A 57671-nucleotide genomic window follows, 5' to 3' on the forward strand; every position below is an offset into this window, starting at 1 on the left:
CTTTTCTTCACTTCTACTATAAAAAAATAGTAGCACAAACCATGGCCTTGGTTTGTACTACTAATGTTAGTATGTTTAGTATTTATTGATTCTTTTTATCAAAGAATAAATTTAAATCTGTTTTGTCAGTATCTTCAGCTAAAGCTGTGTGGATATATTGGTTTAATTCTTGTACTTTTGCTTTTTCAAAAAATGGCACACTTATATAATATGGTGTCCCTGATTTTTCTATGCTTAATATTGTTTGAATTCCGCTCCCAGCAATTCCGATACCAATAATTAACCAAAATAAACCACCGATAAAGCTTTCACCTATAGATGAAAATCCAAGTGAAATTATAAATAGTCCAATTATTATTGCTTTAACATTATATTTTGAAGATAACATTGATCCCGAAATATTCTTCAGAGGTATATTTTGTTCATCTTTTCCTGCTGGAATAAATCCTAGAATTGTGTTTGATAAATTGGTTTTTACAAATCTGTTATCAATTTCTACGGCTCCTTTCACCCAAAAAAATAATAGACTTGTTGAAAAAATAATTTTTTTCATGTTAAAGCTCCTTCTTTATTATATAAAATTTAGAAATACTATGTTATTTTCTCTCAATTTTCTATTTATGTAAATAGTTTTAGTGAAAATTTACTATTTTTTTGTTTAGGAAGACAAAAGTAGTGCACTTGGTTGTGGTTTTGTTTGTAGTATATTGATTCTTAAGACTGTTTTGTACATATTTTTTCTCTCTCGAAAGTACTGATTATGGTTGAATACACTGCATTTTTAAGATGTTTTTCAATGAAAAAAAGTTATGATATAACTTCCAACTATATCTTATGTATAGTACAAATGGAACAACTTGTATTGATTAATTCGTTGCAAATTGATTATGTATGTTTTCTGAATATATTAATAATGATGAAATGATACGTATTGGAACTTGGAAAAATGGATTTGTTTTAAAGAAGTGACCTATATCGGGTACGAAAAACAACTACAATTTAAAATCTTTGACAATCATAAATATTAAAAAAATATGTCAAACTTCCAATCAAAATCTGGATTTGAAACACACATTAAACACTTTTTAGGCTGCTTGGTTCCTTATAGTAATGGGGGTTAAGAGCATAATTTTTCATATACCGTTTTTCATGTTGATTTGAAATTTAGTTCGATAAGAATGTTTTGTGAATTTCTTGGTCAATTAACGAAATTGAGTAAAAGTTTTTTTGAAAAAATGAACTATTTTTGATGCTAAATTGTTACTTGTGTAGAAATCGGAAAAGGAGGTGGGATTGTGAAACAGATTAGCGATGAGAGGGTATTGTTTCAAACATATTATAAAGACGTTTTCAGAGCTTGCTATTACATGCTTCAAAATAAATACGATGCAGAGGATCTTTGTCAGGATGTATTTGCAAAAGCTTTGAGTGTAGATTTTCAAGCTATACAAAATCAAAAATCTTGGTTACTTAGTATTGCTATGAATATGTCTCGAAATTATTTAAAGAAAAAGAACAGGCTCCTATTAAAAGAAAATTTTGATTTCCTATCATTTATACGAGTTGACAATACCCAAAATATTGAGCGAACAATACAGCTCAATGAAAATAAAAGTGAGTTAGTCTATTTAATGAACAAACTGCCTGTTCGTATACGGAAGGTAATGATATTAAAATATGTCCATGATTGTAAAGATAGAGAAATCGCTGAAATTCTAAAAATCCCAGAGGGGACGGTTAAATCAAGGCTTTTTAAAGGTAAAAAATTAATGAAAAAGTTTATCCAAGTAGATGGAAATTATTTATTCGAATGGAGGGATCATCGTGAGTAAAATGGACGATTTAATAAAAGAAAAAGTGAAGTACGATCAAGTAGATTATCCTAATGAGAATGAAATGTGGAGTAAAATCATCCGTAAACAAGAAAATCATAAGTATAAAACTAAAAAGCATAGCTATAAACCCAAAATTATATTAACTGCCATAATGTTTACAATTGTTTTATCAGCCACACCTGTATTTGCCAAATATACAACAGAAATCTTGGACTGGATGCGAAATATGAATAGAACAGGCGTTATTACTTCTTTAGAAAATGGCTTTGGGCAGGAAGTCAATAAAACTGTAGAAAACGAAGCGGGTGTATTAAATATTCATAATGTAATTTCAGATCAAAATGGGACTACTATTAACTTTAGCTTAGATATTGATCACGATTATCCAATAGATTATGCAGATTTCGAAAAAGCATTACTCAAAATAAGTGACGGCAAAGAAATAAAGTTGGAGGCTAACGCAGTATATAATCAGGAAACAGATCAATTAGTAGGGATTCTAAAAACAGATGAGGAAATCCCACACAACAGCAATGTTACACTTCAATTTGGTGGTGTAAAGGAGATACAGCAGAAAAGTGTAGAGTTAAAAAATGTAGTTCAATCGAACGCGTTCCCTGAAAAGATTACTATAAATCAAAATGGAATATCACAAATAGAATTCACTTCAAACGGATATCAAAACGGACAATATACATTGGATTATCTTATCGACCTGGAAGAGTCCAATAACATAGAAGACGCATATGTATCTTATAAAATTCAAGATGAAACCATTGCGAGTTTTGGCGTCACTCATAAACGTCCTCAAGCAAATGTCATTAAAAGAAGTGATTCACTAAAGGTCCAAAAAGAAGAGGTAGAAAAATTAGGAGTATTTTTAAGTTATATTGATACAGTAAGTTATAAACCAGAAACGTGGAGCCTTGATTTCCAATACAATCAGGATCTTGCTAAAAAGTCTACTTTTGTTATGGATATAGACGAAAAAATTGAGATAGGCTCTCAGCAACTTCAATTTAATGAGCTTGTCATTACACCGAGTAATGTGAAGCTTTATATTGAAGAAAAATATATAGATTCTAATTCTAATATAGCTCATTTCAATTATCGTCAGTTTAAATTACGAATTGGTGAGCAAGAATTATCGGGAGAGTATTATAAAGATTATATTTCCTTTGACACACAGGGGCTGTTAAAGGATATTACGAATAAAGAAATTTCACTTATATTAAATGATGCGAAGCTTTCTTATGAAGCTGAAAAGCAAGACAAAGTAGAGCTAACAAATATTTCTGGTGTGCCAAAGACTATAAAAACAGAATTAAACGGGTATCCAATTGATATTACCTACTATACGAAAGGTAATGATTTAATTGTTGAATCAGAAAGTAAGAACGAGCAATTTGGTGGTATCACACAAAATGTTATATATCAGAATGGCAAAAAAATCTTTGCAGAAACTCGTTCTAATGATGGCGTGTTAAGAACACATAAACAAGTAGAAACATTTAAAAATATAAAGGAAAAAGATATTACATTAAACTTCTTCCTTTATACTGTCAATGAAGATCGAGCTAAAACTATTGTTTTACAGTAAATATTTGCGGTGTAACTTTTTTCAGCAAGTGTTTTATGTAACGAAAATGAAGCGGCAGTTTACAAGTGGATGATTCAATTGAATATAGAAAAAGCGTGTTTTGATACATTCAAAATACGCTTTTCTTTTCCTTTAATATATAGCCTTAAATTCACCGTGAACTTGTAAATATAAATTTCGATGTTGAAACGACTGTCTTTAGTCTAATTCAAGCTGGTACTGTGTTAGAAGTTTATTCTAACAGTTCTTTCTTTAATTAATATGAAGATATTGTTAACTCGTTACCAGATTTCTCAATACCAATAAAATTAGAAGAATAATAAATAAAAATACACCTAATGAATGATACTATTCATCTAAATGTGTGTAATAAATTATTTGAAAATAATATATTTCTCGATATGAAACCTTATTAGGGTTACATTATTTTGCACCATTTACCCGGAATCTGTGCTCTAGGGCATCGCTTTCTTAACTCAACGGTGAACTCGAATGTACCCTTTAGTGAAATCTTGATACCTTTAAGAATAGTTAGCAAAAAACTTTTTATAGACATTTCACCAACATTTAGAGAACTAGTTAAATATTTTTCAAATAAAGAATAATTGTGCTATTATTTTAAGAAACATGATTTTAATAGCGGAGGATAAATTTTTTATGAAAGTACTTGTAGTAGATGATTCCGTGTTTTCTCAAAAAACAACAATACAAACATTAAAATCTATTTACCCTGATGCTGTTTATGAAACAGCAAATGATGGTGTTGAAGGTATTGAAGTATTTGCAACTTTTCTACCTGACCTTGTATTTATGGATTTATTAATGCCTAAGATGAGTGGACAAGAGGCAATTAGACAATTATTAGAAAAATACCCAACGGCTAAAATTATCGTGCTTTCAGCTGACGTACAATTGGCGGTTCGTGACGAGGTTTTATCTGCTGGAGCGTTAGCATTTATTAATAAACCGATAAATGTTGCGAAACTGAAGGAGATAGAATTATTGATAGAAGGGTGATTTAGTTGTTGACAACAACACAAGAGGATATATTGAAAGAGCTGTATAATGTATTTGTCGGCGAGGCAGCTAACTTATTATCAGAGATTCTTCAAAAAAGAATTTTTTTGTCAGTACCAGAGATAACGTTACTAGGGTTACAAGAATTAAAGTCTGGCAATCAAGAAGAGCTGACTCCTGTAATAAATGGTACAGTACTATCCACCTCTTTAAAGTTTGGTAATGTCTTTTCTGGTAGAGCAGATTTTATTTTTCCGGCAGAGCAAATTAAATATTTGACTGCGCTTTGCTTAGGGGAAGAATATACAGAAGAGGATGAAAAACTTTCATTTAATGATGAGGATTTTGATGTTGTAAAGGAAATAGGCAATATCATTCTAAATTCCATTATGGGCGGTATGGGAAGCCTGTTGAAAATGAAGCTTGAGTATGATGTGCCACAAGTAATTTTACATAATGAAGGAGAGTTTTATAAAACACTTACTAGCTCTGGGGATAGTAATGTGTTATTACTTTATGTAAGTTTTGATGTGGATAATTCAAAGGTACTAGGCATCATCTTAATTAAGTTTTCCTTAGAATCAATCGAATTTTTAATTCAAAAAGTGGACGAGATTAGTAGGGATTTGGATGAATGATTTATATGTTGCGATCGTCAATCAGCTAGATAATGGCATTATTTTATTGGATGAGCAATTGAACATTCAATTATGGAATAAATGGTTAGTCAAGTACACAGATAAAAGTGAAGATGAGGTTAAAGGTTTACCGATCACAACAGTTGTTCCACGTTTTGATAAAAAGATTTATGCCTATATGTTTGAAAAGGCTTTGTTGGATAAACAAAAAAGCTTTTGCTCAGCGGCGATGCATCAATATTTTGTGGAACATAAGTGTGCAAAGATGAAGCCAACTCGTCAAAATATATTAATTCAACATATACAAATAGAACATACATCGTATTTAATGATAGAACTTTATGATGTATCTGATCACTATAAGCGCATTCAAAACTTAAATAAGTATTTAAAAAGTTCCATTGATTTCTCTAAAAACTTGGAGCACTTTGTTTATTATGATAGTTTAACGAATTTACCGAATCGTAAATTTGTGTTGGATCGTTTAGAGCGTTTAATTGAAGGAGAGAATCAGGGATTTTCCCTATTTTTCATAGATTTGAATGGCTTTAAAGCTGTAAATGACCAGTATGGACATCTACAGGGAGATTTATTACTACAAATGTTTGCGGAACGGTGCAAGCAATTTACTCAAAAGCAGGAAGTCTGGACGCGTCTTGGTGGAGATGAATTTGTGTTATTAGTTGAACATATGACTACGCAAAATGCAGTTGAACAGTATACAGCTAAAATACATGAATTATTACAGGAGCCGTTTAGCATCGAGGAACAGCAAATTCTGATTTCAGCAAGTATTGGCTGTGCGCGTTTTCCACAAGATGGGGCTACAGCAAAGCAATTATTAAATGTAGCAGATAGTCAAATGTATCTTCAAAAAGCAAAAAAAGCATAAATAAATAGATTGTCGAGCTTCATCAAGGTACAATTTTGGGATACTGCGGCACTCTTGGTTTGGATACGTATCAAAACCAAGAGTGTTTTTGTTTTGATTAAGATCGATGTTACATATTTAACCGGGGATATTGTTTTATAATTACAGAAGGTTTCAATGAAATAATAACAAGCGGATACCGTGTATAATTAAGATATGGTATCCGCTTATTTCTTTCATTATTAATGCTAAAAAAGGAAGAACAAAATGGTTAGTACACATAAATAAAAGTTTAGCTAGCAATTGATTTACACAGCAGAAGGACACAAAATGGTTATCCAATTAATAAACGTAATAAAAATGTCGGGGAATTACACAGAAATGTCACAAAAATAATAAAGATATCAGTACATTTAAAAGATAATATTCCGATATTTAATTATGTCTAATGTCTAACGTCTATACTCATGAAGCATCCATTATTTGGAGTGAAAAAGTAATTTCAAAATCTAGAGTAACTTTATACAAAAATTTGAATAATAAATTAATCCTCTTTCTTTAAAAAGTAAAAGCTCTATTAAACCGGATGTTATTTGAATAGTATACTAGAATAACATTAGGAACTCCTTTAAAACAAAAAAATATTAGTGTAATAGAGCATGGAGAGATAGTGGCAGGAGGAACAAAATGAGAAATTTTTTCGAAGATCCGTACATAAATATTGATCAGCAACTAATAACCTTAGTCAGTGAAATTAGTGAATATAAAGGTATGTTGACCGCTTATAAAGAGCAAAGACCTGATATATTTACTGGCCTTGAAAAAGCTATACCCCTACAATACATAAAAAACTATATTTCAGTTTATGAGGACATAAAAGTTTCAAATAAGCGATTAAAAGAAATTATTTTAGATGATATGATGCCTCAATCAATTTCGGAAGATGCGATTTTTTGTTATTATGAAACTTTGACTCTTGTACATAAAAAATCTCGTACTTTTTCTATAAGTCCAGATACTATACAAGAATTGCATTTTCAATTAATTCATTATAATACCTCTGACAGTGCAAAATGGCGCCAAAAGCCATTTTCTATTCCAGGAATTCCCGAAAAAGGGATGCACACGATTTGTTATCGTCCTCTTCCACCTGAAAATGTTCCGCAAGCTATAGAACAATTATGCAACCAGTACGATTTATTAAACCGCAAAAAAGAGATGCCTACACTTATATTAATCGCTCGTTTTATATTTAATTTTTATTGCATAATCCCTTTTAGTCAAGGTAATGGTAGATTAACATTAATGTTCTTGCAATTACTATTAGTAAAAAGCGGACATACATTTGTAAAATACGTTTGTTTAGATGAATATATAAAGAAAAGAGAATCTGAATACTATGAAGCTATATTTAAATCATCTGTTAATTGGTACTGTAATGGACATAATATGAACTTCTGGTTAAAAGAGTTCTTAATGATTATTTTAGAGGCTTATAAAGATTTACATAGCAGAGTACTGGATTCTATATGTAAACATACTAAGGTAGAGCGAATTCAGAATTTCATTCATAATCAACAACAACCTTTTACAAAAGATTGCATTCGAAGCATTTATCCAGATATAGCCGAAAGTACAATTAGTAAAGCTTTAACTGATTTGCAATTATTAGGTGAAATTAAGCTTATCTCAAAAGGAAGAAATGCCCGCTGGATGACAGTCCAACCTTAGTCTATACCTTTTTAGGTGAGCTACTAAGTTTTATAAAACAAAATAAAAATTTAATTTAAGAACCAATTGCCAATCTTCAATAAGCAATTGGTTCTTTACATTTCAATCTAGAAATATGAAAAATCTCAAAGGTGCCTTGTAACTACAAAGTCAAGGATACCCCTCAATAATGAAAAGTTAGTAGGTACCATCTCACAGCTAATATCTATTCTAGAAGAGTCTTATTGGGAATCAATATATCTAAACTTCAGCTTATTTCGGCAGGTGTCCAAACGCCTTCTGAAATAGAGGAACTAAGTCTAAGAACGCCACGGTATTACCGAAATGTGCTGGCCCATGCCTAGCCTAAGCATAATGCCGATTCCGGACTTAACTATGCCAAGGGAAAATTGATAGCATTATTCTAATTCGCTTAATTACCTAATTATTAACAAAAATATGTCATTATTTAGTTGTCAGACGACTGAACTTCGCTGTATTGTGACACATTCAGATGAATATTGTTAATATTAATCAATTTTTAGACTCGAAATTACAGTGAAATAACCTATTTTAGCTTGAAATAGGTTAATTTCGTAGTTATTTGCTAAAAAATGTGTACATGACTAAAATTTACATCATAGGAAATAGAAAGAATTTTTCCTAAACTCAAGTAAATGGGGGGTACTCAAAATATATATAAAACCGCATGAATTATTATGAAAAATATCAAATAGGGAGGTAATAGAATGAAAAGGAAATTAATTAAAGGATTAATGATAACATCCATTGTTGCAACAGGAGTTATTCCTGTACATACTTTTGCAACACCTATTGCTCAAGCAGAACTACAAGAAGAGAACATGACTCTTTCTTCATCTTTAAGAAAATTAGGTGCACAATCTAAATTAATCCAAATGTATATAGACCAATCTTTAATGAACCCGAATGTACAGCTAGATGAAGTACCAGCTTTACATACAGATCAATTCCTAATTAAACAAGATATGAAAGAATGGACATCGGAACTCTATCCAAAGTTAATTTTAATTAATTCAAAAAGTAAAGGATTTGCCACTAAATTTAATAGCTATTATCCAACATTAAAAGATTATGTAGATAATAAGGAAGATAAGGAAGGTTTCCTTGATAGGCTGGAAGTCCTTCAAGAAATGGTTATGACAAACCAAGAAAATATTCAATATCAAATTAATGAATTAACAGATCTTCAATTACAGCTTGATAAAAAACTTAAAAATCTCGATACTGATGTGGCAAAAGCTCAGGAAGTACTTAGTTTAGAAGGAACAGGGAAGATAGACAAGCTAAAAGGCGAATTACTTGATACTAAAAAATCCATTCAAAATAATTTGCAAGAAATAGCGTTTCTACCAGGGGCTTTAAATGAACAAGGACTAAAAATATTCCAAGAAATCTATAGTCTTTCAAAAGATATTATTGAACCAGCTGCTCAAACAGCGGCAGCAGCGTATAACAAAGGAAAAGAAATTAACAACGCTATTTTAGAAGCAGAGAAAAAGGCAGAGCAAGAAGCAAAAGATAAGGGTAAATCTGCTTTAGAGATTGAAGCTGCTAAAAAAGAAGCGCGGGAAGCAATTGAAAAAAATAATAAAGGTGAAATTGCAGCAGCAGCGGCTACAAAAGCGAAAGAGCATGACCTTATGAAAGTAATTGACTCAGAAAGAATCAAGAAAACATATAGTACCTTCGCTGAAGTAAATAATCTAAAGGCAGAACAACGAGCATATTTAGATGATTTAGAGCAGCAAAACCAAAAATTATATGATTTAACAACGAAACTATCGATAGCAGATTTACAAAAATCAATGCTTCTTCTTATGCAAAATGATTTACATACATTTGCTAGTCAAGTGGATGTAGAACTTGACCTATTGAAACGCTATAAAGAAGATTTGAATTTAATAAAAAGTAGTATCACAAAGTTAAGTACTGATGCTGAAACTGCTAACAATCTATCTCAAAAAGATACATTAAGACGATTAAAAAATGGTATTGGTCAACTTGAAGAACAAGTTCATAAATTTTGATAGAATATCGAAAAATTAGGAGGGATTAGATTTGAAGAAATTTTCATATAAGGTGTTAACCGTGGCCACTTTGGCAACGGTTATAACTGCAACTAACAGTGGTCCTATTCAGGCGCTTGCGCAAGAACAGAGCTTTCAGGAACAGAAAATTGGGAATTATTACACATTAGGACCTGAAGGACTGAAGAAAGCGTTAGCTGAAACAGGTTCTCATATTCTTGTAATGGATTTGTACGCAAAAACAATGATTAAACAACCAAATGTAAATCTATCAAATATTGATTTAGGTTCTGAAGGGGGAGAGTTAATCAAAAATATTCACCTTAATCAGGAACTGTCTCGAATCAATGCGAATTATTGGCTAGATACAGCGAAGCCAAAAATTCAAAAGACAGCACGTAATATTGTAAATTACGATGAACAATTTAATAGTTACTACGACACATTAATAGACACTGTAAAAAAGAAAGATAAGGAAGGGCTAAAAGAAGGTATTGGTGATTTAATCAGTTCGATTGATATAAATTCAAAAGAAGTTACAGACGTCATAAAGATGTTAGAAGACTTCAAAACAAAGCTATATACAAATACTATAGATTTTAAAAATAATATTGGTGGTCCAGATGGGAAGGGTGGATTAACGGCAATATTAGCGGGTAAACAGGCATTGGTTCCACAACTTCAAGCTGAAATTGAGAATCTACGTTCCACTCAAAAAGCACATTTTGACAATGTACTAGCATGGTCAATTGGTGGTGGATTGGGAGCAGCAGTTTTAATTATTGGAACTATTGCAGGAGGGGTAGTAATTGTTGTGACTGGCGGAACAGCAACGCCACTTGTTGTCGGTGGCCTTACAGCTCTCGGCGCGGCTGGTATTGGTTTAGGAACAGCAGCTGGTGTTACAGCATCTAATCATATGAACTCCTACAACGAAATTTCCAATAAAATCGGGGAATTAACGATGAAAGCCGATTTCGCTAACCAAGCAGTTATTTCACTTACTAACGCCAAAGACACTTTGACATACCTATATCAAACAGTGGATCAAGCGATCATGTCTTTAACGAATATTCAACAACAATGGAATACAATGGGGGCAAATTATAAAGACTTATATGATAATATCGATCAAATGCAAGATCATAAGCTCTCTTTAATACCTGATGATTTAAAAGCGGCTAAACAAAGTTGGAATGATATTCATAAAGATGCGGAATTTATTGCAAAAGACATTGCTTTTAAACAAGAAGATAAAAACTGAAAATAAATTACATATAGGAGGAATATGAAATGAATAAAAAATCTCTTTACAAAGTACTCGCTGTATCAACGTTTTTAACTTTGACAACAACTTCTGTAGTCTCTCCAGAAGCAGCATTTGCAGAGACAAGTAAAATTGAGCAAACAAGCAATAGTGATACGTCTCTTTCAGCAAATGAAGTGAAGATGAAAGAAACTTTGCAAAAGGCGGGGCTTTTTGCAAAATCTATGAATGCTTATTCGTATATGTTAATTAAGAATCCAGATGTGAACTTTGAAGGGATTAAAATTAATGGATATCCGGATTTGCCAGGTAAAATTGTACAAGATCAAAAGGATGCTAGAGCACACGCCCTTACATGGGATACAAAGGTAAAAAAACAGCTTATAGATACATTAACAGGTATTATTGAATACGATACAAAGTTTGAAAATTATTATGACATAATTGTAGATGCAATAAATACAGGAGATGGAGAGACGTTAATAGAAGGGATTACAGATTTACGAGAAGAGATTCAACTAAATCAAAAGTATGCTCAACAATTAATAGAAGAATTAACTAAATTAAGAAATGATATTGGACAAGATGTTAGAGCATTTGGCAGTAACAAAGAGCTTTTACAGTCGATTTTAAAAAATCAAGGGGTTGCAGTTGAGGACGATCAAAAGCGCCTAAATGAAATTTTAGAATCAGTAAACTACTATAAGAAACTAGAGTCTGATGGAATAATAACAATATCTGTGCCTTCTATTCCTACGTGGATTGCTGGTGGTGTTATGCTGGGGATAGCGAGAGATCAATTAGGTCAATTAGAACCGTTATTAGCACAATTAAGACAGACAGTTGATTATAAAACAACATTAAATCGTGTAGTTGGTATTGCACATAGTAATATTAGTGAGATGTACAATGCACTTGATGATGCTATTAATGCCCTTACTTTTATGTCTACACAATGGACTGATTTAGACTCTCAATATTCAGGAGTATTGAGACATATCGAGAATGCATCTGATAAAGCGGAACAAAATAAATTCAAATTTTTACTACCTAATTTGAAATCAGCTAAAGACAGCTGGAAGACATTAAAAGTAGATGCAGACACATTAAAAGCAGGGATAAAAGAGTTGAAAATATAACCCGTTGTTACTCCTGCTAAATAATAAAATAAGAGGAAACAAAAGAGCGAGAAGTTAGTCACTTCTCGCTTGTTTTGCGTACTCACTCAAACGTAGCGTGATCTATATTAATAAATCTGATACTACCTGAACAATCAGCAAGAAAAAAATGATTGGTAATAAAATTTGAATCCATCTTGTTTTGATATAAGGGATGATCTTTAAACCTAAGAACGAGCCAACGATAGAGCCAATTGAAACAGGAATGGCGATTCCCCAATTAACTATGCCCGTAAAGTAGTAAAAGAGAAAGGCACCTGTACAACTTGAAAACGTAATCATTCTTGTTAACTCAACTGCTTTTATATACGTATATTGCTTTTTAAGGTGATAGGTTACATTCATTAGAGCTGAGCCTGGTCCAAAACCACCATCATATATTGAAACCACAAATGGAATAAGTTTATTAATTGGTTGTTCCTCTGTCTCTTTAATATCCTTTACCATAAATTTATTACTGCAAAGCACGATGGAAAATGCGAAAATTAAGAAAATGCAAGCTACAATATTCATGACTTGTTCTGATAATCGTGTGGCTAAAAATGCGCCCAATACACCTCCCAAACTAGATATAATCATTATAGATGCAAATTTTTTTATCGATAAATGACCTTTAATTATAAACGATACGACATTTGATAGAGCTGAAAGTCCTGTCGCGAATTTATTAACAGCTACGGTTGTATGAATCGGAATACCAATAAGTAACATTGCGGGTAACAAAACAAAGCCTGCAGCGCCGAAAAGAACACCAATGACTGCTGCGAGTAAGCCAATTGTAAATAAAATAAATCCATTTACTGAAAACCATTCCTGTAGTAAAATTTCCATCAAATCACCTCTACATCTAAATTACTGCTAAATAATACATAAAACAAATATATATAAATTGCTTATTCATAAATTAAATTTATCATTATTCAGCGGGAGACTCCCATCTTCGAAGGTGGTGGGGTGAATAGAGATGTGATTCCTTTTCAGAGGGTGTTCTAAAACCTACTGAATAAAGATAAAGCCTCCGGCGGATGTCACGGATTTTGAAAGGAATGCCTATAAGGATGTTAGCCTAAAATCTTCGCATCCTGCGAAAACGGCTAACTGACCTGCATCGTGCAGGCCCGGGCACAATTCAAAATCCGGACGCAATTACGCCAAGGCGAAATTGATCGATAGGAAGGAGTGAATGAAATGAATTTGCATGCATTAAGGATTTTTACGAATGTAGCAAAGCTTGGTGGAATTACTGCAGCGGCTAATAAAATGCTGCTTAGCCAACCAGCTGTCACAATTCAAATACGGAAATTAGAGAGCGAAATAGGGGCAAAATTAATTGAAGGAAAAGGACGTGGCATTCAATTAACGCCTGAGGGGAAGTTTTTGTATGAACAGGGAATGCGTTTATTTTATTTAGAAGCACAAATTGATGAAAGACTCGGTAAATTTTTAGCGAAAGAAGAAAAAATACATATTGCTTCTTCCTATATACCAATAAACTATATACTCCCGTCGATTATAGCAGCGTATAAGCTTGCTAATCCTCACATTGAATTTTTTGTGTCGCTAGGTAATGTAAAATCTGTGGAAGAGCAAGTTCTTAATTATGAAGTAGATTTTGGTTTTGTCGTACAAAATAAAATGGGTCACCCTGATTTACAGTTTGAAAAAATAGTAGATATCCCGTTTTGGTTTGTTGTGCACCCATCACATTCTTTGGCAAATCAAACTGTCTCCATTTATGAATTATCGAATGAGGACTTTATTTATCGGGAACGTGGTAGCTCGACGCTTGATTTATTGGAGTCAGTTTTTTATACGTATAACTGTCCTTTACCTAAATTAGGACTTCAAATGCAAGGCTTACATGAATCGATTAAAGTAGTGGAAGCAGGGTACGGTATGACTTTAGCACCGTCCTACAGTGTAACTGAAAGTATATCAAATGGAAAACTGGCTAGGGTGTATATAGAACGTGCAAATATTCAGCAAAGTTTATTTATATGTACACGTAAATCAGATATAGAAGGGCATCCATTTATTCAGTATTTAAAAGAGAATTTAAACGCTGTAAATTAACCTATTTAAAAGAAATAGAACCAAAATCGAGAACTAGTATTAGAATGCGTATTCCCGATTTTTTTTCATATAATTTCTCTTCTTTTTAATTTCCATTCCTTGTCATAATAATATATAGTAATTGTACTCAAACACAGTGAGTAATTTAATTCTTTAATAATAAGGAGGATAACATGGGGAGATTAGTTCATTTTGAAATTCATGTAAGTGACATGGAACGAGCAAAGAAATTTTATGGAGAGGTATTCGGATGGTCATTTCAAGATTGGAGTGATTATGCAGGAATGCCTTACTTTGGAGCGGTGACTGGTAATGCGGACGAACCAGGAATCGATGGGGCTTTAATGCAACGTCAAAGTGCTTCTCCGGAATCCAATCAAGCTTTAAATGGATTTGCTTGTACAATGGGTGTGGAAAATTACGATGTAACGGAAGCTAAAATTATTGAGAATGGCGGCACAGTTGCAATGCCGAAGTATGCTCTTCCTGGAATGGCATGGCAGGGATACTATATTGATACTGAGGGCAATATATTCGGTATTCATCAGCCTGACAAAAATGCGAAATAGAACCATTATAATTTAAAATTATGTTTTTAAATATAGGTTCTCTGCATCTTTATTATCCAAATATAATTAACACAGAACGCTTGGTACTAGAAACCAAGCGTTTTTTTGTTACTTCCCAGGTATTATTAATGATGATTGGCAGAAAAACAGACGCGGAAATGATAGAAGTACCCTATATATGCTGATGCTCAGCAATTGTTTTTAAAAAACATTCCATTGAATTTGTCATATATGCATCTTTTCGTCGAATAAAGACGGTTGAAATAGTACCGTATTTTTTAGGAATTGGATGACAAAAAACCTTGCCTGTAGTAGAAAGATGCTCAGCGGCTGATTGTGGCACAAGTGTGACGCCAAGACCGATGGCAACACTGTTTAAAATTGTCTCCAAAATATTAAATTCCATAATTCTCTTTGGCAATAAACCCTCATCTTTGAGCCAGAGTTCTAGCTTGGATCGATAGCCGCAACCTTGATTAGAAACAAGGATAGGTGTAGTCATAAATTCTTCTATGCGAAAGGATTTGTTTTGTGAGATGAGAACGAGATTCTCGGTAAATACATCATATTGTTCTAAAGTTGGATGTTTAATCGGCCCGGTTATAAATGCACCATCTAATTGGTGATCCGCTACTTCTTTAATAAGTTCCTCAGTTAAACCAGCTTGTAGTGTTAAGTCGACATTCGGATATCCTTTATAGTAGGACGCTAGAATGGTAGGTAATATACTTACTGTTTCGACTGTACCGATTTTTAAAGTACCAGTCGGTGTATCACTATCTAAAAATACTTGTTTCATTTCCTCGACATCCTGCAAAATTTTAGTAACGTAAGCAAGCATTTTTCGCCCTTCTGGATTTAATGTCATCCCTTTTTTATGGCGATAAAATAGCGGCGTTTTGAGCTCCTTTTCTAATAGCTTAATACGTGCAGTTACATTGGATTGTACATAATTTAATTCTTTTGCAGCATGGCTAACGCTCCCGTTATTTGCGACGCTTTTGAAAATCTGTAAATCTCGTAGTTCCATCGAGCTTCCTCCTTGAAACTATCATTATAAATGATAGTTAATATCACTTTCAATCATTTTACGTGATGTATTTTCTTTTTTATAATTCTCATTGTGATATAGAGGAACTCAGTCTAAAAACGCCACTTCCTGTGGGCAATGACTGAGTGACCAACATCGTGCGGGTAAAAGCATAAAGCCGATTCCGGACGCAATGATGGCGACGCATAATTGATAGTAGTTATATAGAAACGAGGAAAAACAGTGAGAAGAAATCAAATAGTAGTAGGCGTGATCGCATGTTTAATTGCCAGTATGTCATGGGGAGCCATGTTTCCAGTAGCCGATCATGCACTTGAATATATAAATCCGCTCTATTTTTCAACTATCCGATATGGAGCGGTATCGATTGTATTAGTCATTTTATTATGGATGAAAGAAGGGAAGAAAGCATTTCGTTTAGAAGGGAAAGGGAAATTACTCGTCTTTTTTGGGACGATGGCATTTACAGTTTACAACGTGCTTGTTTTCTTAGGCCAAATGTTAATGGGGAAATCCGGTGTTATGGTAGCGTCGATTATGGAAGCACTTATGCCGATGATTTCGATTGCTATTCTATGGGGCTATAAACATGTGAAACCGAAGAAGTATATGATTAGCAGTATGATCATTGCTTTTGTTGGGGCTATTTTTGTTATTACAAAAGGCGATATGGGTTTCTTTCTTACACTAAAACATAATCTAGTTTCGCTCGCATTCATTTTAATTGGTGTTATAGGGTGGGTCATCTATACAATGGGCGGTCAAACATTTAATGATTGGTCTACGCTGCGCTATTCTACATTAACATGTGTATTTGGCACAGCTGTAACAGGTATCATCACAATGATCATGACGATACAAGGGGTTGTATCAGTCCCAAGTACGGAAACAATTTTTGCTATTAAATATGATTTATTGTTTATGATGACACTACCAGGCATTGTGGCATTGCTTAGTTGGAATTACGGTGTGAAAATTCTATCATCCATAAATGGGATTTTATTTATTAATTTCGTTCCAATAACTACATTGGTCATTATGATGATACAAGGATACAATGTAACAATCTTTGATATAGTAGGGACCTTACTTGTTATTTCTGCTCTTATTTGGAATAACATCTGTCAGCGTAGAGAAGAAAACACGAGTCCGCAGGTTATGCATGAGGAAGAAGAATTACGGCAGGCTGTTTAATATTCAATGTGAAGGATTTTTTATTTTCTTTTTTGTACGTAACTTTTTATTTGCACAAGTCTAGTAAAACAATTTATTTAAGAGAGCATGTTTTTATTAATTGAAAAAACATGCTCTCTCTTTATTAGATCTGTACATGAATCTCTAAAATGCAGATATACAATATAGGCTTAATTCTGATTAATTTCTTAACAACAATATATTATTTCCTCAATGGACAGTTTTTACAATATGGAATATCAGCTTTTGTATTTACTTGATAGTATCGGCAACACGTTTTTCGAACGGGTACTTCACTCCATGTCGCTTTTCGCTGAAGAAAAGTTTGTAAAGGATTTTGTTCAAGTCCTAACCAATTCGTTTCAGCACAAGTAAGTTCATTAAAAAACTCATTTAATTCATTTAAAGAATATGCGTCTTCATTTTTGCGAAGAGTTGCAAGTAGCCTTACAGCGATATTTTCCCATAGAATCTTTGAGGAAATTCTACATTCCTTGCTAATAATAGTAATCATTGGTGTTAAATTTTGAGCAAAAAGGCGTTTTTTCCAACAGTCTTCAAAAAGTTCTGTTGGGTTTTCTTCAATTAGCAATTTAAAGGATGTTACATCAAATCGAGCTGTAGACCACCAATCAATTCTTTTCTTTTGCATTCCATAATAGTCAAGACTCGAAGCTGCTACTAACACTGCATAACGTTTTAAAAATAAAGAACCTGCTACAGGTAAGGAAGAAGTATTTAAGTAATTTCCATACTGTTTAATGATTGGTAGTAAAGTATCTTTATTCAATAATTGATGTAAAGGAACACCTTGAGGTGAGGGGTGCTTTTCCACGCCATAAGGCTCTAAATTCATTTTATATACCTTCCTTTTCCTTTCGGGATACATAATGGAGTTCCAAAAAAAGGATCCTCCGATACAGCTACTTCCATACCGAATACTTCTTGAACCATTTCTGCTGTTACAATATCCTCTGGAGGGCCTTGTACAGCCACTGTTTGACGATGAACTGCAACTAAATGGTCTGCATAGCGGCAAGCAAGATTTAAATCATGCAGAACCATAACAATTGTTCGGTGTTCTAAGCGATTTAATTCAAACAAAAAATCTAAGACTTCAATTTGATGAGTCATATCTAAATAAGTAGTAGGTTCATCTAATAACAAAATAGGTGTTTCTTGTGCTAATGTCATGGCAATCCATGCACGCTGGCGTTGCCCCCCAGATAACGAATCTACTGCACGGTCCTTATGTAGTTGGAGCTGTGTAGCGACTATTGCTCTTTCCACAATATTTTCATCATCTTCCGACCACTGTTGAAACCAACGTTGGTGAGGATAACGCCCTTGTCTGACTAATTGATGTACTGTGATACCTTCAGGTGCTAAGGGACCTTGAGGTAATATCGCTAATTGCTTTGCTATTTCTTTAGAAGATAAAGATTGAATCTTTCGTTCATCTATTAATATATCGCCTTCGTGTGGTTTCAATAAACGAGCAAGGGAGCGTAAAAGTGTTGATTTTCCGCTCCCATTCGAACCGACAAGAACAGTAATGTTACCTGCTGGAATTTGAAAGCTTAAATCTTGAATTACTTGATAGTCACCGTACTGTAATGATAAATTTTGAGTCTGTAATCCGAGCATGTTTTTTCCTCCTATCGATGCCGATTCTGAAATAATAAATAGATAAAGAAGGGAGCTCCTATTGCAGCAGTAAATACACCTGCTGGAATATCAAGTGGTAAGAATAAGGATCGTGCCACTAAATCTGCTAACATAACAATAAATGCTCCAATAAGTGCCGTTATCGGAACAAGCCCAATAAAGGATTTACCAACTAATCTTCTTGCAATATGAGGCGCCATAAGTCCAACAAATTCAATTCCACCTGCAAATGCAGCTGCTGTCCCCGCAAATACTACACTGCACATTAAAAATAAAAAGCGTTGTCTTTGGACATTGATCCCCATACTAGTAGAAATATCATCGCCTAACTCTGTTACATTTAAACTTCTTCCCCAGATTAATAGAACTGGTAAAGGGATGAGAAGCCATAGACTCATCGCCAATACATCGCTCATATTTGCCCCATATAAACTACCTGTTAACCATATATAAGCTTTAGTTGTAGTAGCTGTTTCACTTAAGACAAGAAAAAATGTAACACTAGCTTTCAAAATAGCAGATATACCAATACCAATTAATACAAGTCGAATAGGGGTAACTCCGTTATTCCAAGAAATGATGTAAATCACTATTGCTGCACAAAGCCCTCCGATAATTGCAGCAAGCGGCAAGAACTTCATACTGACTATACCGGTTCCTAAAATAATAAATAATACAGCACCTAACGAAGCTCCACTTGTGATCCCAATAATGTCTGGAGAAGCTAACGGATTACGCACTAGATTTTGCAAAATAAGACCCGCTATACCTAATGAAGCACCTACTAACATTGCTAATAACACTCGTGGTAATCGCAGCGTCTCTACTACATAACTATGTTGGTCAATATATCCTGTCAATTGTAAAAATACATCTGTAATGGGGATCCAGTTACTTCCTATTGATAAACTTAATACAAATAATGTTCCGATCGTCAAAAAACAGACTAATAAAATAAGTAACCATCTATGTGACAATCGAAAAGATACTTTTCCATTCAATAGTCGAAATGTCCAATGACTCATTGTTTAGACACCCCTTTTCTAGCTAAATAAATAAAGAATGGACCACCAATGAATGCTGTCATTACACCAATAGGAACTTCTTGAGGAGCAATTACAAATCGTGCCACTACATCTGCTGTTAATAGAAGTGCTGCACCAATAAGTGCTCCATATGGTATCATCCAACGATAATCCATACCAACCAGACCTTTTGCTATATGAGGCACAATGAGTCCGATAAATCCTACAGATCCGGCAATTGCAACAGAGCCACCTGCTAGAATAATAATGAGTACGCCCATTACTACTTTAAGTAAACCTACATTTTGCCCAAGACTTTTCGCAACATCATCTCCGGTACTAAAAATGTTCATCGCTTTTCCTATAAGTAAGCTAATTATTAATGCTAGAAGGAAATACGGTAATACTGGTAATAACATGTTCAAATCTCTTCCAGCAACAGAACCTGCTATCCAAAATAGAACTGTTTGAATGGATTGCTCATCTATGACAAGTAACCCTTGTGTTAAAGATATAAATAATGCTGATAAAGCAGTACCTGCTAAAATTACTTTTATAGGTGTCATACCGTCTCTACCCATACTGCTTAAGAAGAATACAATTACACCAGCAACGGTAGCCCCTAAAAATGCAAACCACATATAGTGCATTAACGATTGAACATTAAGCCAAGTAATAGCTAGTACAATGAAAAAAATAGCTCCTGCATTGACACCAACTAAGTCTGGAGCGGCTAAAGGATTACGCGTTAACGTTTGGACGAATATACCGGCAATTGCTAGATTCATACCGATTACTAAAGCAATAATTGCTCTTGTTAAACGTGACGTACCAATAATCATATGATTCGTATTATCCGGGTTATAATTCGTAATCGCTTCCCATGTTGTCGAGAATGGGATGGTCGTTTGTCCAAGTGCAAGGCTAGCAAAAAACAAAGCTATTACTATTCCTAAGAGTACAATCAATCCTAGTGTTCTTGAGAAAGTTGCTTGTAACATCATGACTCCTCTTCTTTCAAAGAAAAAAGGGAAGCTAATTGCGTTCCCTTTGTTTCATACTATTTTTTAAGCTTAAAATGTTCATAAAGGTTATCTAACATTAGGTTAGCTGCTTGTAAACCACCACCAAAATTCCAAATGATTTCATCGACTGTATACACTTGATTATTTTTCACAGCGTCTAAGTTTTTGTATAAAGGATGTGCTGTCCATTCTTCATTTGTCTTTTTCACAGCTGCATTATCCTCCATGAATTGGAAAATAACATCAGCGTTCATTTGCGGAATGCCTTCTTTATCTGTTAATTTTACAATTTCTAAATTCTCACCTTTTAAATCTTTTGGACCTTTAAAGCCTAATTCATTTAAAACTGAACCAGCAAAGCCTGTCACATAAATACGAGCGTGGTCTTCACGGTAGTTTAATACAGCTGTACTTAATGGCCAGTTCTCAGTAGAGGCTACTTTATTTTTAAAGTCTGCCACGCGTGCCTCCCAATCTCCAATCAATGATTTTGCTTGTTCTTCTTGACCTAAAGCTTGGCCAATTATTGTTGCTGTTTCTTTGAAATCATAAAGAGTAGTATTTACAACAGTTGGCGCTATTTGTGATAGCTGCTCATAAATTTCTTCATGACGGATTTGAGTCGCAATAATTAAATCTGGCTTTAGCGCTGCGATTTCCTCTAAATTTGGTTGTGTTTCTTGACCAACAAATTTTACATCCTTTAAGTCATCTTTTATGTAATCATACATTGGTGTTTGAGCCCAAGATTCTACTACTCCAACTGGTGTAACACCGAATTCTAAAATTGTATCTGTTGCACCTTGATAAAGAGTCACAATACGTTTTGGTGTTCCTTCAATTGTCGTTGTACCAAGAGCGTGTTTAATTTCACGGCTAGTTGACTGTTCTTCGGTTTTTTTCTCCGTTGTGTCTTTGTTGTCTGATGCTTTTTCTCCACATGCTGCTAATACAAATAGCGCTGCGAATATAGTGAAGAATAGTAGTAAATTCTTTTTATTCATCATGTCGACTCCTTGTAATTAAGAATGATTTTCAATTTCAATTAGGATTGTAATATATTTAATATTTAAAAACAAGGAAAATTTTCACTACTATAATTATTTTTATTTATACATGGATACACTCGTTAATTCATTGCATTATTAGAAAATGAACTATAAGATATTATTGATAATCATTTTCAATTAAAAAAGGAGAGTGTAAATTGACAACAAAAAGACATCTTATAATTGGGATGCATTTAGTGGTGAATGGTGAAGGCAAAAAAGGTGCGTTAATTGATGAACAAATTGCATTTGCAAAGCGTGCTGAGGCAGCGAAGTTAGATTTTGTATTTAAGGCAGATTATTTAATAGCGCATCCAGAATTAATAGCTAAAATGAAAGGAACAGTAGGGCTAGATCCAAGTTTTTTAATGGCGACGGTGGCAAGAGAAACTAAACAAATTGGTTTGGTAACAACAGTTTCAACATCATTTAATCCACCTTATATTATTGCGCGCCAATTACAATCCTTGAATTGGATTAGTGAAGGGCGTTTAGGTTGGAACCTAGTAACATCAATTGATGGAGCATCTAATTTTAGCAACGAGTTGATGCCTTCGTCAGAGGAGCGTTATGCAAAGGCATCAGAATGTAAGGATGTTGTCCAGCGACTATGGCATAGCAACCCTTTTGAAATATTAGAGGCAAATGGAGATTTAGAGAAAATTAAAGAGCTTGTGAAGCCGATTAACCATGATGGTGAGTATTTTCATGTAAAGGGACCATTAAATATACCTATGCATCCAGCAGGTGATATTCCTCTATTCCAAGCAGGCGCATCGGATATAGGCCGTCAATTTGCGGCAGCAGTTTCAAATGCTATTTTTGCTGCCACTCCAGATATAGAAGTAGGTATTGAATTACGCAATGACTTGCGCAAGCGCGCTGTTGAGTTAGGGCGTTCAGCAGATGACATGCGTTTATTACCAGGATTGTATTTCTTTATTGGTGATACATATGAGGAGGCATTAGAAATGCACCGTAAAGCACACGAGCATTTAACAATTGAGCGTCGCTATATTGCCCTAGAATCCGTAATTGGAATGGATATTCGTCATTTAGCTCTAATGGATTGCGTAACAGCAAATATGTTGCCGCCTGAAAATCAAAAAGTACGTAGTAAAACGCATGCACATCTCGTGCGCCGATATATTATAGAAAATGAGCCGACTGTTGAAGAATTATTAGAACGTCCAGAGGTAATTGGCTCTGCACATCTTGTAGCAATTGGTGCGCCACAAGATATTGTGAATCAAATTGTGAAATTTTATGAAAAAGGAGCAATGGATGGCTTTATAGCTGTGCCAGGTGGTCCTGCAAAATCTTTAGATTTATTCTTTAGCGATGTTATTCCGAACTTAGTAGAACGTGGTTTATTCCGAGCTGATTATGAAGGTAGCACATTGCGTTCACACTTAGGATTAGATGTATAATGAACGATCGAAACAACCGAATGTAGTAAAGAAAAGGGCAAGTCAGTGTGAATAAACACGTTTTGTCCTTTTCTATTATTTTTACTAAATTTTGTTTGATGCTCTCTAATAGATGTATCGCATTGAACACAATTTTTGTTATAGTGTTTGAAAAACTAGAGAAAGGGGAAGTGCGTTATTATGATGGGAATTTTAGATTTAGAACGATTAACAAATTTATCAAATGTACAGTGTGAAATTATTTTAGGTGTGGCCAAAAACCTTCAAATAATAGCTGACCTTTCTCAAGCGGATATTTTTATCGACTGTCTTTTAGAAGAAGATAACGCTTCTTTAATTGTAGCTGAGGCAAAGCCTACTACTATCGCATCTTTATATAAAAAAAGTTTGCTAGGGAAAATAGCATTTGAAGAAATGGAGCCAGGTGTATTATTTAGTTTAAAAACCGGGAAACCAGTTTTTGGATCAAGAGGAATTACGGAAGAGCGTGGAGTCATGCAACAAGATATTGTTCCTATAAAAGACCTGTATGGGGAGACCATCGCGGTATTAATAAAAGAAAGAGATATTTCACAGGTAGTGCAGAACGAAAGAAATATAGAGCAGCTTATGAAAGCGACTAATAGCGAAGACAAGCAAGGTGTCTTTCAAGCTATTGTCGTTCAGGAAATTCATCATCGCGTTAAAAATAATTTACAGGTTATTTCTAGTTTATTGAGATTACAAATGCAACGCACTCACTCGGAAGAAATAGTTGAGGTATTTCACGATAGTATATCTCGTATATCTAGTATGGCTTTAGTGCATGATTACTTGGCCCAGCGTGGAATTGAGGAAGCAGATATTAAACTTTTAATACAACAAATTTCTACTTTGTTAGTTTCCTCGTCTATTATTCCAGATCAACATATTGCTGTGTCTGTAGAAGGAGAGTCGATATTCTGTCCTTCAGATAAAGCAACAGCTGTAGCACTGATTGTTAATGAGTTAGTTCAAAATAGTATTAAGCATGCTTTTCCTTCAAGAAATTACGGGGAAATTGTTATTAATTTGAGACAACGAAAGCAAATGGTTACGATTACAGTAATGGATGATGGATTTGGAATTGGTAATCCTTTTTCGATAGGCGATCTGTCATCTTTAGGATTACAACTTGTAGAAATGTTAGTTGAAGAGAAGCTACAAGGCGTTTTTTCATTCCCTATTTCTGAAAAAGGGACAAAAGTTTCAATAACCTTTCCGATTGTATCTAACGAGGTTAAATAATACTAAATGTCACTAAGATCACAGAAGTTGATATTGTTTTCGAACTATTTACAAAATATTTGCTAGTAGTGTAGAATTAACTAAAATAATAGCTAAGGCAAAGGCGCCTTTCACGCCCGAAGAAAATTTTCTTCAGGGATATGTGGAAGCGCTTTTTTTGTTTGATTGCAATCTTTAACATAATAAAAAGGGGTGTTAAATGATGAAATGGTCTTGCATAGTAAAGGGAACTCATTATACGTTTTCGTCGGTAAAGGAGGTACTTGCAAAAGCCAGTGAAGCAAAATCCGGGGATGTGATGGCTCGTGTAGCAGCAGAATCATCACTTGAGCGTATGGCAGCAAAAGTAGTACTTAGCGAGATGCAGCTGAAAGAAATTTATGAGAATCCGGTTATTCCGTATGAGATCGATGAAGTAACACGTTTGATTTATGATGATATTAGCGACACGATTTACAAAGATATTCAAAATTGGACAGTCGGTGAACTAAGAAATTATATTCTGTCATCAGATACAGGTACAGATAAATTATTGAAACTTTCAAGAGGACTAACAAGTGAAATGATTTCAGCAGTTGCTAAGCTGATGTCGAGCATTGATCTTGTTCTTGCTTCACAGAAAATGAGATATCAAGCTCATTGTAATACGACAATTGGAGAGCCTGGTCGCTTAGCTTTTCGTTGTCAGCCCAACCATCCAAATGATGTCCCAGAAGGCATTTTGTATTCAATAAAAGAAGGATTATCCTATGGAGCAGGTGATGCAGTCATTGGTATTAATCCGAATGTGGATACAATTGAATCCGTCAAAAAACTTTTGACACTTTCGCATGAATTTATTGAGAACTGGCAGATTCCAACGCAAAATTGTGTATTAGCCCATATAACTACACAAATGGAGGCTTTAAAACAGGGAGCGCCTATCGCACTAATGTTTCAAAGTTTAGCAGGTACACAAAAAGGGAATGAAGCGTTTGGTATATCTACAAAAATTCTTGATGAGGGCTATGAGATGATGGCTCGATATGGTACATCTGCTGGCCCAAACTTTATGTATTTTGAAACAGGGCAAGGTTCGGAAGTATCTTTAAATGCTGATTTTGAGGTAGATATGCAAACGCTTGAATCAAGAAGTTACGGTTATGCACGTCACTGGAAGCCTTTCATGGTGAATACTGTTTCAGGCTTTATTGGACCGGAGACACTTTATGATGGCCGCCAATTAATTAGAGCGGATCTCGAAGATGGATTTATGGGGAAATTGCATGGCTTGCCAATGGGTATTGCTCCAACTTACACAAATCATATGGATGCCGATCAAAATGATCAGGAAGTTGCCGGTATCATAACGGCAGTTGCAGGTGCAAATTTTTATATGGGAGTACCGGGTGGAGATGATGTCATGCTGAATTATCAAGATACAAGCTATCACGATGATGCTAGTTTGCGTGAGATTCTAGGATTACGACCACTTCGAGAATTCGAAAAATGGTTGGAGAATATGGGCCTAATGGAAAATGGAAAGTTGACAAAACGAGCAGGAGACTTATCAATTTTTGATTGAGGAGGGGAGATCAAAATGGATATTCAAGAAATTCAAGATATTGTTCAAAGAGTAGTAGAAGAAGTACAGAAAAATATGAATTCGCCCAAAAACGATACCGCTCAAAATAAAGAAGAAGTCATACATTTTCCAGAAGGACGTATAAAAGGGATTGACAACCCGCATAACGCCGCATCTATTGAACGAGCACAGAGTATTACACCTGCTCGTATAGGTATTGGTCGAACTGGCACTCGAATGTTGACGACAAGTTATTTGCAATTTTTAATTGACCATGCAGCCGCACAGGATGCTGTATTAAGAGATGTCAGTGATGATTTTCTTCAAAAGATGGGTTTACACAAGCTGGAAACAAAAGCTAATGATATGAAATCTTACTTAATGGATTTAGATGCTGGCCGAAAGCTATCAGATGAATCTATAAAGTATCTTAAACAAAATGGGGATAAAGGAAAAAATGTTCAAATTATTGTTTGTGATGGATTGAGCTCCTCGGCAGTAGAAGCCAATGTAGCTGATTTACTACCTGCTTTAATACAAGGATTAAAATTAAAAAATATAAGCGTCGCAAAACCATTTTTTATTAAGCGAGGGCGTGTGTGGGTGCAAGACGAAGTGGCTGCTATTGTTAATTGTGACCTTGTTATTTCGTTAATTGGCGAAAGGCCAGGTCTAAATACAGATGAAAGCCTGAGTGCTTACATGATTTATCGGCCTACTGAAAAAACAGTTGAAGCCGATCGGACGGTCATTTCAAATATTCATAAAGATGGACTAACTTCACTTGAAGCGGGTGCTTATTTATCAGATTTAATCGAACAAATGCTTTTAGCTAAGTGCACAGGCGTTTCTTTTGCGCAACAAAGGAATACCAACACATAGAAAACTTCCTGCAAGAAAGGTTGTGGTGTGATGAAAAAACGGATTCTAATTGCTGAGGACGAACCAATTATCAGGATGGACTTAAAAATGTTGCTTCGGAAAAACGGTTATGAGGTAGTCGGGGAAGCAGGAAATGGTGATCGAGCGATCGAGCTCGCTTTTAAATTGAAGCCGGATCTTGTGTTAATGGATATAGAAATGCCAAAATTAAATGGGTTAAAAGCAAGCGAAGTTATAGGCCGGCAGTTAGATATACCAGTGTTGCTGATTACTGCATATAGTCAAAAAGAATTTATAGAGAAGTCTAGGCAAGATAATATTATGGGCTATTTAGTGAAACCTGTTACTGAAGGTAGCTTAATTCCCGCAATCATGATTGCACTTCAACAAGCTAAGAGGACACAAACATTAAAACAATCTTTACAACTTACACAAGCAAAAATTCAAAAGCGAAAGATGAGTGAACGAACAAAAGGGCAACTTGAATGATGAGGTTTTTAATAAAACGCTGAAGTAAAGCAAGTAGTAACAAACTTAATCTCACTTAAACTAGAATGGTTAAATCTTTCTAGTTTAAGTGAGATTTTTATATTCAAAAATAAATACATGTCATTGTGGGGGAGTACTCGAATGTATGAAGTTTCTCTCTACAAAAAAACACATAACTTTATGGGAATTAATAATGCAGGTAGGTACAAACCCTAATGATACCTAAGTTGAAGTTTAGTAGAATAAAATGAAACTAATTATAAATCTCAGTCGTATAAAAAAATAAGGAGCTTCTGGATAGAAAAATCTACGATGAATATAAAAACAATATTTATAAAGGGAAGTGTGTTATGCAATTCGAAGGTGCGATGTTGGAATATCGTTTGCAAAAAGGTAAAGACAAGTTTGAACCAATCTATTATTATACTAATATTGACTTACCACAAATTTTAACAAGAAGAGAATGTGAATTTTTTATTAAAGAAGGTAAGACTTATAAACAATTGTCTTCTGCTATTGAAGATGAGTTATTCGTGATTTATGTAGAGTTGTATGAAGAAACACCAATGGAAATGCAAGAGCACTTATATGAAGGTATTAAACTTGAAATTCGTGAATTAAATACCTATAAAAATCATCCGCTTATCACATTTGAATATATGGCGAATCATTTAGATATTTTAAGCATGATCGGCAGTATATATACATATATCGAAGACAAGGAGTGGGAGCGTGACTCAGCTGAAATTGATGAAGATCGAGGTGTGTATATTTTATATGTTACGCCAACAGGATATACGCTTGCTACATAGGAAGGTGGATTTTTAACATGAAGAAAACAAAGAAGATGATGACAGGAGCATTAGCAGCTGCGGCTTTGGTAACGTTAACTGCTTGTGGAGAGGAAAGGGGATATGCAGAGCCAACAGGAACGGATTGTGATGATTGGGATTGGGATAAGGAAACGGGTACGTATTATTGCGATGATAATGATTCAACTTATGCGCGTAGTTACTACCATGGTGGGAAATATTATGGAACAAAAACATCATTACAAAAAAGTGCTGACTATAAAACATATGTATCGAATTATAAATCAGGAATAGGCAGTGGTTCAAAAGGCGGTTTTGGAGGGTAAAGATGAACCGATTTCGAGATAATCGACAACAATTTTTTAGCCAAATAAAGGATTTTTGGCATGACATTTATGGGATGGAATATGCTCTATTTGATATTAAGAGAGAAAGTTCAGAAACGATTAATAGGATTCGCCAAGCAACTGACCAGATAGGCCATATTATTTATAAGTCGGCTACTTTGTTGCGTATGGTAGATGATGAGACACTTTTGCGTCTTGGATTTCCCACTGAAACTCACTCTTTCATCCGTTTGCAAACACTTCCAGTAGAAAGTGTCATTGCTCGTTTAGATTTAGTAGTGACCGATGAACAAGTAAAATTGCTTGAAATAAACGCAGATACACCTACATTTATAAAGGAATCTTTTTTTGTGAATGGAAAAGTGTGTGAACAGTTTAAGATGCAAAATCCAAACGAAGGCTGCGAAGACCAGTTAAAACAAGCAATTTTGAAAGCTGTAACGTTGTCGTTTCGTACGAGGAGAAAATATGAAGATAGCAATATTGTTTTCGCAGCACACTCGGAACATGAAGAAGATAAATTGACAACAATGTATTTAAAGGAACTCTCTGGATTAAAAAGTCAGTATATGGACTTTAATCACTTACAACTTGTCGATGAGCCAATTTTAGAAAATGAAGAAGTTGTTCTACCACAAGGTCTTTATGATAGAAGCGGAGAAAAAATCGATGTTTTATATCGACAGACGTATCCTATTGAACATTTGATATATGATGAAGATCCAATAACGAAGGAAAAAGTTGGTCAATCGTTGATGAAGCTAGTGGAACAAAAAGACTTAGCCATTGTGAATCCTCCTTCTGCTTTTTTACTACAATCTAAGGCAATAATGGCGCTCATTTGGGGGCTACATGAGGAAGAACATTCATTTTATACACCTGAAGAACATAACGCAATACATAAATATTTTTTACCAACTTATCTAGATCCAGATGTTTTTTGGCAACAAGGACAAAGTTTTGTAAAAAAGCCTTCATTTGGTCGCGAAGGAGACACTGTCGAGATTTTTTCAAATACAGGTAAAAAAATTGCGGAAGATATTCATAAAACATATATAGATGAACTTCCTGTTTATCAACAATTTATAGAGCTACCACAAACTATGATTCAAACAGAACAAGGTCCAAAACGAGCGCATTATATGTATGGTTGCTTTTATATTAATGGTAAGGCAAGTGCAATAGGTATTCGCGCAGGGGGACAAATTACAGATAACGGATCTTATTTTCTACCAATAGGATATTAGAAAATTGTAAGATTTTAAGAGAGTAAAGTGAAACAAACTGAAGCACGATAAAAGGAGTGTGTATTGGAATGGGATATTTCTCATTAGATAGTTTTTTAAATTTTTTATTATATACAGGGACAGGGTTAATTCTCATTTTGATTGGTATTGTTGCATTTGCTTTTACAACAAAATTTTCAGAGTGGAACTTAATTAAAGAAGGCAATATGGCCGTTGCATTAAAGCTATGGGGAAAAGTGATTGGATTAGGCATCACATTATATACAGTATGGTCTTCAAGTGTTCATATTCTTGATGCTTTTATTTGGGGGTTAATCGGAATTGCTACACAAGTGGTTGTGTATTTAATTATTGAATACGTGTTAACACCAAAAACAAGCTTGGAGAAAAAAGTGGAAGAAGGAAATACTGCAGTAGGCTTCAGCTTATTTGCAGTGGGCATTACGGTAGGATTAATTATAGCAGGAAGTTTATCGTATTAATAAAGTATATTTGATAACACTATAATAATACATTAAAGGGAGCATGTTTTTTTATGAATGAAAAGACATGCTCTCTTTATATTTAATGTTCACATCTGACGGCGCCTAGTCGGACGGAAATCAACGACACGTTATGGTGATGAGTAGAAATATAGAAGGGATAATTCCCTGTATGCCGAAATAAACAAAAGTACAAATAGAGAGCAATATTTCTATATAATTGTACAATTTAACGATGACTACCATCTTATGAGGAGTGATGTAGTATGTATATAAAAAAAACAGGTTGTTTTATCAGTAGGGGAATACTTATTTAGTAGAGAGTTCGTGATCATGGATTTCTCTACTACTAGAGGAGGAATCTGAAGTTTGATTAGTTTAAGATCAATTGATCAAAGTAATTGGGAAGCTTGTATTCAACTGAAGCCTAAGCAAGAACAAGAAGGGTTTATTGCCTCGAATCTGTATTCAATTGCAGAAAGCAAATTTTTACCATACATGAAGATCAATGCAATCTATTTTGAAGAAATACTTATCGGTTTTGCAATGTACGGGATTGATTCGGATGATAGAAACTATTGGGTGTATAGATTTATGATTGATGAGCAATTTCAAGGGCGTGGATATGGCAAGAGCGCAATGAAATTGATTATTGAAGACATCCGGAGTAGAGATGATCGCACTGACATCATCTGGCTCGGGTATCAGCCGGACAACGAGCAAGCAAGAAAACTATATGCCAGTGTGGGTTTTAAAGAGTCAGGAATGGCACCTTGGGGAGAAATGCTAGCAAAATATAGTTTTCATTAGAATGACTAAATGAATATAAATATTGCGTATCTAATGTTTATGTGGGATGTTCTTAAAGTCTATAAATGGCTTTAAGAACATCCTTTTTGCTCCCATGTCGCAATAGCTTGAATTATAACTATAAATCTATGTCATCAGAAAAAAGCAGCATTTTACACAAACTAAAATGCTACTTGAAGAAAGGAAAACTATGCTGTTTTCTTTTGTATGGGTACAGGAACAGACCGATTTAAAATACTATTGGCTACCATGCCCATCATGATAATGATCATACCGATTAAAGATACTCCAACAGGCCAAGAACCGTTTAAAAAAAGCATTTCACCAAGAACAGTAAATACCATTGTTCCAGCTTGTGTTGCCTCCACAGCCCCTAACAAAGAAAGGTTATTTTTCGCCAAGTCAGTAGCGAAGAAAAATGTCATTGTGGCGATAACGCCCGAACATAATGCTAATAAGAATCCTTGCATGATTTGCCCAGATGTTGGTATGCCAGTTGCAGTCCAACCATAAATAGCTAATATAATACTGACAGGAAGACTACCAATTGCCATGCCTAACACGCGTTGAAATGTATCTAAGCGACCATCAACGATTTCCATCATTTTTCGATTACCGAAAGGATATAAGAATGCTGCGATGACGACAGGGAGGAAGCCGGTTAAAAATTGAGAAACAGAAATATCCCCAGCTTCTGTTAATTGCATACAAATGACACCTGTTAAAATAAATAAGGAAACGAGTAAGCTTCGCATAGGAATTTTACCGCGAACTCGTTTAACTCCTGACTTTGTCTCCAATGTAATAAAAAATAATGGAGATAATAACAAACCAGCTAAAATGGTTATTTGCCATGTACCTGCTACGAGCCATGCGGGACTAAATACAGCAGCATAGCTTAATAATGAATAAAATCCAACCCCTGCTATTGTGCCATAGCCAATCCATGCTAAAGGATGTTTACGCATTTCTACCCATAGTGGACGAAGGTTTTTGCGAAATAGGACGATAAAGAATAAAATGGGTAAAGCGAATAAAAATCGGAAGGAAGCAGTCCAAGCCCAGCTTGTTCCTGATACGTTCATAACTCGATTTATAATAAATGTAGCTGAAAAAAACGCAGATGATAAAATACCTAATAAGATAGCACGCATTTCGTTCGCTCCTTTCTAAATATATATTATAATATAATTATTTAGATGAAAAGTAAATTATAATATACCGAAAGTGAGGTTTGTATGAAAGAACAAGAGGATATGCAAACAAAAGAAGTAATTCTGCAAGTTGGTCAACTGTTACGACAAATAAGGAATGAACAGAAATTAAGTTTAGAAGAGTTAGCGAAAAAAACGGGTGTTAGTAAATTAACATTAGGAAAAATTGAGAGGGGAGAGACGAATCCTACATTAGGCGTCATTTGGAAGATTACAAAAGGATTATCTATTCCGTTATCACGGCTTATGGTTATTGAAGATATAGTAAATGTCGCACGCTTCGGAGAAGGATTTATTATAGAAGAAAACCAAATGTGGCGATTAGAGACTATATTTCGTTACAAAAAAGAAACAGGATTGGAAATGCATCGTGCTTGTTTGCAACCGAATAGCATATATGAGGCAGAACCTCATCATGAAGGAGCTATCGAATATGTAACAGTAATGAAAGGGGAAATTTCGATTCAAGTCGGACAAGAAATATATGCATTAAACGAATTTGATTCGATTCAATTTGAAGCAAATAGAAAGCATAGCTATGAAAACACAGGAGATGAAATTGCAGTTCTCCATTTAACAATGAAATATTTATCTTGAAATAAGAGCTGGAAGAGGTAGAATCAATAATTGTAGTTGATGGTAGTTTAACTTTATAATATTTCAATAAGCAAAATCCCGAATATTGAACGTTATTCGGGATTTTGCTTTTCTTATTATGTGTCTTTCATTTTTCTTAAAGTGCATTCATCATTATAATGTAAATTTTTTAAGCTCTACAGACAATGTATTTGTCATGTCTTGAAGTTCTGAAACCTTTTCACTAATTTTCTGGAAGGAGTGTAGCTGCTCTTGGGTAGAAGCGGATATTTCCTCTGTTCCTGCAGCAGTTTCTTCCGTAATAGCTGAAATGTTTTCAATGGCACTGTTCATTTGCTGGCTCATTTCACTTGTTTGTTCCATATCTTCGGTAAGCTGCTGTAACTGATCATTAATGTCTAACACATGAGTTGCAATTGCTTCAAATGACTTCTCTGTATCGGTCATCGATTGTAATTGTTCTTTTGATAGCTGATGTCCCTGCTCTGCCGTAGAAAGAATGAGCGTAATGCCATCTTGTATATGTGTCACCATAGAAGAGATGAAAGCCGTTGCTTTTTCAGTTTCATGAGATAGTTTTTTGACTTCCTCTGCTACAATTGCGAATCCTTTTCCGGCTTCTCCAGCACGAGCTGCTTCGATGGCAGCATTTAATGCTAAGAGATTTGTTTGATCAGCAATAGCATGGACTGCATTAGCGGCACCTTCAATTTCTGTTGTGAATTGAGAGAATTGAGTAACAGCCTCTTTGATGTTAATCGAAGTGGATGAAATATCCTTCGCAATAGAGGACTGCTTTTCAAGTGAACTACGACCGTTTTGGACAGCAGTAAGTGCCTGGTTGCCGTTTATGGCTGATTGTTCACTTGTCTGCTGAACAGTAGTAAATTGATCTGCCATCGTATTCATAAGGATCGCAGTTGACTGGATATCTTCTGAAATAGTGAGGCTTCCCTTCGCCAATTCGTCCGTTGATGTTGCAATTTGTAGACTGCCTTCATTAATCGTTTCAATATAGCTTGTGACATCCTTAGTGAAGAGACCAACATTTTTCCCTACAATATCAATGGATTGTACGGTGCTTTTTAAGCTAACAATCATTGTGGAAAAGTTCTCAGTTAATTGATCAACTTCATTTCGACTGCCTTTTTTAAAGGAGAGGGCAGAGGTGTCAATTGTCAAATTCCCTGCAGCCACCGATTGTGCATAATCCACAATTCGGTTAATCGGATTTGTAATTTTTTTCGTTGCGACATACGAAAAAATAATTGTAGCAATAATTAAAAGGATACTTCCGATAATTGTTGTTGTAGTAATGAACGAAATTTTTTGCTTTGCTAATTCATTCGTTTCTTTATACCATTCATTTGTGTCTTTTTTTAGTAGAAACATATCATTCAAAATACCAGATATTCTTATTGCTTGTTTTTTTATTTCAGGACGATTGTGAGCAAGAAACCCTGCTTCAGAAGCTTTTGCTAACTCGTCGTATTTACCTTCGATTTTTTTGATGATAGCCTTATGATCAGCTACTTTTGCAATCGTTGAGAGTTTTTCTAAATTTACTTTTGTTTCTTTTAAAATGGAAAGAGCTTCATTTTTATTGGCCTCACTAGCTAAATATGTGTAATTATTTAGTGATTGGCTCGCTACAACTAAACTTTGCTCAAGTTCTTTCACTGCCAGTAAGAGCTCTGTATCATCTTCTGCGGTTGTTTGTATATCAAATGTTTGTACGATAATAAAGCCAATCATTGCCATGGCGAGGACAATGGGTATAAGTATGTTCATAAATAATTTTTTTCGAAGTGTCACTGGCTGTTCCCCTTTTCTGCAGTAACTTTTATTTTACCTGAGACAATACCTTCTTTTGCTTTTTCAATGGCAGTCTGTTGCTCAGGTGTAAGTTTAATAATACGTATATCCGCAAGCCCGACGCCGTTATCAGCTAAACCAAATAAAAAAGATTTTTCAGAAATTTCCCCGTCATCAACTAATGTTTTAGCCATTTTAAAAACAGCTTGGTCGACATTTTTTAACATCGATGTTACGACCGTCTTTTCGGCTATGTAAAATTGATCAGTATCAACTCCCGCCGCATATACGCCCATTTCTTCAGCTTTTTTAATAGAGCCAAAGCCTGTGAATCCCGCTGCATGATAAATAAAATCTACGCCGTTCTTTATGTAACGTTCTGCTATTGCGGCACCTGCATTGGTATCATCAAATGTGCCAGCATACTCACTAACAATTTCGATGTTTGGATTAAAATATCTAGCTCCCTCAATAAAGCCGTTTTCAAAATGATGGATAACTGGAACATCTGCACCACCAATAAACCCTATTTTTCCAGTTTTACTCGTCATTGATGCAACCATTCCAAGTAAAAAGCTGCCTTCCTGCTCTTTAAAGGTTATGGAAGTGATATTTGCAACATCTGATTGACCATCAATAAGGATAAATTGCTGATCAGGATATTTCTTCGCCGTCTTTTCTAAAGCTTCCTGTACAGAGAATCCAAGACCGATAATGACGTTATACTTTTCTGCTACTAGTTCTTCTAGCTTCTGTTCGTAATTGCCATCAGGAGCTTCTTTATAATCGAACAAAATACCTAGCTCATCTCGTGCTTTCTCAAGCCCTTTAAAAGCCGAATCATTAAATGATTCGTCTCCAAGCCCTGCATCTGAGAGTAAGATCCCAATTTTATAGTCATCTTGCGTTTTTTTAGACGGAGTTGTTGAACAGCCTGCTACTAGTAACAAAACTATTAAACAAAAGCCAATCAATATTTTTTTCAAAATGAGTACCTCCAATTATATGTATGATTTATATCGGCGAAAAGTTTTTCTAAGTCAGATGTCAGACAATGGATTTTTATTTTACCATTAAATACTATCAGATTTTTTGTAATTTACTAGAGGGAAATGGGTTTAAATCATTCTCGATATTTTCAAAGCACTGAGTATTTAGTTCGTTTTTTAATGAATTTTCTCTATGTGTATAGTGAAAAAGGTAGGAGGATATTGCGAAATATTTATATTTTTTGCAAAAATAACCCTTTTCTTTGTCAATTAAACTAGCCTCGCAAACATTTAAAGCGTTTGCGAGGCCAATTGTTTATATTAAACTGCACCAAATAATTTTAATACATTAATAATAATGATTCCCACAATGCCAAAATCTGAATCTCCAAATGTAGTGCCTTCGTAGCCGATATCACCCATAAAGATCAATAGAATCGCAGGGATAAAGCTAATAATTAAGCCGTTGGCAAATGCTCCTACCATAGAACCGACTCTACCACCAGTTGCATTGCCGAATATTCCTGCAGCCGCACCTGTGAAGAAATGTGGTACAAGCCCAGGTACAATCACTTTTAGCCCTATGAGAGGAAGTATAAACATCGATACTAGGCCCGCTACAAAGCTAAACAGGAAGCCGATAATAACAGCATTTGGTGCGAACGGGAAAATCGTAGGGCAGTCTAATGCAGGCTTTGTGTTTGGTACAAGTTTATCTGCTATCCCTTTAAAAGCAGGGATTATTTCGGCAATTAGCATCCGTACGCCTGCCAAAATGATATAGACACCAGCGGCAAAGGTAATAGCTTGAATAATGGCAAAGACGATAAAGTTTGAACCGCCAGATAATTGTCCCTCAATATAAGTTTGACCTGCGAATAGGGCAACGATTATGAAAAATAGACTCATAGTTAACGAAACAGCTACAGATGTATCTCTTAAAAAACCTAGAGATTTCGGGACATTTATATCTTCTGTTGATTTGGCTTTGTTGCCAAAGATCTTTCCAATTTTAGCGGATACATAATAGCCAATGCTTCCAAAATGACCAACAGCAAAATCATCACTACCTGTTATTTGACGAACTGTTGGTTGTAAAATGGCAGGGAATACAACCATGCAAATACCTAGTAGTATAGAGCCAACAATAATAAGCGGAAAGCCATTCATACCGCCGACTGAAAGCGATGCTGCAATTAAACACGCCATAAATAATGTATGATGACCAGTTAAAAATATATATTTTAAAGGCGTAAATCGCGCAAATAAAATGTTCATTATCATACCGAAAACCATGATCATGGCAGTGGATGTTCCGAAATTAGTTTGTGCAGCTGCTACAATCGCTTCATTATTTGGGATGACTCCTTGGACATTAAATGCATGATCAAACATATTACTAAAGTGATTTAAAGAACCAATTAAAACGGTTGCACCCGCGCCAAGTATAACAAAGCCCATAATCGTTTTTAACGTACCAGAAAGAACGGTTGAAGCTGACTTTTTTTGGATTAATAAACCGACAAAAGCGAATAGGCCGACTAATATAGCTGGTGTTCCTAAAATGTCATTCATTATAACATCTAACATATTAACACCTCATCCTATCCAATTTTTCATTCGTTTTTTCAAAAGTCTGTTTTCGTAAAGTTTGTAGTTTTTTGATATAATTTTTCAAAATACATAAGACTAGGAGTTTGATATATGGGAGTTTACTTTACGAATCAAACAATTGAAGCATTTAATCTAATAAATGAACAAGGGATTCTAACAGGGAACGAAGATTTTGTTGATGAAGATTTCTTACCTTCATATAAATGGATGATTAAACAAATGGACAGAAGGATTAACAATGACGGTTCATTTCCAATTTGGCTTTGGACAAAAAAACCAAATTTGAATGATGAAGGACACTTTTATAAAGGAACGGATGCTGTAAGTTTGACAGTTGAAGTACCCGATAATAATGTTCTTCTATCTGATTTTGAGGCTTGGCATTGTGTATTAAATGAATGGTTTTGTTCAATGACAGATGAAGAAAGTAAATTATTTGAACAAGATAAATTAAATATCACAAAGGAACAAAGTTGGGAAAGAATTTTTGACTTAGAAAAAATACAAAAATCAGAGATGTGGAACGGGAATAGCCAAATTGTTCAAGGTGTTACAACAGTCATTCACAAAGAACAGATATTGAATATTGAGCATTTTACAGCTAAATAACTAGTTGATTGTCTGATTGGAAGTTACCTCTTTGTAGATTAAATCTGCCTTTTTGTTTTAACAGCAACAATTTTTAAGAAAACAGCCTTTCAAAAAGATCAATACTTCATAACAGCGGCTTCAGCTTTAATTTAATTTCTGAAATACTCATCATATTAACAATACTAACGATGTGACCTCTCTCTTCAGGCAATTGATTGACAATATCGTCCGCACCAATATAAATATCCGCTTTCTCTCCCTTGGCAGATGCTAAATCTGTATGAGTTACTTCTGCAACTTTCCCCAGTTCAATTAATGCTTTTTTTACAATTAGCTCCATAATAAAGCTACTGCCTAAGCCATTCCCGCACACTACTAAAATTTTCATCAAGGTTACTCCTTTGCGACAATTTGTTGAATTTCTTTAATAATCTCTTCTTTATGCTGGCAGGCGATGATACTATCAATTTGATTTGGTTCTTGCAAAATCTTTGTTAAGTCAACTAATGCTTGTAGATGAGACGCATGATCGGTCGTAGCTAAGACAATAATTAAGAAAACAGGTTTTTTTGGTCCAAACAAGACAGGTTTTTGTAAACTTAATAGGCTGATGGCTAACGCGTTAACTCCTTCCGTGGGCCGTGCATGTGGAATCGCTACTTTTGGTGTAATGACTACATAAGGACCATGTTTTTCAATGGAATGAATCATTGCTTCAATATAGCGTTCTTCAATTTTATTCTGCTTTAATAGTGGACTAGCAGCTAAATGAATAGCCTCCTGCCAAGTATTTACAAAATTTGCGAGTTGTATAGTATCTTTTGTCAGTAACTCAGTTAGCAAGTACAACCCTCCTTTCATAGGGATAAACAATCCCCATTCCATGTTATTATTGTTGATTACGGAATTATGTCATAAGAGGATATATTTTTATTTGGAAAAACAAAAAGTGAATCTTTTACATTCAATTTCGTTTAGCTGTATAGGCAAGATTTATGATTAATAAGTCGAATCTTTCTATTTTAAATAGCCCGCGAAAGCAAAGTGAATACCCGCGGAAGCAAGGAGAATACCCGCGGAAGCAAGGTAAATACCCGCGAAAGCAAGGAGAATACCCGCGGAAGCAAAGTGAATACACGCGGAAGCAAAGTGAATACCCGCGGAAGCAAGGAGAATACCCGCGGAAGCGAGGAGAATACCCGCGGAAGCAAGGTAAATACCCGCGGAAGCAAGGAGAATACCCGCGGAAGCAAGGTAAATACCCGCGGAAGCAAGGAGAATACCCGCGGAAGCAAGGAGAATACTCGCGAAAGCAAAGTGAATACCCGCGGAAGCAAGGTAAATCCTCACGCAAAGAGGATCTTTTGGTGTGAATTATAATAGAAGGTAAATAAAAACAAAGAAAATTTTGTTCTAACTTTTTCAATTTAGCTTACACTTACTATAGGACGAACTTAGTGTTGAACAAGGGAGGAAATGACATAGCGAAAAAAATGGGAATTGTCGCGCTACTTATATTCGGTGTTTATGTGCTGTGTATGTATTGGTATATATTCCATAGCGGTGGTGGTACTATACCACGAGCGATGCAGGGGACAGCCGCCGATCCAGTGATGTTTATGTCTGAAAAAGAATTATATTTAAGTGGTGAATATTCGAAAATACGGAACTTCCTATTCTTTGTTGCTACACCTTTGGAATGGTTAGTCTTTTTCATGATATTAATAATGGGCGTATCACGTTATTTCGAAAAGGTAGCGACGTCACAAGCAAAATGGAAGCTATTACAAAATGCAAGTTACTTATTTTTATTATCACTTTTACTATATGTTGTACTATTTCCACTCAATTATTATCGTTACAATTTAAGTAAAGCCTACGGAATAAGTACACAAGGATTTTCATCATGGATGCGGGATGGCATTATTGAATTTTGGGTCAACTTTGGCATGAGCTTAATTATCGTGTCTGTCCTTTATTGGCTCATCCAAAAAAGTGCCAAAAGATGGTGGCTCTATGCATGGTTTCTAACGATTCCGTTTACAATTTTTGTAATGTTTATTCAACCTGTAGTTATTGATCCTTTATATAACGATTTTTATCCGCTCAAAAATAAAGAGCTAGAGGCAAAAATTTTGTCTATTGCTGCACAGGCAAATATACCAGCAGAGCATGTATATGAAGTCAATATGGCAGAAAAAACAAATGCCTTAAATGCTTATGTAACGGGTATTGGCAGTAATTCGAGAATTGTGCTTTGGGATACAACGTTAAATCGTTTAACAGATAATGAAATATTATATATTATGGCTCATGAAATGGGACACTACGTTGAGAAGCATATTTATTTTGGGATTGCGGGATATCTTTTGCTGACATTGCTAGGGTTATGGCTATCAGCGAAATGTTTAAGGTGGATGATTGGACGTTACGGACAGGTATTAAAAATTAAAAAAATCGGTGATATAAGCTCTTATCCATTATTTTTACTCATAACATCCGTTTTATTATTTGCTTCAAGCCCTCTGTCGAATTATATTTCGCGGTATCAGGAAACGAGAGCTGATCAATATGCGATTTCATTAACGGGTGATCGAGAGTCTGCAGTTACTGCATTCCAAAAGCTAACGATATCTGGGTTAAGTGAAGTGAATCCACAGTTACTCGTAAAGTGGTTTCGTTATACACATCCGCCAATGCTTGAACGTATTTATGGGGTTGCAGAGAATGTAGCAGAGAATAAAGAGGAGCCTTTAAAAGAAGTGCCGATAAAAGAGGAGCAGAAAAAAGAATATCAGAAGAAATAAATATCGTTTTTTTTAACTTTTTTCAGCGGTTGTCCAATCATCCGCTGAAAAAGAGGAACCCAGTCTAAGAACGCCACGTGCTGTGGCAACGACTGAGTGACCAACTACGTGCTGTCGCTTCGCTTTCGCACATACAAAACACGTTGCTGACGCTGCGTTAGCACTACGCTTTCGCGCAAAAAACATCTATTGGCTCAAAGCCTCTGGACGCAACTGCGATACTCCAGGTTTTTTGAACGAATAAGTTGGGTATTCTAAGATTAAAACTGTTCGTTAATGATAGGGGAATTGTTATGCGTAATATTGTGGTTATTACACTTGCATCGATATTAGTCGCCTTTGCCTATAATTTTTTGTTAATTCCACATGAGATTTTAAGTGGGGGATTAAGTGGGATTGCTATCATGCTTGGTATTATTACGCCTTTAAATACAGGGGTAATAAATTTACTATTGAACTTGCCTTTACTTATTATAGGGGTCTTAAAGCTAGGGAAACGATTCATAGGATATACCATTCTTTCAGTAGTTGTTTTGTCAGCAAGTTTGTATATTATTCCAATCCATAAAGCTACCCAAGACCCAATTCTCGCCTCATTATTCGGGGGGGTTATTGTGGGCTTAGGGACGGGTATGATTTTTCGTGCGGCAGGTTCCTCGGGAGGTTTTGATATTATAGCGATGCTGTTAAGTCGCAAACGGGATTTTCCACTAGGTACATTAATCTCTGCGATGAACGGTATTGTTGTAGCTATCTCCGGATTCGTTTTTAGCTGGGATGCGGCATTGCTGACGCTCGTATCGATTTATGCCACAGGGAAGGTTGTCGACACGATTCATACGAGTCATATTAAATTGACACTGATGATTATTACGAGCAAGGGTGAGGAAGTCAAACAGCAACTACTGGAAAAGCTCCATCGAGGTGTAACTATTATGGATGCGAAAGGCGCTTATTCAGGAGAAGGGCGAAAAGTACTAATTACCGTCATTACACGCTATCAGCTTGCTGAAGTAAAAGGGTTGATAAAGGAAGCAGACGCCAAAGCCTTCGTCAATATATTGCAAACTACCGAGGTCATCGGTGTGTTTGATAGGGGGATAAAGTAAAGGATAACCTGGATTCGCATAAAAAACGGATGTCTTGCTAGAAACAAATAAATATGTATTCCTTCTACACACGTTGTGGATTATAATTAATATAATCGAACGTGTGTTTTTGTATTTGGGAGGGGTTAAATCATGAACAAAGAAACAATTCACGCATATTGCTTAAAGCTTCACGGAACAACGTATGATTACAAAGAAGAATGGCAGGCGGATCGCTATCATATTGGGGGTAAAATGTATGGGATGATGGGCGGCGATGCTACTGGTAGACCGGTACTTACGTTGAAATGTGAACCGATTCGAGCTGAAGAGTTGAGAGAAGCCTATGAAGGTATTATTCCAGGCTACTATATGAATAAAACACATTGGAATTCAATCTATATGGATGTAGATGATGTACCTATGGATTTAGTTGAAAATTTAATCCAACATTCTTATGAGCTAGTTTTAGGAAAGTTAACAAAAAAAGCTCAACAGGAAATTCACTTATTGAAAAAATGAAGTATAAATACCGGTGCGTCAAATTAAGGCCCTAGGCAAAGAAATGGGTGTAGAATCAGCGAAGAGATACTCCGATCCAGCCGATATTTAATCCACCGCCTAAAGGGAATATATGAATACCCACGCGAAAATAACACAATATATGAAATTAAAAAAGAATCTGCAAGTTTCTCCAGCTTAACCGCGGAGAAAGCAGATTCTTTTTTGTAGCTCCCATGCATACCTAGTTATACCCAAGTTCACCAAATGGCTGAAGCTTGTCGAGCCATTTTTGTTCTAGTTTTTCTAGCTCCTTTTTGGCATCGAAATAGCCCTCTTCTTTTTTCTTCAAATATTCCACAACTTCAATATCAAAAGCATCGTTGCCGAAAGTGTTGTAGTCGGCTTGTAGCTCTTTATTAGTATGTGTATTTGTTTTTAACATAAACTGAAAGCCGTTTAAGCGTTTTAAATTATTGAAGCTACCTACAAACACTTTACCATTTTGTTTATTGGTCATTGTGAAAACACCAGCTTCGATTTTTATTTCTTTATACAGTTCCTTTAATTCTTTTTTATGGTCCATAAGTAACCCTGCTTTCTTATTTTTTGATCCAGTAAGCACTGCCATCCTCTTTTCGATCCATGAAGCCGTATTCGATTAAATAGCGACGTATTTGCACATAGTCTTCATATATCGGTTGGATTATTTCGTTTAATTCTTTCTCTGAATACTGTGTTGTTTCATCGAAAATCTTTGTGATTGCACGTAGTATTACAATTTTATGCTTTTCACGTTTTGGGAAGCGGACAAGCTCCTGGCCTATGCCGTTTGGAAAGTACTTTTCAAGTAATTGCTGTTCTTCAGAAATTGTAATGTTATAACGATCGTCGACCATCGTTGCCGTTTTGTGAATAGGTACAAAGCTATCTTCCTTTTCATTCTGTTCTTTTAATAGCTCCATCATTGCAAGAAACGTTTTCGCTTGACGTTCCTTTTCTTTAAGAGTAAAGCGATGGTGACGTATCGTTGTTGCACTACCAATTTCCAGCTCTTCTTTAATTTCTTGATCGGTTTTTCCTTCATAAAATAAGCGTAAAATATGACTTTGATGATCAGTGAGTCCTGTCATTTTTTTATGAAGGCCATTTAAATAATGAAATACAGATCGATGTGCAGCGGTAATATGATGTTGCATAAATTTTTCTGCCTCGAATAGAACGCCTTCATGTGGATAAATAATACCTTTTTCAATTTTTTCGCCGCAAAGTAAACAAGTGAAGTGTGTTGCTTCATCGTTATAGCCTTTTTTTATGTCATGGATTGAAGCTTGCCAAAATAATTCATTTACATCCATTGGGAATCCTCCTGAAAAACAAACGATTAGTAGTTTTGTTTGTTTATTTATTATTAAAATAACAAATTGTTTGAATAAAATCAATAAAAAACACATCATTTTATAAACGATGTGCGAAAATGTTTATTTATTTTTCTTTTTAAAAATAATGATAGATAAAATAGCTAGCACAATAATAGTGACGAAAATAATAATAATGCTTGTTGAGGTACTTAGTATATTTCCGTGAAGGTCATAGACAATACCATACATTATTTTATAGTCCTCTACCTGTGAAGCAGGAGCACCTTCAAAAACCTTAGAAATTGAGTTGTCCATAAAGGCATTGCGTAGTAGGAGCGTTGTATGGCTGATAGGAAAATACATAATAAGATTTTGAGCAAAGGCTGGAAGTGCACCAACAGGTACATAAACACCACAAAAGAAACCGAGTGCTGTACCGACGATTGTACTAAGTGTTGAAAATGAATGTTGGGTATTAGCAAGTAATACAAGGAACAGGTTAAAAACACTGGCCAGTAACACGGATATAAATAGTAATCCTACTACTTTGATGAAAGCCTCTAAGCTCAATAGCTGACCGCCAGTTGTTGCGATAAAAATTTCACAGCCAATAAGGGCGATAAAGGAAAAGATACAGCCAATGATAAAGGCATTTAATACATAGCTAAATTGAATGGTTGCTCGCGAAATCGGAGCAGTAAGAAAATCAGCTTGTGCTTTTGATTCAAGATCCTTAACAGCAATTCCATACGCGGCAAGTGTAGTCGAAACAGCAGTCATAGAGAGTAAACCAGCGACAATCCATTCATTGACCATCGTTACCAATTCGGGAGTAGACTTTGTCATTTGTTCTATTGCATTTACTTGCGTTTTTTGAAGAAATACTGCGTAAAGGATAATGACGATAATGACGGAAAGCAGCGAGTAAAAGACTTGTGTTTTATCACGTCTAAAAACCTTGTTATTTCGTTGTACTAAGCTAAATAATACTTCCATTAAGCTGCACCTCCCTCGGCCATAATATGAAGAAAGACATCATCCATCGTACCTTTGATGACTTCAAACGAAACAATAAGCGACTCCGCTTGTTTTAATAGTGTTAAAGCATGAAGTGTCGAGTCGACTCGGATGGAGAAAATGCCTAGCTTTTCTGTATAAGAGATGGCATTGTCTTCGAGCCACTGTATCCCTTCTGAACTATTATGAAAAACAAGCGCCATTGAATCATAGGCGTATTTTGTTTTTAGAGCATCTGGTGTTCCTTCTGCAACAATTTCTCCTTCCTTTAAGACGATGACGTGATGAGCGACAGCCGCTTCTTCCATGTAATGTGTTGTTAAAAAAACAGTCATATTTGTTTCGAGTTGAAGCTGCTTAATGGCTTGCCAAACGAATTGACGCGTTTGTGGATCAAGTCCAGTTGTTGGTTCATCTAAAAACAATATTTTTGGTCGATGGATAAGGGCTCGAGCGATATCAGCACGCCTTTTTTGACCACCTGATAAAGTCCCGTATTTGCGCTTTTCAATATCAGCTAAATGCAAATATGTTGAAACGAATTGATAGTTATCGGTTAATTGTTTTTTCGATAAGCCATATGTTTTACCGCGGTGAAGTATATTTTCCTGCACCGTTAAACGTTCATCTAGTAAACTTTGCTGGAATACGACACCTATAGATTTTCGAATTTCGGCATTGTCATTGCTTGCATCAAGTGTGTAGCCATTAATGTTTACTGTACCGTTTGATTTTTTTAATAATGTACAGAGTATTTCAATGGTCGTTGATTTCCCCGCACCATTTGCACCTAAAAAGGCGAAGAGGGAACCTTGCTCAACCGTAAATGAAATACCTTTTACGGCCTGATGATTGCCATATTGCTTACATAGATTTTCAACTTGTATAGCAAAGGTCATATTGTTTATTCCTTTCTTTTTTGAATTACTTGATTGATTTTTGCAATATCACTTTTTTGAAGCACATAAATGATGCACCAAGCGATAAAGAAAATAATAGCTTCACTTATAAAAATATACGGAATGCCGGAATGTTCAAACCAACCCCCGAAATAGCCTGAAATCAACACACACAGCGTAACTGCAATTACATGTAAAATAAACTGAGCAATAAAAGGTAAACGCTCAATATCAAAGATGGTAGATAGCAAACCTATTACAGCTCCAAGGATAGCGGCGATGATAATTTGTTCAAGTAATTCCGGCCCTGATATCATAGCGTTATTAGATATGACACTTAATGTTACTAAGACGTAGGAAGAGCTAAGTGATATGAGTATTCCAATAATCATCATGCGAATAAATTTCATATTATGAGTCCCTCCCAATACCTAAGTGGTGTTTTAGTTCTTTTAAATATTTGCGACTAACATGGACGGACACATCGTTTTCTAAAATCAGTTCTGTTGTACCGATTTTACCCATTTGAATAGAGGCAATTTTATTAATGTTGACGAGTGTCGATTTGCTAACACGGGCAAAGTCTTTCGCTAATTGTGCTTCTAGCTCATATAATTTCCGCTTCGTTTCGAATTCTTGTTCCTCCGTCTGCAAAAAAACTTTTGCACCCTCTGCGTAAATGGAGTAAATATCCGAAATTTTTAGCATATGAATTTCCTGTTGAAAGTAGCCATCTAGCATTGTTGTTTGTGAAGCTTGAAGCTGCTTCATTAGGCGTTCAATTTGCTCGGTGTATTCCTTTGCATGTATATGAATCTCAGTTTCTTCTAGCTCACTATTGATTGTTAAATGAATTTTCATGGGAGGCCTCCTTTACATATCCCCGCTATGGAGAAACACTGAATCAGGTAATAATAATGTAGCATAGAAAATTTTGGCTTGGAGAAAATCTTGGATAAGAGGTTAAATTTTATCGATAACAGGTTCAATTTGAACGATATATGACTTTGCAAAAAAGTGATGAAGTAGAAAAGTAGGCAAGTTCACGGCATAATAGAATTATACAGTCATGAGGGGTTGCTTCTATGTTTATTTTTGACAAGCACATGTTTATTACTTTATGTATTGGCTTAACAGGTGCGATTTTATTTAATTTATTACATATTCCAATGCCGTGGTTACTTGGAGCAATAGCAGCAGTGCTAACTATACAGTTATCGACGAAAGTACAGTTAAAATGGCATAAATATTTCCGTAATTTTGGCTTAATTGTTGCGGGCTATTCCATTGGTTTTGCGTTTACTCCAGAAGCGGTGCAGGATATTAAACAATTTATAGGAAGTATGATTGTTTTAAACGTATTATTTATCGCTCTGTTTTTTGTTGTTAGTTATATAGTGGCCAAACGTGCGGATTTAGATTTTGCGACCGCGTTGACTTGCTGTGTACCTGGTGGCATGTCCCAGGTTGTTGCCTTTGCCGAGGAGCAAGGGGACATGGATATGGTCGTGATTACGTTTTTCCAAATATTAAGGGTTCTTATAATTGTCGGCTTTGTGCCATTAATGGTGTCAGGCGCTGGGGGAACTGCTGTAGTTGTCAACGGAGCGTATTCATGGAGCTTAATAGGATTACTTGCTGTCTGTGGAGTAGCAGGTTGGCTAGCGCAAAAGGCAAAAATTCCGACAGGCTATATGCTTGGCCCGGTGCTTTTATTAATGGGTATCAATATAGCAGGGATCGACGTGCCGAAATTGCCATTGTCACTACTTCATATTGCGCAACTAATGCTTGGGATTTACATCGGACTTTTATTGAAAAAAGACGATTTACATTTATCGAAGAAGCATGTATTTTACGCATTTGTATCGGCAGGTATTTTTATTGGCGCAGCCTATGGCTTAACATTTATTATGAAAAGTTTATACAGCCTTGATTTTAAGACAGGCTTTTTAAGTATCGTACCAGGCGGGCTTGATCAAATGGGGATTATCGCGGCTTCTGTGCATGCAAATGTCACGATCGTCACCGCATTTCAGCTGTTCCGAGTGCTGGTCATATCCGTTTTCCTCGTACCGTTTGTGAAAATGTTTGTGAAAAAAGTGAAAACGTAGGGTACGGGTGGATATCACCAGTTTATTGTATGAAAAATTTATAAAATATAAACACTGTCATGTATATAAGTTGATTGGAGTGGAGGCTGGGCGACTCCTTGGGGATCAGCAATAGAGGAACTGAGGCTAAAAGCATCACATCCTGTGATAACGCCTCCGTGACCAACATCGTGTTGGCCCGAGACCCTGGAGCGAGCAACGCGAGTGAAGCAGCTCATCGGACGCCCCCAGGAAAGCGCCCAGCTGGAACGGAAATCAACCACACGTTATGGTATCGATCCTAGTATTGTAAAGGTGTGTATCGTTGACGATTCACTGGAATGGAAGTATTCAACACCATTTTTTCAGTTATTTAATATTGAGATAAACACTGGTCGGGATATTAGCCAGCTTGATTATTTTGTCTATGCGGCTAAATTTCAACCATTTTTCCCGACTATTATGACCGTAAGTGTTATTTATATTTTTGCAGTTCTTATTTTTTTCATTTACCAACTATATCGTCAATTAGCCATTATCTTGTCAGGAATAATAAGTTGTGTAGGTATTGTTAGTAGTGGTATATTTCTTAACTCTACAACCAGTGGAGGGGATATATTCTTTTGGATTACAGCTGTCGGTGCATTAATTTTTATATGTAATACAATAAGTTTATGGTACAAGAAAAAAATACAATGTTTACGTGCGAGCACTAGTACATAAGTATTTGTACTAGTGCTCGCATTTGTTCAATCTTATAGCTACTCAATTTAATATTGAACAAAATGAGGATATGATCGTGTTAAAAGTATTTTGTGTAAGTAATGAGGCATAGCAGTATCGATAGCCTTAAAAGAAATACCGTCATATGACGGATAAAAAAAGATTGCCCATTAGATATTACCCTAATGAACAATCTTTCTAGCTGGAAAGCTTTTACCTTCACTTCAGCACATGTTATTTTGTTTGATCAGCTAGCATGAATACTAACCTGTATAGATTCCGCATTTCACTAGCACTATGTTTTAGCGTACTTCCGCTACTCGCTAATTCTTGTATTTTAGCTGTGAAAATCGCTATTTATCCAAACTCATTTAGAATTTTTTTGTTTTACATATCGTTTTATTATAAAACTTACTAAAACACTTATAAAAAGTATTAGTAATGGAATGGATTGAATATATATAAAGCCTTTAATAAATGCAAGGAACCCTCCATTGGGGTCATCTGTTGCCATAAGGCCAATAAAAAATGAAAGTGGAGCAACAACTACATTAATTGCTAAAGCGATACCAATGAAGAAAAATGAGAAACTCTTCTTTCCAACCGATATAATAATTACAACTACAATTAAAAATGCCAATCCGAAAACGAGAATTTCTGAAATATCTAAACACCTCTGCTGTTAAAATATGTATATTTAAATTAATAATTCAAAGTATTTTTCATTATATATCATTTATCTATTATTATGATATGAAAATTACTATATATTAGGCAACGCTATATAATAGTATGAATACTATCCTGGCATAGCTTCTGTGTTTTTTACTGATAATAAGTTTCGTGTGCTTCCGCTACTCGCTAATTCTTGCGTATTAGCTATGAGAATCGCTTTTATTTCAAACTCATTTATAAATGGTTTGATTGACACCTTTCATTATAAAAGTTACTACAACACATATAAAAAGTATTAGTAATGGAATGGATTGAATAAATAAAAAGCCTAGAATAAAATCAAGTAATCCTGCGCTGAGGTCATCTGTTGCCATAACGCCAAAAGCGAATGAAATTGGAGCAATAAATGCATTAATTGCTAAACCGATGAAGAGAACTAAATAACCCTTTTTTCTAACCGGTTGGATACATCCTAATACAATGAATAAAGATGCCAATACTCCTCCTAAGAGAAAATAAATTATAACTAAACACCTCTTTCCTTATCTGAACTAATAATTTAATTCAAAGTATGTTTCATTATATATCATTTTTCTATTATTATGTAAAAAAGTTACTATCGTTTTTTGTTTTCATTGTTATAAAAATGATAATAATTTCATCTTTATTAAATGATGATTTTTTATGTGTTTTTTTATAAAGAACACATTTGAAACAACTGTCTTAACCTCTGAAAATTTTTTCTTTTCCAATTTATCGGAATTATGGTATTATAAAGTTAACTATTATGAACGGAGGTGAAAAGGAATGAATAAAAACGCTACGAAGACATGTGTAAAAGTAGATACAGCTATGTATTTTGCACGTGTGATTACTTTCGATTTTGCGAACAACGGGATAGGTCTGTCCATTTTTAAGCAAAATCAAATATCAAACGTAGCGAATTAACCATTCTTTTTCACAAACTAATGAGGAAAAGACTGCTTGTTAATCGAGCAGTCTTTTTTGTGTCTAGAGATGTTTTTCGCACGTTTCTTTGGAGGAGAAAACGATGCAAATTAAGGCTGAACAAATACAAAAAATTATTGGTGGAAATGTTTTATTTGAAGGACTTCAAGTAGAAGTTAATACAGGGGAGCATGTTGCCGTTGTTGGCGCGAATGGCAGTGGAAAAACGACTTTATTACAGTTACTAGCTGGTTCGGATACACCGGATAAGGGTCGAATCATAAAAAGCAAGGAAGCAACAGTTGGGTATTTACATCAAATTCCACATTATCCTACGTACTCAGTAAGAGCAGTACTGGAGGATGCATTTGCGGAAATATATGCATTGAAGGCACACATGACAAAACTGGAGCAAGAGATGCTGTCAGCGGTAACAGATAAGGTACTCCAGCAATATGGTCATGTGCAGGAACAGTTTATGCTGCAGGGTGGCTATGAAATGGATGCGCAATTAGCCATGATTGCAAATGGCCTAGGTATTACACCATTACTTGAGCAGTCTTTTAGTAGGTTAAGCGGTGGGGAGAAAACAAAGGTGATGCTTGGGCAAATCTTGTTAAGCAATCCTTCTATTTTGCTATTAGATGAACCGACTAACCATTTAGATATGCAGGCAATTGAATGGCTAGAAAATTATGTCCGAAACTTTGTAGGAATAGTTATTGTAGTCTCACATGATCGTCAATTTATGAATCAGATGGCTCACAAAATAATTGAGATTGAGGATGGAGAGGCATTTACGTATATCGGTAATTACGATGCATTTGTAGCACAAAAAGAAGCAAAGGTTGAACAGCAGTTTGCTGAATACGAAGAACAGCAAAAGAAAATTAAAAAAATGCAGGAAACAATAAAGCGTTTAAAGCAATGGGCAAATGAAGCGAATCCGCCAAATGCAGGGCTGCATCGACGCGCCAAAAGTATGGAAAAAGCACTAGCCCGTATAGAGCGTGTGAAGAAGCCTACAACGAAAAAGAAAATGAATTTAGCTTTAACAATGGCTGAGCGTAGTGGTAAAGAGGTTGTACAAATGAAGGGCATTAGCCATGCATTTGAAAAACCATTATTTAAGGAAAGTGATTTATCGGTTTACTTCGAAGAACGACTGGCGATTGTGGGTGGCAATGGCAGTGGAAAATCAACGTTATTAAAAATGATGCTAGGTGAAGTAGAACCAAATGAAGGTGTTTGTCATGTCGGCAGTAGTGTTAAAATTGGGTACTTATCGCAACAGTTTGAGCATGGAAATCCTGCCATTCGTTTAATAGATGCCTTCCGTGAGAGCGTCTCTGTGTCAGAGGCTGAAGCACGTCATATTCTTGCTCAGTTTTTATTTTATGGTTATGACGTCTTTAAAAAAGTGAAGGATTTAAGTGGCGGAGAAAAAATGCGCTTACGTCTAGCGCAGTTAATGCATGAGGATATTAATTTATTAATACTGGATGAGCCGACCAACCATTTAGACATTGAAGCAAGAGAGGTATTGGAGGATACATTGGAATCCTTTGAAGGGACTATTATTGGAGTTTCGCATGACCGCTACTTTTTACAAAAGATTTTTACAAAAGTTGCATGGATTGAGCATGAAACGATTCAAGTGTTTGAAGGGGATTATGAATGGGCAAGACAAAAACGCCGCTTAGAAATAGTAAATGAACCAGTTATAAAAGAAGCTCCTGAAAAGATCTACGCGACTAAAAAAGAGATACCCATTGAAGAACAAATTGAAAAGCTTGAAATGAAATTAAAGGAGCCGACACTAGCTAAGGAGCAACGTCAAAAGCTTGAACAGCAGTTAGAGGATTTATATGAAAGTTGGATTGAGGGAGGAACAGAACATGCATAAAATTGAACATATCATGCAGCTAGATATTGACTATATTAAAAGTTTTAGTGAGATAGAAACATGTAATGAAGGAGTATTATTTTATAATAAGGAAATGCCAACCTATTACGACGCCAATCATGCACATATTTGGAGGAAGGTTGTCGAGCCAAATATACTTTTAAAGAACATAAAAGACTTCTATCAGTCAAAATCGCTTATCCCAAGATTGTATTTATACAACGTGGAGGAAAATCAGTCGTGTATAGAAGCATTAGAGAATTATGGCTTTCATTATGAAAGTTTTACAGATGATGTACAGTGTTGGAATGGTGAATACGTGCAATTATCTCATAATCCAGCCATTCAAATTGAACGTGTAACAGATGCCAATATGGAGGAAGCATTAGCCGTAGAAATGAGTATTGCTACATTTGGGGAGCCTGAATTAATCAAACAAGCTTTTGAGAAAACCTATCATTCTCCGCATTTTACGTATTATTTATTAAGAGTGGATGGTAAAGCTTGCTGTACTGCCAATATTTTTATCTCAGGGAATCAAGGAAGAATTGAGAGTGTGGCGACGATTGAAAGTTACCGAGGACGAGGATTGATTGGATATATTCTGCAACACATTCAGCAAGAGTCGGTAAAACAGGGATTAGAATATCTCTGGATCTTGCCAATCAATGAGCAGGTTGCAAAGGTCTATGACATGGCAAATTTCAAATCAATAGGTAAATTAAAATCGATTCATGCCTTTACTGAAGGAAAAAGCATTCATCAAATACGACAAGATGCTTAATTAGGATGAAAAATAAAAATGCTAGCATCTATCTTGGGTGATCAATTTAGGAATGTCTATTTGTGGTGCATAGCAAGAGCCACTTTTAGTTGTGCTTATTTTAGTCGTAGAATATGTCTCATACCGTGTAAGAACAGCTTGTAAAGGATAAAGTGGTAAAATCGCCCGTTTAATAAATATTGCAATCCTGAACAGTAAAGACTACTCAGAATTTTCTAACAATTGTTCGAAAGATGGATTTTTAATCTTTAAAAGTTTTTTACTTGAAAAAATAGCGTATTCGATTTATTGTCTTTAGAGATACTTGTTTAATGGACTTGGAGGATATGGAATGCACGGAATTTATATACGCTATAATGTCTCAGAAGAAACCTCAGCAGCACAATGGCCCAAAAAAATGGATGCATTTGCGTATGTTCAACGAGGGAAGCCACAACAAGACAATGACAATTTGCTGTCGATGGAAGAGCTAAAAAGCCACGCCATTCGCTATATTAAAAGCTTAAAAGACAATGCAAGTGATCATTTAGTAGAGCAACGCAACGGTGAAATTGAGCACTTTGATCGACGCTATATAGAATCCTTAAAGCTAAAGGAAAGCATCGATTCACAGCTTATTAATCTAGAAGAAATTCGTTTACTTTTACAGCTAATGAATGTTTTAAATTTATCACATGGTTTTGGAGAAAATGCTGGGAAGCTACTACGTCAAATTACGCCATATGCAAAAGAGGTTGAGCATCCAACATTCCAAACAACTCGTGTTGAGCGACATTTTTATTCAGAATTAATAGAACAAATTGAAGCTGTATATGCACGAATTATGCGTCAACACAACCCATCAACGACTGAAATGCAGCAATCAGAAAAGCTATGGACAACAGTTTGTGAGCAAGCTATAGAAAAGGTTGAATCAAGAATTGAACGCTTGTCGTCTATCAAATTAAAGCATGAGAAAAATTTGCTAGAGTTTAATCAATTAAAACAGCAAAATATCGATGCAAAGGAACGCCTAGATATTGCTGTCAATGATCTCGATGCTATTTTAAATGTATTAGAATCTTAAAGGCTTTGTTAATGTCTATATAATGCGTTTTAAGTGGGGTTAGCTATGAGCTAGCCCCACTTTTAGCCCCAGTTCCAATAGTGTGGTCAAATATGTCGGGTTGACTCAGAAGAAATACCTATATATTTAAAAGGCAGTGAACAGCAAGGAACTGATAATCCCTAGGTGAAACACATAACAATATCAAAAAGACATACTTCAATTGCGCAAATGGCAATTGAAAGTATGTCTGCTTTTAAGCAGATGAACTAGGGATGTTTGTTTTAACTTCTTTCAGCAAATGTCTTTGGTAGCGAAAGCAAAGCGTCAGCTACAAATGTCTTTTGTGCTGATCGTGAAGCTACAGGCAAAGAAGTCTACCGCCTCTATAAGTGGTGAGATGAATGTGGATTTAAGTTACTTTTCAGCGGGTGTTCAAGCACCCGCTGAAAGAAGTTAAAGTCGATTCTGGATGCAATTATGCCGAGGTATAATTGATATAACTCTAGAGCTCCGAAACTAGGCAGATTGTCCCTGTGTCTATGCCAGTTGGACCGTTAAACCCTGGAATTGTATCGATTACTGTATTTGTTTCAATATCTATGACAGACACAGTATTGTCAAGTTGATTTGTGACATAAGCAAGTGTACCATCCGGCAAGATAGTTACTTGGTCAGGAGATACTCCTACAGGGATTGTAGCAATTACCAAATTTGTTATTGTATCTATGACAGATACAGTATTATTACCTTTGTTTACAATGTAAACAAATGCTCCATCAGGCGTAATTGCTGTTCCAACAGGTCCTGTTCCAACGGGAATTATATCAACTACCGTATTTGTTGCAGTACTAATGACAGATACAGTGTTACTATTTTCATTTGTAAGGTAAGCAAATTGTCCGTTCGGTGTGATAACGATTGATCTTGGGCGAATGCCAATTCCTATAGTGATAGTAGCAACTACAGTGTTTGTAGCTGTATTTATAACGGATACTGAACTTGAGTTTTCGTTTGCAACGTAAGCAAACGCACTATCCGGAGTAAAAGCTATGCCCTGAGGTTGGAGCCCTACTGGAATAGTAGCAATTACGGTATTTGTAGCTGTACTAATGACAGATACAGAGTTAGCTCCAGCTCCATGATTTGATACATAAACAAGTGTTCCATCTGGTGAAACCGCTACACCAAGAGGTTGAAATCCTACTGGAATGGTAGTGACTACAGCATTTGTTGCAGTATTAAAAACCGTAACATTATTCGAGAAGAGAGCTGGGACATAACCAAATGCTCCATTTGGTGTAATCGCTATTTCAAGTGGAGCCGTTCCTACTGGAATGTCAGCGACTATCGTATTTGTCGCTGTATCAATTACTGATACTCTATTATCAGGAGTAGCTAACTGACCAGCGTCTGTAACGTACACTAAAAAATGACAAGGTGGAGGAATTGGCGGTTCTGGTATAAATGGTGGCTTACAACGACAAGGGCAACAAAAACCACAACAACGACAATGACAACTTGGATTTGATTTAAACTTGAACCTGAACGTTTTATTATTTTTATGTTCGTTTCTCACGATACACACCCTTCCTATCATATATTGACACTATATGCAAACAGATTTATATTGCTTGCACGTTTTACCTAAACCAAATATTTCTGTGTCGAATGGTTGGTCATATGAGTTGCCGAACATTCTTAGAAGGGTTCTTTAACCACATTAAATGTACAGAATATAAGAAAAGCATGTCTGCTGATTGGAGCTTCTAAATAAAGCTCGACCAGTGACATGCTTTTATTTTTGTAAATAGAAATCGGAGATAGTACCATAACGTGGGTTCATTTTCGTTCCGCCAGCAACAACAGTACCGAGGTTGGGCACGAAGTTCAACTAATATTATTGTAATGTTTTAGCAAAGGCATCCTAACTTTTGGTGATGAGTAAGAATATGCGATATTACCTTAATTGCCATTATCTTTTTATGGTAACACGGTTCTATTTCTAGAGAACTTTAATATTATAAGAGGTTACCTGTGTCGCAATCTACCATTCAAAATTAAGAAAATATAAAAAATTACGAAACCTTTTGCAAGCTGCATCCGTATAGTAGGTAATACAATGAAAAGGGGTGAACAACTTGACGCTATTTGGCTATTCACTCGAGCAGATCTTTTTAGTGGTATTAATTTTCGGGGGTCTTGCAACTCTTTTAATTATGTTTTTTGGTGATGCTGTCGAGGGCATTGGAGAGGGGCTACCGATTTTTAATCCAAGTGTCATTCTATCTTTCATTACGTTGATGTCAGCAACAGGGTTTATTTTAGAAAAATTAGCCTTCTTCCCTAGCGTTTGGAACATTGTTGCTGCTTGTATCATCGGAGCTATTTTAAGTGCACTATTTTATTTATTCGTTCTTGTTCCGCTACGATCGGCCGATGTTTCTTTAGCTTATACGGAAGAATCGCTTGGTGGCCAGTTAGGAAAGGTCATTGTCCCAATCCCGACAGACGGTTTTGGAGAAGTAGTTATTGAAACGACTAGCGGTATGATTTCGAAGCGAGCAACAGGTTTTGACAATGAGGCTATCGATTACGATACGACAGTACTTGTTGTAGAAGTAAAGGAAGGAACACTTTTTGTGAGATCTTATGATAAGAAATTTTTATAAAGGAGCGATATTTATATGTCAATGGAGATTTTAATTGTATTAGGGATTGTAGCCTTTGTTTTAATCGCACTAGTTGCACTGTATGTGACAAAGTATCGTACAGCGGGTCCTGATGAAGCACTGATTGTGACAGGTAGCTATCTTGGCTCAAAAAATGTACATAAAGATGAGTCAGGAAATCGTATAAAAATTATTCGTGGTGGCGGTACATTCGTATTCCCGATTTTCCAGCAAGCACAGCCGTTAAGCCTATTATCTAGTAAACTTGATGTGACTACACCTGAAGTGTATACGGAACAAGGCGTACCGGTTATGGCAGATGGAACAGCAATCATTAAAATTGGTGGTTCTATTTCTGAAATTGCTACGGCAGCAGAACAGTTTTTAGGGAAGCAAAAGGATGAGCGTGAAAATGAGGCACGTGAAGTGTTAGAAGGTCATTTACGTTCAATCTTAGGTTCAATGACGGTGGAGGAAATTTATAAAAACCGTGATAAATTCTCTCAAGAAGTACAACGTGTTGCATCTAATGACTTGGCGAAGATGGGTCTGACAATCGTTTCCTTTACGATTAAAGATGTACGCGATAAAAATGGCTACTTAGAATCGCTTGGTAAGCCACGTATTGCACAGGTTAAACGTGATGCGGATATTGCTACTGCAGATGCTGAAAAGGAAACACGTATTAAGCGTGCTGAAGCATCGAAAGAAGCACAAAAGGCAGAGCTTGAACGTGCGACTGAAATTGCAGAAGCGGAAAAAGAAAATCAATTAAAGGTAGCAGAATTCCGTCGTGAGCAAGATATCGCTAAAGCACGTGCTGACCAAGCATATGAACTTGAAACGGCTCGTGCAAAACAGGAAGTAACAGAACAAGAAATGCAAATTCGCATTATTGAACGTCAAAAGCAAATTGAATTAGAGGAAAAAGAGATTTTACGTCGTGAGAAGCAATATGATTCAGAAGTTAAGAAAAAGGCTGACGCTGATCGTTACGCTGTAGAACAAAATGCAGTTGCGGCTAAAATGCGTGAACTAGCACAGGCAGATGCGGAGAAATACCGTATTGAATCATTAGCACAAGCCGAAGCAGAGAAAATTCGTTTGGATGGTCTTGCAAAAGCGGATGCTGAGCGTGCAAAAGGGGAAACAGATGCGGATATT

61 protein-coding genes (1 of these 61 running past the window's edge) are annotated in these 57671 nt (G+C 35.5%); 37 read left to right on the forward strand and 24 right to left on the reverse strand.

Features of this window, described 5'->3' with window-relative positions; all coding sequences use genetic code 11:
- Positions 1 to 82: 82 nt before the first annotated feature.
- Positions 83 to 553, reverse strand: a complete 471-nt coding sequence (locus ABNX05_RS18815; protein WP_349661112.1) for a hypothetical protein — start codon at positions 551 to 553, stop codon at positions 83 to 85.
- 742 nt (positions 554 to 1295) lie between these two features.
- Here ABNX05_RS18815 and ABNX05_RS18820 point away from each other — a divergent pair.
- From ABNX05_RS18820 to hblA, 9 genes are all read left to right on the forward strand, one after another.
- Positions 1296 to 1832 (forward strand): RNA polymerase sigma factor, encoded by a 537-nt coding sequence (locus tag ABNX05_RS18820; RefSeq protein ID WP_349661113.1) that lies wholly within the window; start codon positions 1296 to 1298, stop codon positions 1830 to 1832.
- Position 1833: 1 nt separating this feature from the next.
- The gene (locus ABNX05_RS18825; protein ID WP_349661209.1) at positions 1834 to 3435 is read left to right on the forward strand and encodes a DUF4179 domain-containing protein; all 1602 of its coding nucleotides are present in this window, start codon (positions 1834 to 1836) and stop codon (positions 3433 to 3435) included.
- 657 nt (positions 3436 to 4092) lie between these two features.
- Positions 4093 to 4452, forward strand: a complete 360-nt coding sequence (locus ABNX05_RS18830) for a response regulator (RefSeq protein ID WP_094075061.1) — start codon at positions 4093 to 4095, stop codon at positions 4450 to 4452.
- Positions 4453 to 4460: 8 nt separating this feature from the next.
- Entirely contained in the window at positions 4461 to 5090 is a 630-nt protein-coding gene (locus tag ABNX05_RS18835) for a hypothetical protein (protein ID WP_349661114.1), read from the forward strand.
- Positions 5083 to 5982: a diguanylate cyclase domain-containing protein gene (locus ABNX05_RS18840; protein ID WP_349661115.1), complete on the forward strand. Its 900-nt coding sequence runs from the start codon at positions 5083 to 5085 to the stop codon at positions 5980 to 5982. Before ABNX05_RS18835 ends, ABNX05_RS18840 begins: the two co-directional genes overlap by 8 nt.
- 666 nt (positions 5983 to 6648) lie before the next feature.
- Positions 6649 to 7692 carry a Fic family protein gene (locus ABNX05_RS18845; RefSeq protein ID WP_349661116.1) on the forward strand — a complete coding sequence of 348 codons (1044 nt, stop codon included), beginning with the start codon at positions 6649 to 6651 and terminating at the stop codon, positions 7690 to 7692.
- 728 nt (positions 7693 to 8420) lie between these two features.
- Positions 8421 to 9740, forward strand: coding sequence for a hemolysin BL lytic component L2 (hblC, locus tag ABNX05_RS18850; RefSeq protein ID WP_349661117.1), 1320 nt, complete (start codon positions 8421 to 8423; stop codon positions 9738 to 9740).
- Positions 9741 to 9771: 31 nt separating this feature from the next.
- Positions 9772 to 11004, forward strand: a complete 1233-nt coding sequence (hblD, locus tag ABNX05_RS18855) for a hemolysin BL lytic component L1 (protein WP_349661118.1) — start codon at positions 9772 to 9774, stop codon at positions 11002 to 11004.
- Between the two features lie 29 nt (positions 11005 to 11033).
- The gene (gene hblA, locus ABNX05_RS18860; protein ID WP_349661119.1) at positions 11034 to 12146 is read left to right on the forward strand and encodes a hemolysin BL binding component B; all 1113 of its coding nucleotides are present in this window, start codon (positions 11034 to 11036) and stop codon (positions 12144 to 12146) included.
- 102 nt (positions 12147 to 12248) lie between these two features.
- Here the strand turns inward: hblA and ABNX05_RS18865 are convergent, their stop codons facing one another.
- Positions 12249 to 13016: a sulfite exporter TauE/SafE family protein gene (locus tag ABNX05_RS18865; RefSeq protein ID WP_349661120.1), complete on the reverse strand. Its 768-nt coding sequence runs from the start codon at positions 13014 to 13016 to the stop codon at positions 12249 to 12251.
- A gap of 357 nt (positions 13017 to 13373) precedes the next feature.
- On the opposite strand from ABNX05_RS18865, the gene ABNX05_RS18870 reads away from it, so the two are divergent.
- Both ABNX05_RS18870 and ABNX05_RS18875 read left to right on the forward strand, forming a co-directional pair.
- On the forward strand, positions 13374 to 14258 hold the full coding sequence (locus tag ABNX05_RS18870) for a LysR substrate-binding domain-containing protein (RefSeq protein ID WP_349661121.1): 885 nt from the start codon (positions 13374 to 13376) through the stop codon (positions 14256 to 14258).
- 173 nt (positions 14259 to 14431) lie between these two features.
- The gene (locus ABNX05_RS18875) at positions 14432 to 14827 is read left to right on the forward strand and encodes a VOC family protein (protein ID WP_349661122.1); all 396 of its coding nucleotides are present in this window, start codon (positions 14432 to 14434) and stop codon (positions 14825 to 14827) included.
- 172 nt (positions 14828 to 14999) lie between these two features.
- Here ABNX05_RS18875 and ABNX05_RS18880 read toward each other — a convergent pair whose 3' ends face one another.
- Complete coding sequence (locus ABNX05_RS18880; RefSeq protein ID WP_349661123.1) at positions 15000 to 15857, reverse strand: LysR family transcriptional regulator; 858 nt, start codon at positions 15855 to 15857, stop codon at positions 15000 to 15002.
- Between the two features lie 243 nt (positions 15858 to 16100).
- Here ABNX05_RS18880 and ABNX05_RS18885 point away from each other — a divergent pair, with 243 nt between their 5' ends.
- A complete protein-coding gene (locus tag ABNX05_RS18885) occupies positions 16101 to 17072 on the forward strand; it encodes a DMT family transporter (protein ID WP_349661124.1) in 972 nt (323 codons plus the stop codon).
- 202 nt (positions 17073 to 17274) lie between these two features.
- Here ABNX05_RS18885 and ABNX05_RS18890 read toward each other — a convergent pair whose 3' ends face one another.
- The 5 genes from ABNX05_RS18890 to ABNX05_RS18910 are packed head-to-tail and all read right to left on the reverse strand — an operon-like array spanning position 17275 to position 21794.
- Positions 17275 to 17928 (reverse strand): (2Fe-2S)-binding protein, encoded by a 654-nt coding sequence (locus ABNX05_RS18890; RefSeq protein WP_349661125.1) that lies wholly within the window; start codon positions 17926 to 17928, stop codon positions 17275 to 17277.
- Positions 17925 to 18719 (reverse strand): ABC transporter ATP-binding protein, encoded by a 795-nt coding sequence (locus ABNX05_RS18895; protein ID WP_349661126.1) that lies wholly within the window; start codon positions 18717 to 18719, stop codon positions 17925 to 17927. Before ABNX05_RS18895 ends, ABNX05_RS18890 begins: the two co-directional genes overlap by 4 nt.
- Before the next feature lie 11 nt (positions 18720 to 18730).
- The gene (locus ABNX05_RS18900; protein ID WP_349661127.1) at positions 18731 to 19765 is read right to left on the reverse strand and encodes a FecCD family ABC transporter permease; all 1035 of its coding nucleotides are present in this window, start codon (positions 19763 to 19765) and stop codon (positions 18731 to 18733) included.
- Positions 19762 to 20769: a FecCD family ABC transporter permease gene (locus ABNX05_RS18905; RefSeq protein ID WP_349661128.1), complete on the reverse strand. Its 1008-nt coding sequence runs from the start codon at positions 20767 to 20769 to the stop codon at positions 19762 to 19764. Before ABNX05_RS18905 ends, ABNX05_RS18900 begins: the two co-directional genes overlap by 4 nt.
- Positions 20770 to 20825: 56 nt before the next feature.
- Complete coding sequence (locus tag ABNX05_RS18910) at positions 20826 to 21794, reverse strand: ABC transporter substrate-binding protein (RefSeq protein WP_349661210.1); 969 nt, start codon at positions 21792 to 21794, stop codon at positions 20826 to 20828.
- 203 nt (positions 21795 to 21997) lie between these two features.
- On the opposite strand from ABNX05_RS18910, the gene ABNX05_RS18915 reads away from it, so the two are divergent.
- From ABNX05_RS18915 to ABNX05_RS18960, 10 genes are all read left to right on the forward strand, one after another.
- Complete coding sequence (locus ABNX05_RS18915) at positions 21998 to 23269, forward strand: NtaA/DmoA family FMN-dependent monooxygenase (protein WP_349661129.1); 1272 nt, start codon at positions 21998 to 22000, stop codon at positions 23267 to 23269.
- 180 nt (positions 23270 to 23449) lie between these two features.
- Positions 23450 to 24535, forward strand: a complete 1086-nt coding sequence (locus ABNX05_RS18920) for a sensor histidine kinase (RefSeq protein WP_349661130.1) — start codon at positions 23450 to 23452, stop codon at positions 24533 to 24535.
- 202 nt (positions 24536 to 24737) lie between these two features.
- Entirely contained in the window at positions 24738 to 26099 is a 1362-nt protein-coding gene (locus tag ABNX05_RS18925) for an ethanolamine ammonia-lyase subunit EutB (RefSeq protein WP_349661211.1), read from the forward strand.
- Positions 26100 to 26114: 15 nt separating this feature from the next.
- Positions 26115 to 26981, forward strand: coding sequence for an ethanolamine ammonia-lyase subunit EutC (gene eutC, locus ABNX05_RS18930; protein ID WP_349661131.1), 867 nt, complete (start codon positions 26115 to 26117; stop codon positions 26979 to 26981).
- A 30-nt stretch (positions 26982 to 27011) separates the two neighbouring features.
- The gene (locus tag ABNX05_RS18935; protein WP_349661132.1) at positions 27012 to 27470 is read left to right on the forward strand and encodes an ANTAR domain-containing response regulator; all 459 of its coding nucleotides are present in this window, start codon (positions 27012 to 27014) and stop codon (positions 27468 to 27470) included.
- Between the two features lie 350 nt (positions 27471 to 27820).
- Positions 27821 to 28282: a hypothetical protein gene (locus tag ABNX05_RS18940; protein WP_349661133.1), complete on the forward strand. Its 462-nt coding sequence runs from the start codon at positions 27821 to 27823 to the stop codon at positions 28280 to 28282.
- A gap of 17 nt (positions 28283 to 28299) precedes the next feature.
- Entirely contained in the window at positions 28300 to 28608 is a 309-nt protein-coding gene (locus ABNX05_RS18945) for a hypothetical protein (protein ID WP_100544670.1), read from the forward strand.
- 2 nt (positions 28609 to 28610) lie between these two features.
- On the forward strand, positions 28611 to 29876 hold the full coding sequence (locus ABNX05_RS18950) for a glutathionylspermidine synthase family protein (protein WP_349661134.1): 1266 nt from the start codon (positions 28611 to 28613) through the stop codon (positions 29874 to 29876).
- 68 nt (positions 29877 to 29944) lie between these two features.
- Positions 29945 to 30358, forward strand: a complete 414-nt coding sequence (locus ABNX05_RS18955; protein WP_079559857.1) for a DUF350 domain-containing protein — start codon at positions 29945 to 29947, stop codon at positions 30356 to 30358.
- Positions 30359 to 30727: 369 nt separating this feature from the next.
- Positions 30728 to 31168 carry a GNAT family N-acetyltransferase gene (locus tag ABNX05_RS18960; protein WP_349661135.1) on the forward strand — a complete coding sequence of 147 codons (441 nt, stop codon included), beginning with the start codon at positions 30728 to 30730 and terminating at the stop codon, positions 31166 to 31168.
- Between the two features lie 188 nt (positions 31169 to 31356).
- Here the strand turns inward: ABNX05_RS18960 and ABNX05_RS18965 are convergent, their stop codons facing one another.
- Positions 31357 to 32322, reverse strand: coding sequence for a DMT family transporter (locus ABNX05_RS18965; protein WP_349661136.1), 966 nt, complete (start codon positions 32320 to 32322; stop codon positions 31357 to 31359).
- A gap of 84 nt (positions 32323 to 32406) precedes the next feature.
- Between ABNX05_RS18965 and ABNX05_RS18970 the strand changes: the two genes are divergently transcribed.
- Entirely contained in the window at positions 32407 to 32979 is a 573-nt protein-coding gene (locus ABNX05_RS18970; protein ID WP_349661137.1) for a helix-turn-helix domain-containing protein, read from the forward strand.
- A 153-nt stretch (positions 32980 to 33132) separates the two neighbouring features.
- Here the strand turns inward: ABNX05_RS18970 and ABNX05_RS18975 are convergent, their stop codons facing one another.
- From ABNX05_RS18975 to ulaA, 3 genes are all read right to left on the reverse strand, one after another.
- Positions 33133 to 34794: a methyl-accepting chemotaxis protein gene (locus tag ABNX05_RS18975; protein ID WP_349661138.1), complete on the reverse strand. Its 1662-nt coding sequence runs from the start codon at positions 34792 to 34794 to the stop codon at positions 33133 to 33135.
- A complete protein-coding gene (locus ABNX05_RS18980) occupies positions 34791 to 35780 on the reverse strand; it encodes a BMP family lipoprotein (protein WP_349661139.1) in 990 nt (329 codons plus the stop codon). Before ABNX05_RS18980 ends, ABNX05_RS18975 begins: the two co-directional genes overlap by 4 nt.
- A 324-nt stretch (positions 35781 to 36104) precedes the next feature.
- Complete coding sequence (gene ulaA / locus ABNX05_RS18985) at positions 36105 to 37373, reverse strand: PTS ascorbate transporter subunit IIC (RefSeq protein ID WP_349661140.1); 1269 nt, start codon at positions 37371 to 37373, stop codon at positions 36105 to 36107.
- 114 nt (positions 37374 to 37487) lie between these two features.
- On the opposite strand from ulaA, the gene ABNX05_RS18990 reads away from it, so the two are divergent.
- Positions 37488 to 38006, forward strand: a complete 519-nt coding sequence (locus ABNX05_RS18990) for a DUF3841 domain-containing protein (protein WP_349661141.1) — start codon at positions 37488 to 37490, stop codon at positions 38004 to 38006.
- A 106-nt stretch (positions 38007 to 38112) separates the two neighbouring features.
- Here the strand turns inward: ABNX05_RS18990 and ABNX05_RS18995 are convergent, their stop codons facing one another.
- A complete protein-coding gene (locus ABNX05_RS18995; protein WP_349661142.1) occupies positions 38113 to 38376 on the reverse strand; it encodes a PTS sugar transporter subunit IIB in 264 nt (87 codons plus the stop codon).
- Between the two features lie 5 nt (positions 38377 to 38381).
- On the reverse strand, positions 38382 to 38831 hold the full coding sequence (locus ABNX05_RS19000; protein WP_349661143.1) for a PTS sugar transporter subunit IIA: 450 nt from the start codon (positions 38829 to 38831) through the stop codon (positions 38382 to 38384).
- 152 nt (positions 38832 to 38983) lie between these two features.
- Between ABNX05_RS19000 and ABNX05_RS19005 the strand changes: the two genes are divergently transcribed.
- Positions 38984 to 39361 (forward strand): hypothetical protein, encoded by a 378-nt coding sequence (locus ABNX05_RS19005; protein WP_349661144.1) that lies wholly within the window; start codon positions 38984 to 38986, stop codon positions 39359 to 39361.
- A 108-nt stretch (positions 39362 to 39469) separates the two neighbouring features.
- Positions 39470 to 40795 carry a M48 family metallopeptidase gene (locus ABNX05_RS19010; RefSeq protein WP_349661212.1) on the forward strand — a complete coding sequence of 442 codons (1326 nt, stop codon included), beginning with the start codon at positions 39470 to 39472 and terminating at the stop codon, positions 40793 to 40795.
- Between the two features lie 12 nt (positions 40796 to 40807).
- On the opposite strand, the gene ABNX05_RS19015 is transcribed toward ABNX05_RS19010, so the two are convergent.
- Positions 40808 to 40981: a hypothetical protein gene (locus ABNX05_RS19015; RefSeq protein ID WP_349661145.1), complete on the reverse strand. Its 174-nt coding sequence runs from the start codon at positions 40979 to 40981 to the stop codon at positions 40808 to 40810.
- A 107-nt stretch (positions 40982 to 41088) separates the two neighbouring features.
- Between ABNX05_RS19015 and ABNX05_RS19020 the strand changes: the two genes are divergently transcribed.
- Positions 41089 to 41904 carry a YitT family protein gene (locus tag ABNX05_RS19020; protein ID WP_349661146.1) on the forward strand — a complete coding sequence of 272 codons (816 nt, stop codon included), beginning with the start codon at positions 41089 to 41091 and terminating at the stop codon, positions 41902 to 41904.
- Positions 41905 to 42036: 132 nt separating this feature from the next.
- Positions 42037 to 42405 (forward strand): MmcQ/YjbR family DNA-binding protein, encoded by a 369-nt coding sequence (locus ABNX05_RS19025; protein WP_349661147.1) that lies wholly within the window; start codon positions 42037 to 42039, stop codon positions 42403 to 42405.
- 223 nt (positions 42406 to 42628) lie between these two features.
- Here the strand turns inward: ABNX05_RS19025 and ABNX05_RS19030 are convergent, their stop codons facing one another.
- The 6 genes from ABNX05_RS19030 to ABNX05_RS19055 form a co-directional block, all read right to left on the reverse strand.
- Positions 42629 to 42970 (reverse strand): GIY-YIG nuclease family protein, encoded by a 342-nt coding sequence (locus tag ABNX05_RS19030; RefSeq protein WP_079560350.1) that lies wholly within the window; start codon positions 42968 to 42970, stop codon positions 42629 to 42631.
- A 16-nt stretch (positions 42971 to 42986) separates the two neighbouring features.
- Positions 42987 to 43742, reverse strand: a complete 756-nt coding sequence (locus tag ABNX05_RS19035) for a DUF2087 domain-containing protein (RefSeq protein ID WP_349661148.1) — start codon at positions 43740 to 43742, stop codon at positions 42987 to 42989.
- A gap of 123 nt (positions 43743 to 43865) precedes the next feature.
- The gene (locus ABNX05_RS19040) at positions 43866 to 44741 is read right to left on the reverse strand and encodes an ABC transporter permease (protein WP_349661149.1); all 876 of its coding nucleotides are present in this window, start codon (positions 44739 to 44741) and stop codon (positions 43866 to 43868) included.
- Complete coding sequence (locus ABNX05_RS19045) at positions 44741 to 45661, reverse strand: ABC transporter ATP-binding protein (RefSeq protein WP_349661150.1); 921 nt, start codon at positions 45659 to 45661, stop codon at positions 44741 to 44743. Before ABNX05_RS19045 ends, ABNX05_RS19040 begins: the two co-directional genes overlap by 1 nt.
- Positions 45662 to 45666: 5 nt before the next feature.
- Complete coding sequence (locus tag ABNX05_RS19050; protein WP_349661151.1) at positions 45667 to 46071, reverse strand: DUF3021 domain-containing protein; 405 nt, start codon at positions 46069 to 46071, stop codon at positions 45667 to 45669.
- Between the two features lies 1 nt (position 46072).
- Positions 46073 to 46522: a LytTR family DNA-binding domain-containing protein gene (locus ABNX05_RS19055; RefSeq protein ID WP_049666943.1), complete on the reverse strand. Its 450-nt coding sequence runs from the start codon at positions 46520 to 46522 to the stop codon at positions 46073 to 46075.
- A gap of 224 nt (positions 46523 to 46746) precedes the next feature.
- Here ABNX05_RS19055 and ABNX05_RS19060 point away from each other — a divergent pair, with 224 nt between their 5' ends.
- Both ABNX05_RS19060 and ABNX05_RS19065 read left to right on the forward strand, forming a co-directional pair.
- On the forward strand, positions 46747 to 47775 hold the full coding sequence (locus ABNX05_RS19060) for an AbrB family transcriptional regulator (protein ID WP_349661152.1): 1029 nt from the start codon (positions 46747 to 46749) through the stop codon (positions 47773 to 47775).
- Between the two features lie 204 nt (positions 47776 to 47979).
- Positions 47980 to 48477, forward strand: coding sequence for a DUF4306 domain-containing protein (locus tag ABNX05_RS19065; RefSeq protein ID WP_349661153.1), 498 nt, complete (start codon positions 47980 to 47982; stop codon positions 48475 to 48477).
- 367 nt (positions 48478 to 48844) lie between these two features.
- On the opposite strand, the gene ABNX05_RS19070 is transcribed toward ABNX05_RS19065, so the two are convergent.
- Positions 48845 to 49117: a hypothetical protein gene (locus ABNX05_RS19070; RefSeq protein WP_349661154.1), complete on the reverse strand. Its 273-nt coding sequence runs from the start codon at positions 49115 to 49117 to the stop codon at positions 48845 to 48847.
- Between the two features lie 265 nt (positions 49118 to 49382).
- Positions 49383 to 49649, reverse strand: coding sequence for a hypothetical protein (locus ABNX05_RS19075; RefSeq protein ID WP_349661155.1), 267 nt, complete (start codon positions 49647 to 49649; stop codon positions 49383 to 49385).
- A gap of 310 nt (positions 49650 to 49959) precedes the next feature.
- Between ABNX05_RS19075 and ABNX05_RS19080 the strand changes: the two genes are divergently transcribed.
- The 5 genes from ABNX05_RS19080 to ABNX05_RS19100 all read left to right on the forward strand — a co-directional run bounded on the left by ABNX05_RS19080 (position 49960) and on the right by ABNX05_RS19100 (position 54295).
- Positions 49960 to 50100, forward strand: coding sequence for an RAxF-45 family protein (locus ABNX05_RS19080; RefSeq protein WP_166672191.1), 141 nt, complete (start codon positions 49960 to 49962; stop codon positions 50098 to 50100).
- Between the two features lie 103 nt (positions 50101 to 50203).
- Positions 50204 to 52006: a ribosomal protection-like ABC-F family protein gene (abc-f, locus tag ABNX05_RS19085; protein WP_349661156.1), complete on the forward strand. Its 1803-nt coding sequence runs from the start codon at positions 50204 to 50206 to the stop codon at positions 52004 to 52006.
- Positions 51999 to 52790 carry a GNAT family N-acetyltransferase gene (locus ABNX05_RS19090; protein WP_349661157.1) on the forward strand — a complete coding sequence of 264 codons (792 nt, stop codon included), beginning with the start codon at positions 51999 to 52001 and terminating at the stop codon, positions 52788 to 52790. Before abc-f ends, ABNX05_RS19090 begins: the two co-directional genes overlap by 8 nt.
- A 331-nt stretch (positions 52791 to 53121) precedes the next feature.
- On the forward strand, positions 53122 to 53856 hold the full coding sequence (locus ABNX05_RS19095; RefSeq protein WP_349661158.1) for a hypothetical protein: 735 nt from the start codon (positions 53122 to 53124) through the stop codon (positions 53854 to 53856).
- A 280-nt stretch (positions 53857 to 54136) separates the two neighbouring features.
- Entirely contained in the window at positions 54137 to 54295 is a 159-nt protein-coding gene (locus ABNX05_RS19100) for a hypothetical protein (protein WP_349661159.1), read from the forward strand.
- 45 nt (positions 54296 to 54340) lie between these two features.
- Here the strand turns inward: ABNX05_RS19100 and ABNX05_RS19105 are convergent, their stop codons facing one another.
- Positions 54341 to 55261 (reverse strand): beta-propeller fold lactonase family protein, encoded by a 921-nt coding sequence (locus tag ABNX05_RS19105; RefSeq protein ID WP_349661160.1) that lies wholly within the window; start codon positions 55259 to 55261, stop codon positions 54341 to 54343.
- Between the two features lie 715 nt (positions 55262 to 55976).
- Between ABNX05_RS19105 and ABNX05_RS19110 the strand changes: the two genes are divergently transcribed.
- Together ABNX05_RS19110 and floT are read left to right on the forward strand one after the other, a co-directional pair.
- The gene (locus ABNX05_RS19110) at positions 55977 to 56507 is read left to right on the forward strand and encodes an NfeD family membrane protein (protein WP_079559881.1); all 531 of its coding nucleotides are present in this window, start codon (positions 55977 to 55979) and stop codon (positions 56505 to 56507) included.
- 15 nt (positions 56508 to 56522) lie between these two features.
- A protein-coding gene (gene floT / locus ABNX05_RS19115) for a flotillin lipid rafts scaffold protein FloT (protein WP_349661161.1) crosses the window boundary here: on the forward strand, positions 56523 to 57671 show its 5' portion. Its footprint extends 417 nt past the window's final position; the window shows 1149 of its 1566 coding nt (coding positions 1–1149); the start codon lies at positions 56523 to 56525; its stop codon lies off the right edge, out of view.

The sequence above is a fragment of the Lysinibacillus zambalensis genome (assembly GCF_040183165.1).
GTDB lineage: Bacteria > Bacillota > Bacilli > Bacillales_A > Planococcaceae > Lysinibacillus > Lysinibacillus zambalensis.

Bases quoted from the DNA above. Each gene is read 5' to 3' on its own strand.
- ABNX05_RS19030 (WP_079560350.1), bottom strand. From the start codon at position 42,970: ATGGACCATAAAAAAGAATTAAAGGAACTGTATAAAGAAATAAAAATC.
- ABNX05_RS18875 (WP_349661122.1), top strand. From the start codon at position 14,432: ATGGGGAGATTAGTTCATTTTGAAATTCATGTAAGTGACATGGAACGA.
- ABNX05_RS19050 (WP_349661151.1), bottom strand. From the start codon at position 46,071: ATGAAATTTATTCGCATGATGATTATTGGAATACTCATATCACTTAGC.
- ABNX05_RS18990 (WP_349661141.1), top strand. From the start codon at position 37,488: ATGGGAGTTTACTTTACGAATCAAACAATTGAAGCATTTAATCTAATA.
- ABNX05_RS19080 (WP_166672191.1), top strand. From the start codon at position 49,960: ATGAATAAAAACGCTACGAAGACATGTGTAAAAGTAGATACAGCTATG.
- ABNX05_RS18880 (WP_349661123.1), bottom strand. From the start codon at position 15,857: ATGGAACTACGAGATTTACAGATTTTCAAAAGCGTCGCAAATAACGGG.
- ABNX05_RS18910 (WP_349661210.1), bottom strand. From the start codon at position 21,794: ATGAATAAAAAGAATTTACTACTATTCTTCACTATATTCGCAGCGCTA.
- ABNX05_RS19090 (WP_349661157.1), top strand. From the start codon at position 51,999: ATGCATAAAATTGAACATATCATGCAGCTAGATATTGACTATATTAAA.
- ABNX05_RS19100 (WP_349661159.1), top strand. From the start codon at position 54,137: ATGTCTTTGGTAGCGAAAGCAAAGCGTCAGCTACAAATGTCTTTTGTG.
- ABNX05_RS18840 (WP_349661115.1), top strand. From the start codon at position 5,083: ATGAATGATTTATATGTTGCGATCGTCAATCAGCTAGATAATGGCATT.
- ABNX05_RS18865 (WP_349661120.1), bottom strand. From the start codon at position 13,016: ATGGAAATTTTACTACAGGAATGGTTTTCAGTAAATGGATTTATTTTA.
- ABNX05_RS18845 (WP_349661116.1), top strand. From the start codon at position 6,649: ATGAGAAATTTTTTCGAAGATCCGTACATAAATATTGATCAGCAACTA.
- ABNX05_RS19025 (WP_349661147.1), top strand. From the start codon at position 42,037: ATGAACAAAGAAACAATTCACGCATATTGCTTAAAGCTTCACGGAACA.
- ABNX05_RS18950 (WP_349661134.1), top strand. From the start codon at position 28,611: ATGAACCGATTTCGAGATAATCGACAACAATTTTTTAGCCAAATAAAG.
- ABNX05_RS18870 (WP_349661121.1), top strand. From the start codon at position 13,374: ATGAATTTGCATGCATTAAGGATTTTTACGAATGTAGCAAAGCTTGGT.
- ABNX05_RS18815 (WP_349661112.1), bottom strand. From the start codon at position 553: ATGAAAAAAATTATTTTTTCAACAAGTCTATTATTTTTTTGGGTGAAA.
- hblA (WP_349661119.1), top strand. From the start codon at position 11,034: ATGAATAAAAAATCTCTTTACAAAGTACTCGCTGTATCAACGTTTTTA.
- ABNX05_RS18935 (WP_349661132.1), top strand. From the start codon at position 27,012: ATGAAAAAACGGATTCTAATTGCTGAGGACGAACCAATTATCAGGATG.
- ulaA (WP_349661140.1), bottom strand. From the start codon at position 37,373: ATGTTAGATGTTATAATGAATGACATTTTAGGAACACCAGCTATATTA.
- ABNX05_RS19035 (WP_349661148.1), bottom strand. From the start codon at position 43,742: ATGGATGTAAATGAATTATTTTGGCAAGCTTCAATCCATGACATAAAA.
- hblC (WP_349661117.1), top strand. From the start codon at position 8,421: ATGAAAAGGAAATTAATTAAAGGATTAATGATAACATCCATTGTTGCA.
- ABNX05_RS19095 (WP_349661158.1), top strand. From the start codon at position 53,122: ATGCACGGAATTTATATACGCTATAATGTCTCAGAAGAAACCTCAGCA.
- ABNX05_RS18940 (WP_349661133.1), top strand. From the start codon at position 27,821: ATGCAATTCGAAGGTGCGATGTTGGAATATCGTTTGCAAAAAGGTAAA.
- ABNX05_RS18970 (WP_349661137.1), top strand. From the start codon at position 32,407: ATGAAAGAACAAGAGGATATGCAAACAAAAGAAGTAATTCTGCAAGTT.
- abc-f (WP_349661156.1), top strand. From the start codon at position 50,204: ATGCAAATTAAGGCTGAACAAATACAAAAAATTATTGGTGGAAATGTT.
- ABNX05_RS18965 (WP_349661136.1), bottom strand. From the start codon at position 32,322: ATGCGTGCTATCTTATTAGGTATTTTATCATCTGCGTTTTTTTCAGCT.
- ABNX05_RS19020 (WP_349661146.1), top strand. From the start codon at position 41,089: ATGCGTAATATTGTGGTTATTACACTTGCATCGATATTAGTCGCCTTT.
- ABNX05_RS19060 (WP_349661152.1), top strand. From the start codon at position 46,747: ATGTTTATTTTTGACAAGCACATGTTTATTACTTTATGTATTGGCTTA.
- ABNX05_RS18830 (WP_094075061.1), top strand. From the start codon at position 4,093: ATGAAAGTACTTGTAGTAGATGATTCCGTGTTTTCTCAAAAAACAACA.
- ABNX05_RS18900 (WP_349661127.1), bottom strand. From the start codon at position 19,765: ATGAGTCATTGGACATTTCGACTATTGAATGGAAAAGTATCTTTTCGA.
- ABNX05_RS19045 (WP_349661150.1), bottom strand. From the start codon at position 45,661: ATGACCTTTGCTATACAAGTTGAAAATCTATGTAAGCAATATGGCAAT.
- ABNX05_RS18825 (WP_349661209.1), top strand. From the start codon at position 1,834: ATGGACGATTTAATAAAAGAAAAAGTGAAGTACGATCAAGTAGATTAT.
- ABNX05_RS18955 (WP_079559857.1), top strand. From the start codon at position 29,945: ATGGGATATTTCTCATTAGATAGTTTTTTAAATTTTTTATTATATACA.
- ABNX05_RS18895 (WP_349661126.1), bottom strand. From the start codon at position 18,719: ATGCTCGGATTACAGACTCAAAATTTATCATTACAGTACGGTGACTAT.
- ABNX05_RS19015 (WP_349661145.1), bottom strand. From the start codon at position 40,981: ATGTTTTTTGCGCGAAAGCGTAGTGCTAACGCAGCGTCAGCAACGTGT.
- ABNX05_RS18905 (WP_349661128.1), bottom strand. From the start codon at position 20,769: ATGATGTTACAAGCAACTTTCTCAAGAACACTAGGATTGATTGTACTC.
- ABNX05_RS18920 (WP_349661130.1), top strand. From the start codon at position 23,450: ATGATGGGAATTTTAGATTTAGAACGATTAACAAATTTATCAAATGTA.
- ABNX05_RS18890 (WP_349661125.1), bottom strand. From the start codon at position 17,928: ATGAATTTAGAGCCTTATGGCGTGGAAAAGCACCCCTCACCTCAAGGT.
- eutC (WP_349661131.1), top strand. From the start codon at position 26,115: ATGGATATTCAAGAAATTCAAGATATTGTTCAAAGAGTAGTAGAAGAA.
- ABNX05_RS18995 (WP_349661142.1), bottom strand. From the start codon at position 38,376: ATGAAAATTTTAGTAGTGTGCGGGAATGGCTTAGGCAGTAGCTTTATT.
- ABNX05_RS18945 (WP_100544670.1), top strand. From the start codon at position 28,300: ATGAAGAAAACAAAGAAGATGATGACAGGAGCATTAGCAGCTGCGGCT.
- ABNX05_RS19040 (WP_349661149.1), bottom strand. From the start codon at position 44,741: ATGGAAGTATTATTTAGCTTAGTACAACGAAATAACAAGGTTTTTAGA.
- ABNX05_RS18925 (WP_349661211.1), top strand. From the start codon at position 24,738: ATGAAATGGTCTTGCATAGTAAAGGGAACTCATTATACGTTTTCGTCG.
- ABNX05_RS19005 (WP_349661144.1), top strand. From the start codon at position 38,984: ATGATTAATAAGTCGAATCTTTCTATTTTAAATAGCCCGCGAAAGCAA.
- ABNX05_RS19055 (WP_049666943.1), bottom strand. From the start codon at position 46,522: ATGAAAATTCATTTAACAATCAATAGTGAGCTAGAAGAAACTGAGATT.